Source organism: Cyanobium sp. HWJ4-Hawea, from assembly GCF_024345815.1.
In the GTDB taxonomy this organism is placed as follows: Bacteria; Cyanobacteriota; Cyanobacteriia; order PCC-6307; family Cyanobiaceae; genus Cyanobium_A.
Map to the genome: position 1 here is coordinate 1 of NZ_JAGQBV010000019.1, position 41,142 is coordinate 41,142.

General features: G+C 58.4%; 52 protein-coding genes. 26 read left to right on the forward strand and 26 right to left on the reverse strand.

What is annotated here, in order from left to right; genetic code table 11:
* A partial coding sequence (locus tag KBY58_RS05925) for a sulfite exporter TauE/SafE family protein (protein WP_255003417.1) occupies nucleotides 1-814 on the forward strand: 814 nt, incomplete at its 5' end.
* Nucleotides 815-865: 51 nt separating this feature from the next.
* Here the strand turns inward: KBY58_RS05925 and KBY58_RS05930 are convergent.
* The 3 genes from KBY58_RS05930 to KBY58_RS05940 are packed head-to-tail and all read right to left on the reverse strand — an operon-like array spanning nucleotide 866 to nucleotide 2,450.
* Nucleotides 866-1,549, reverse strand: a complete 684-nt coding sequence (locus KBY58_RS05930) for an LrgB family protein (protein WP_254933567.1) — start codon at nucleotides 1,547-1,549, stop codon at nucleotides 866-868.
* Nucleotides 1,546-1,899, reverse strand: coding sequence for a CidA/LrgA family protein (locus KBY58_RS05935; protein WP_255003418.1), 354 nt, complete (start codon nucleotides 1,897-1,899; stop codon nucleotides 1,546-1,548). Before KBY58_RS05935 ends, KBY58_RS05930 begins: the two co-directional genes overlap by 4 nt.
* Nucleotides 1,900-1,955: 56 nt before the next feature.
* Complete coding sequence (locus KBY58_RS05940; RefSeq protein WP_254933568.1) at nucleotides 1,956-2,450, reverse strand: 2,4'-dihydroxyacetophenone dioxygenase family protein; 495 nt, start codon at nucleotides 2,448-2,450, stop codon at nucleotides 1,956-1,958.
* Between the two features lie 128 nt (nucleotides 2,451-2,578).
* On the opposite strand from KBY58_RS05940, the gene KBY58_RS05945 reads away from it, so the two are divergent.
* From KBY58_RS05945 to KBY58_RS05985, 9 genes are all read left to right on the forward strand, one after another.
* Nucleotides 2,579-3,655, forward strand: coding sequence for an ecdysteroid 22-kinase family protein (locus tag KBY58_RS05945; protein ID WP_254933569.1), 1,077 nt, complete (start codon nucleotides 2,579-2,581; stop codon nucleotides 3,653-3,655).
* 142 nt (nucleotides 3,656-3,797) lie between these two features.
* On the forward strand, nucleotides 3,798-4,913 hold the full coding sequence (gene serC / locus KBY58_RS05950) for a 3-phosphoserine/phosphohydroxythreonine transaminase (RefSeq protein ID WP_255003419.1): 1,116 nt from the start codon (nucleotides 3,798-3,800) through the stop codon (nucleotides 4,911-4,913).
* On the forward strand, nucleotides 4,907-6,241 hold the full coding sequence (locus tag KBY58_RS05955; RefSeq protein WP_255003420.1) for a cytochrome P450: 1,335 nt from the start codon (nucleotides 4,907-4,909) through the stop codon (nucleotides 6,239-6,241). The genes serC and KBY58_RS05955 overlap by 7 nt, the downstream gene beginning before the upstream one ends.
* Nucleotides 6,231-6,773: a hypothetical protein gene (locus tag KBY58_RS05960; protein ID WP_255003421.1), complete on the forward strand. Its 543-nt coding sequence runs from the start codon at nucleotides 6,231-6,233 to the stop codon at nucleotides 6,771-6,773. Before KBY58_RS05955 ends, KBY58_RS05960 begins: the two co-directional genes overlap by 11 nt.
* 20 nt (nucleotides 6,774-6,793) lie before the next feature.
* Nucleotides 6,794-8,275 carry an MFS transporter gene (locus tag KBY58_RS05965; RefSeq protein ID WP_255003422.1) on the forward strand — a complete coding sequence of 494 codons (1,482 nt, stop codon included), beginning with the start codon at nucleotides 6,794-6,796 and terminating at the stop codon, nucleotides 8,273-8,275.
* A gap of 55 nt (nucleotides 8,276-8,330) precedes the next feature.
* On the forward strand, nucleotides 8,331-9,221 hold the full coding sequence (locus tag KBY58_RS05970; RefSeq protein ID WP_255003423.1) for a sulfotransferase: 891 nt from the start codon (nucleotides 8,331-8,333) through the stop codon (nucleotides 9,219-9,221).
* Nucleotides 9,221-10,312: an SDR family oxidoreductase gene (locus KBY58_RS05975; RefSeq protein WP_255003424.1), complete on the forward strand. Its 1,092-nt coding sequence runs from the start codon at nucleotides 9,221-9,223 to the stop codon at nucleotides 10,310-10,312. Before KBY58_RS05970 ends, KBY58_RS05975 begins: the two co-directional genes overlap by 1 nt.
* A gap of 28 nt (nucleotides 10,313-10,340) precedes the next feature.
* Nucleotides 10,341-11,675 carry a cytochrome P450 gene (locus KBY58_RS05980; protein ID WP_255003425.1) on the forward strand — a complete coding sequence of 445 codons (1,335 nt, stop codon included), beginning with the start codon at nucleotides 10,341-10,343 and terminating at the stop codon, nucleotides 11,673-11,675.
* Nucleotides 11,676-11,972: 297 nt separating this feature from the next.
* The gene (locus KBY58_RS05985; RefSeq protein WP_255003426.1) at nucleotides 11,973-12,182 is read left to right on the forward strand and encodes a hypothetical protein; all 210 of its coding nucleotides are present in this window, start codon (nucleotides 11,973-11,975) and stop codon (nucleotides 12,180-12,182) included.
* 2 nt (nucleotides 12,183-12,184) lie between these two features.
* Here the strand turns inward: KBY58_RS05985 and KBY58_RS05990 are convergent, their stop codons facing one another.
* Together KBY58_RS05990 and KBY58_RS05995 are read right to left on the reverse strand one after the other, a co-directional pair.
* Nucleotides 12,185-13,147, reverse strand: coding sequence for a Gfo/Idh/MocA family protein (locus tag KBY58_RS05990; RefSeq protein ID WP_254933571.1), 963 nt, complete (start codon nucleotides 13,145-13,147; stop codon nucleotides 12,185-12,187).
* A 30-nt stretch (nucleotides 13,148-13,177) separates the two neighbouring features.
* Nucleotides 13,178-13,537, reverse strand: a complete 360-nt coding sequence (locus KBY58_RS05995; protein WP_254933572.1) for a hypothetical protein — start codon at nucleotides 13,535-13,537, stop codon at nucleotides 13,178-13,180.
* A 29-nt stretch (nucleotides 13,538-13,566) separates the two neighbouring features.
* On the opposite strand from KBY58_RS05995, the gene KBY58_RS06000 reads away from it, so the two are divergent.
* Both KBY58_RS06000 and KBY58_RS06005 read left to right on the forward strand, forming a co-directional pair.
* On the forward strand, nucleotides 13,567-14,763 hold the full coding sequence (locus tag KBY58_RS06000; RefSeq protein WP_254934030.1) for a type III polyketide synthase: 1,197 nt from the start codon (nucleotides 13,567-13,569) through the stop codon (nucleotides 14,761-14,763).
* Nucleotides 14,764-14,781: 18 nt separating this feature from the next.
* Entirely contained in the window at nucleotides 14,782-15,210 is a 429-nt protein-coding gene (locus tag KBY58_RS06005; RefSeq protein WP_254933573.1) for a cupin domain-containing protein, read from the forward strand.
* Between the two features lie 143 nt (nucleotides 15,211-15,353).
* Here the strand turns inward: KBY58_RS06005 and KBY58_RS06010 are convergent, their stop codons facing one another.
* On the reverse strand, nucleotides 15,354-16,022 hold the full coding sequence (locus tag KBY58_RS06010; RefSeq protein WP_255003427.1) for an outer membrane beta-barrel protein: 669 nt from the start codon (nucleotides 16,020-16,022) through the stop codon (nucleotides 15,354-15,356).
* A 327-nt stretch (nucleotides 16,023-16,349) separates the two neighbouring features.
* Here KBY58_RS06010 and KBY58_RS06015 point away from each other — a divergent pair, with 327 nt between their 5' ends.
* Together KBY58_RS06015 and KBY58_RS06020 are read left to right on the forward strand one after the other, a co-directional pair.
* Nucleotides 16,350-16,862 (forward strand): NADPH-dependent FMN reductase, encoded by a 513-nt coding sequence (locus KBY58_RS06015; RefSeq protein WP_254933575.1) that lies wholly within the window; start codon nucleotides 16,350-16,352, stop codon nucleotides 16,860-16,862.
* A 38-nt stretch (nucleotides 16,863-16,900) separates the two neighbouring features.
* A complete protein-coding gene (locus KBY58_RS06020) occupies nucleotides 16,901-17,332 on the forward strand; it encodes a DUF1499 domain-containing protein (RefSeq protein WP_255003428.1) in 432 nt (143 codons plus the stop codon).
* Here the strand turns inward: KBY58_RS06020 and KBY58_RS06025 are convergent.
* The 4 genes from KBY58_RS06025 to KBY58_RS06040 are packed head-to-tail and all read right to left on the reverse strand — an operon-like array spanning nucleotide 17,325 to nucleotide 19,638.
* On the reverse strand, nucleotides 17,325-17,540 hold the full coding sequence (locus tag KBY58_RS06025; RefSeq protein WP_255003429.1) for a chlorophyll a/b-binding protein: 216 nt from the start codon (nucleotides 17,538-17,540) through the stop codon (nucleotides 17,325-17,327). The genes KBY58_RS06020 and KBY58_RS06025 overlap by 8 nt on opposite strands.
* Before the next feature lie 9 nt (nucleotides 17,541-17,549).
* Nucleotides 17,550-17,879: a hypothetical protein gene (locus tag KBY58_RS06030; protein ID WP_255003430.1), complete on the reverse strand. Its 330-nt coding sequence runs from the start codon at nucleotides 17,877-17,879 to the stop codon at nucleotides 17,550-17,552.
* 38 nt (nucleotides 17,880-17,917) lie between these two features.
* Nucleotides 17,918-18,688, reverse strand: coding sequence for a fatty acid desaturase (locus tag KBY58_RS06035; RefSeq protein WP_255003431.1), 771 nt, complete (start codon nucleotides 18,686-18,688; stop codon nucleotides 17,918-17,920).
* Nucleotides 18,685-19,638, reverse strand: coding sequence for an orange carotenoid-binding protein (locus tag KBY58_RS06040; RefSeq protein WP_255003432.1), 954 nt, complete (start codon nucleotides 19,636-19,638; stop codon nucleotides 18,685-18,687). The genes KBY58_RS06035 and KBY58_RS06040 overlap by 4 nt, the downstream gene beginning before the upstream one ends.
* A gap of 229 nt (nucleotides 19,639-19,867) precedes the next feature.
* Between KBY58_RS06040 and KBY58_RS06045 the strand changes: the two genes are divergently transcribed.
* The 3 genes from KBY58_RS06045 (at nucleotide 19,868) to KBY58_RS06055 (ending at nucleotide 20,700) form a co-directional block, all read left to right on the forward strand.
* The gene (locus tag KBY58_RS06045) at nucleotides 19,868-20,233 is read left to right on the forward strand and encodes an AbrB family transcriptional regulator (RefSeq protein WP_255003433.1); all 366 of its coding nucleotides are present in this window, start codon (nucleotides 19,868-19,870) and stop codon (nucleotides 20,231-20,233) included.
* A 76-nt stretch (nucleotides 20,234-20,309) separates the two neighbouring features.
* The gene (locus tag KBY58_RS06050) at nucleotides 20,310-20,453 is read left to right on the forward strand and encodes a chlorophyll a/b-binding protein (protein WP_254933582.1); all 144 of its coding nucleotides are present in this window, start codon (nucleotides 20,310-20,312) and stop codon (nucleotides 20,451-20,453) included.
* Nucleotides 20,454-20,574: 121 nt separating this feature from the next.
* Complete coding sequence (locus KBY58_RS06055) at nucleotides 20,575-20,700, forward strand: hypothetical protein (RefSeq protein WP_254933583.1); 126 nt, start codon at nucleotides 20,575-20,577, stop codon at nucleotides 20,698-20,700.
* Nucleotides 20,701-20,727: 27 nt separating this feature from the next.
* Here the strand turns inward: KBY58_RS06055 and KBY58_RS06060 are convergent, their stop codons facing one another.
* The 4 genes from KBY58_RS06060 to arsS form a co-directional block, all read right to left on the reverse strand.
* Complete coding sequence (locus KBY58_RS06060; protein WP_315858037.1) at nucleotides 20,728-21,180, reverse strand: translesion error-prone DNA polymerase V autoproteolytic subunit; 453 nt, start codon at nucleotides 21,178-21,180, stop codon at nucleotides 20,728-20,730.
* Nucleotides 21,181-21,221: 41 nt separating this feature from the next.
* Nucleotides 21,222-21,797 (reverse strand): hypothetical protein, encoded by a 576-nt coding sequence (locus KBY58_RS06065; protein ID WP_255003435.1) that lies wholly within the window; start codon nucleotides 21,795-21,797, stop codon nucleotides 21,222-21,224.
* Entirely contained in the window at nucleotides 21,788-22,840 is a 1,053-nt protein-coding gene (locus KBY58_RS06070) for a methyltransferase domain-containing protein (protein WP_255003436.1), read from the reverse strand. The genes KBY58_RS06065 and KBY58_RS06070 overlap by 10 nt, the downstream gene beginning before the upstream one ends.
* Nucleotides 22,841-22,902: 62 nt before the next feature.
* The gene (gene arsS, locus KBY58_RS06075; protein WP_409995721.1) at nucleotides 22,903-23,838 is read right to left on the reverse strand and encodes an arsenosugar biosynthesis radical SAM (seleno)protein ArsS; all 936 of its coding nucleotides are present in this window, start codon (nucleotides 23,836-23,838) and stop codon (nucleotides 22,903-22,905) included.
* 53 nt (nucleotides 23,839-23,891) lie between these two features.
* Between arsS and KBY58_RS06080 the strand changes: the two genes are divergently transcribed.
* The 3 genes from KBY58_RS06080 (at nucleotide 23,892) to KBY58_RS06090 (ending at nucleotide 25,101) form a co-directional block, all read left to right on the forward strand.
* The gene (locus KBY58_RS06080; RefSeq protein WP_255003438.1) at nucleotides 23,892-24,284 is read left to right on the forward strand and encodes a Hepatitis C virus core protein; all 393 of its coding nucleotides are present in this window, start codon (nucleotides 23,892-23,894) and stop codon (nucleotides 24,282-24,284) included.
* An 86-nt stretch (nucleotides 24,285-24,370) separates the two neighbouring features.
* Entirely contained in the window at nucleotides 24,371-24,631 is a 261-nt protein-coding gene (locus tag KBY58_RS06085) for a hypothetical protein (protein ID WP_255003439.1), read from the forward strand.
* Nucleotides 24,517-25,101 carry an SgcJ/EcaC family oxidoreductase gene (locus tag KBY58_RS06090; protein ID WP_255003441.1) on the forward strand — a complete coding sequence of 195 codons (585 nt, stop codon included), beginning with the start codon at nucleotides 24,517-24,519 and terminating at the stop codon, nucleotides 25,099-25,101. The genes KBY58_RS06085 and KBY58_RS06090 overlap by 115 nt, the downstream gene beginning before the upstream one ends.
* Before the next feature lie 12 nt (nucleotides 25,102-25,113).
* Here KBY58_RS06090 and KBY58_RS06095 read toward each other — a convergent pair whose 3' ends face one another.
* The 4 genes from KBY58_RS06095 to KBY58_RS06110 form a co-directional block, all read right to left on the reverse strand.
* On the reverse strand, nucleotides 25,114-25,392 hold the full coding sequence (locus KBY58_RS06095; RefSeq protein ID WP_254933590.1) for a DUF427 domain-containing protein: 279 nt from the start codon (nucleotides 25,390-25,392) through the stop codon (nucleotides 25,114-25,116).
* A 33-nt stretch (nucleotides 25,393-25,425) separates the two neighbouring features.
* The gene (locus tag KBY58_RS06100; RefSeq protein ID WP_255003442.1) at nucleotides 25,426-26,058 is read right to left on the reverse strand and encodes a M23 family metallopeptidase; all 633 of its coding nucleotides are present in this window, start codon (nucleotides 26,056-26,058) and stop codon (nucleotides 25,426-25,428) included.
* A 62-nt stretch (nucleotides 26,059-26,120) separates the two neighbouring features.
* A complete protein-coding gene (locus KBY58_RS06105; RefSeq protein ID WP_255003443.1) occupies nucleotides 26,121-26,711 on the reverse strand; it encodes a DUF2808 domain-containing protein in 591 nt (196 codons plus the stop codon).
* Nucleotides 26,712-26,753: 42 nt separating this feature from the next.
* On the reverse strand, nucleotides 26,754-28,064 hold the full coding sequence (locus KBY58_RS06110) for a glutathione S-transferase family protein (protein WP_255003444.1): 1,311 nt from the start codon (nucleotides 28,062-28,064) through the stop codon (nucleotides 26,754-26,756).
* 132 nt (nucleotides 28,065-28,196) lie between these two features.
* Here KBY58_RS06110 and KBY58_RS06115 point away from each other — a divergent pair, with 132 nt between their 5' ends.
* The 3 genes from KBY58_RS06115 to gorA all read left to right on the forward strand — a co-directional run bounded on the left by KBY58_RS06115 (nucleotide 28,197) and on the right by gorA (nucleotide 31,419).
* The gene (locus KBY58_RS06115) at nucleotides 28,197-29,648 is read left to right on the forward strand and encodes an ammonium transporter (protein ID WP_255003446.1); all 1,452 of its coding nucleotides are present in this window, start codon (nucleotides 28,197-28,199) and stop codon (nucleotides 29,646-29,648) included.
* A 6-nt stretch (nucleotides 29,649-29,654) separates the two neighbouring features.
* Complete coding sequence (locus KBY58_RS06120) at nucleotides 29,655-29,993, forward strand: P-II family nitrogen regulator (protein WP_254933595.1); 339 nt, start codon at nucleotides 29,655-29,657, stop codon at nucleotides 29,991-29,993.
* Nucleotides 29,994-30,057: 64 nt separating this feature from the next.
* The gene (gene gorA / locus KBY58_RS06125) at nucleotides 30,058-31,419 is read left to right on the forward strand and encodes a glutathione-disulfide reductase (RefSeq protein WP_255003447.1); all 1,362 of its coding nucleotides are present in this window, start codon (nucleotides 30,058-30,060) and stop codon (nucleotides 31,417-31,419) included.
* Nucleotides 31,420-31,436: 17 nt separating this feature from the next.
* On the opposite strand, the gene KBY58_RS06130 is transcribed toward gorA, so the two are convergent.
* From KBY58_RS06130 to KBY58_RS06155, 6 genes are all read right to left on the reverse strand, one after another.
* Entirely contained in the window at nucleotides 31,437-31,886 is a 450-nt protein-coding gene (locus KBY58_RS06130) for a CAAD domain-containing protein (RefSeq protein WP_255003448.1), read from the reverse strand.
* A gap of 44 nt (nucleotides 31,887-31,930) precedes the next feature.
* Entirely contained in the window at nucleotides 31,931-32,911 is a 981-nt protein-coding gene (gene cysK, locus KBY58_RS06135; RefSeq protein WP_255003449.1) for a cysteine synthase A, read from the reverse strand.
* On the reverse strand, nucleotides 32,908-33,630 hold the full coding sequence (locus KBY58_RS06140; RefSeq protein WP_255003450.1) for a Coq4 family protein: 723 nt from the start codon (nucleotides 33,628-33,630) through the stop codon (nucleotides 32,908-32,910). The genes cysK and KBY58_RS06140 overlap by 4 nt, the downstream gene beginning before the upstream one ends.
* Nucleotides 33,631-33,653: 23 nt before the next feature.
* A complete protein-coding gene (locus KBY58_RS06145; RefSeq protein ID WP_255003451.1) occupies nucleotides 33,654-34,781 on the reverse strand; it encodes a sensor histidine kinase in 1,128 nt (375 codons plus the stop codon).
* Nucleotides 34,774-35,466 (reverse strand): response regulator transcription factor, encoded by a 693-nt coding sequence (locus tag KBY58_RS06150; protein ID WP_255003452.1) that lies wholly within the window; start codon nucleotides 35,464-35,466, stop codon nucleotides 34,774-34,776. The genes KBY58_RS06145 and KBY58_RS06150 overlap by 8 nt, the downstream gene beginning before the upstream one ends.
* Before the next feature lie 75 nt (nucleotides 35,467-35,541).
* Nucleotides 35,542-36,183: a Crp/Fnr family transcriptional regulator gene (locus tag KBY58_RS06155; protein ID WP_254933602.1), complete on the reverse strand. Its 642-nt coding sequence runs from the start codon at nucleotides 36,181-36,183 to the stop codon at nucleotides 35,542-35,544.
* A gap of 160 nt (nucleotides 36,184-36,343) precedes the next feature.
* Between KBY58_RS06155 and KBY58_RS06160 the strand changes: the two genes are divergently transcribed.
* Nucleotides 36,344-37,279, forward strand: coding sequence for a cation diffusion facilitator family transporter (locus tag KBY58_RS06160; protein ID WP_255003453.1), 936 nt, complete (start codon nucleotides 36,344-36,346; stop codon nucleotides 37,277-37,279).
* Between the two features lie 9 nt (nucleotides 37,280-37,288).
* Here the strand turns inward: KBY58_RS06160 and KBY58_RS06165 are convergent, their stop codons facing one another.
* Nucleotides 37,289-37,612 (reverse strand): ArsR/SmtB family transcription factor, encoded by a 324-nt coding sequence (locus KBY58_RS06165; RefSeq protein ID WP_254933604.1) that lies wholly within the window; start codon nucleotides 37,610-37,612, stop codon nucleotides 37,289-37,291.
* A 147-nt stretch (nucleotides 37,613-37,759) separates the two neighbouring features.
* Here KBY58_RS06165 and KBY58_RS06170 point away from each other — a divergent pair, with 147 nt between their 5' ends.
* Together KBY58_RS06170 and arsJ are read left to right on the forward strand one after the other, a co-directional pair.
* The gene (locus KBY58_RS06170; RefSeq protein WP_255003457.1) at nucleotides 37,760-38,809 is read left to right on the forward strand and encodes an ArsJ-associated glyceraldehyde-3-phosphate dehydrogenase; all 1,050 of its coding nucleotides are present in this window, start codon (nucleotides 37,760-37,762) and stop codon (nucleotides 38,807-38,809) included.
* On the forward strand, nucleotides 38,806-40,071 hold the full coding sequence (gene arsJ / locus KBY58_RS06175; protein WP_254933605.1) for an organoarsenical effux MFS transporter ArsJ: 1,266 nt from the start codon (nucleotides 38,806-38,808) through the stop codon (nucleotides 40,069-40,071). Before KBY58_RS06170 ends, arsJ begins: the two co-directional genes overlap by 4 nt.
* Nucleotides 40,072-40,146: 75 nt before the next feature.
* Here the strand turns inward: arsJ and pstS are convergent, their stop codons facing one another.
* Nucleotides 40,147-41,121 carry a phosphate ABC transporter substrate-binding protein PstS gene (gene pstS, locus KBY58_RS06180; protein WP_255003454.1) on the reverse strand — a complete coding sequence of 325 codons (975 nt, stop codon included), beginning with the start codon at nucleotides 41,119-41,121 and terminating at the stop codon, nucleotides 40,147-40,149.
* Between the last annotated feature and the right edge of the window lie 21 nt (nucleotides 41,122-41,142).

Genomic DNA, 41,142 nt, shown 5'->3' on the forward strand with positions numbered 1-41,142 from the left:
CAAACCTTCTCCTGCCTTGACGAACTGGATCCTGCTGCTGGTTGCCGGTGTGCTGTGCGGCTTCCTCAATGCGGTCGCCTCCAGCGGGGCAGCCATCACCCTGCCATTGCTATTGGCCCTGGGGCTGCCGCCGGCCGTGGCAAATGGCACCAACCGACTGCCGGTGCTCGTGGGCTTTGGAACTGCAATCTGGCGTTTTCACAAAAGCAAGGCGATTCCCTGGCGGCTGTGCATGCGGCTGTTGCCGTGCTTTGCGTTGAGTGCGCTGGTAGGGGCCAGGCTGGCCACGATCCTGCCGATGGGCGAAATCAGGGTGCTGGTGCACGTCGCCATCGCCTTGGCACTGGTGCTATTGCTGCTTAGGCCCCATAGCTGGATGCGGGATGGGGATCCCGGCAACACCAGCCAAAACCCAAGCCCTTGGCTTCTGTTGCTGTCTGCCGGGGTGGGCCTGTGGACCGGCCTGATCGTGCTCGATGCGGCGACCTATCTATTGATGAGCCTTGTGCTGGTGGGAGGCCTGACCCTGAAGCAGGCCAACCCTGTCAAAGCGGTGCTGATCTTTGCCGCCACTGTGGTTTCGTTGGCAGTGTTCATCAGCAGCGGCGCGGTGAACTGGGCGGCAGGGCTGCCACTGATGGTTGGCAGTTCACTGGGAGGGTGGCTTGGCGCCTCCCTGGCCCTGAGCGCCAATGCCCGGGTGTGGATCTACCGGCTATTGCTTGGCACCCTGGTGCTGGAGCTCGTCGCCATGCTGTTGGGATGGCCGCCTGCGGCCATGCGCATGCCGATGCCGATGGCAAGCATCAGTTGACTAGTTCGGCTCCATCTTTGCTGGCAGTTACAGCACCGGGGAGGGGGTAGATCAGGTCGCCAGCCAGGTCGCCAGGGGCATGGCCAGCAGGGCTACCGCCAGGGCGGCCAGGGCCATCGCAACGGTGGCAGTAGCACCCGTAAGGTCGCCTTCTCGGAATGCAGCAGCAACTCCTTGGCCGCTGGAAATTGTGCCCAAGGCCATCCCACGGCCGAGGGGGTTGGTTACGCCTAGGCGTGTCAGTAGGGCGGGGCCAATGATCGTTCCCGTCAGGGCTGAGGCCACCACCATGCCAGCCACTATTGGAGCATCGGCGCCGACCCGACTGGCCAGGGCAATGCCGATCGGGGCAGTGGCAGTTTTTAGAACCAGCGCTCCCTGGAGAGCCATATCCAGGCCCAACAGACGGGAGAGCACCAAGGCCGTGACCATCGCCACTGCAGTACCACCCCCAACTGCGGCCAAAACGCGGGGGCCATGGTCGATCAGCACCTGGCGATGGCAATACAAGGGCACAGCCAAGGAAACAATGGCCGGCCCCAGCCACCAGGTAATGGCATCGCTAGCACCTCGGTAGCCAGCCAGGCCGCCGCCGGTGAGGGTGATCGCCCCCATCACCAGCAGGGTGCTCAACAGCACCGGAACCGTGAAGGGAAATGGAAAGCGACGGTTGATTAGGCGGCTGATGGCATAGGCAGCCACCGTGATTGCCATATCTAAAAGGGTGACTGTCATGGCGCCACCGTCGGTTGGGCCGGCCCACGGGGGCTGGAAGCGATCCAACCAGACGTGGCAATCCCCGCAGCCGTACTCACCAGAATCACTAACAACAGGACAACACCGTGCTGACGGAGAAGGCTGCCGTAGGCCATCAGCCCGACCGCGATAGGTACGAAAAAGAATGCGAGATGGCGCTGTAATAGGCCTGCCGCCCGCGCCAGCCACGACTCCCTAACCAGACCCGTTAGTAGAAATAGGGCCAGCAGCAGCATCCCAACTAAATTGGAAGGAAGGGGCAGGGCCAGATACTGGGTAAGGACAATTGCTATTTGATTGATGGCAACAAGCCCAGCCAGTTGCAGCAAAACCACAAGAACATTCCTGAGCCAACGCGGGATGCTGCCGCGGTCTTTTAAAACGCTCAGAGCACCAGCACCGGCGGCTTTCCTAAACCCTGTTCTTCGCATAGCTTTAAGTAGGTATCGAGGCGAGATTTACCAAAGACGATACTGGCAATAGAGCCCTCAGCATCTACGTTTAGGTTCGCTCCATGAATGTGCCAGCGAACGTGGGTGTTGTCCTCCAGGATGTGGAGGGTATGCACAGAGGAGGCAGGCTCAAAGAGGAATGAACCGGCACGGTTTACGAAATCAGACTCGAGATACTTCCAGGAGCCAGAAAAGGTGTGCCCCCATACGCTGCCGGTGTGCATATGCATCGGGCTTTCAAAGCCTTTCTGAAAAATATTCTCCGTGATCCAAACATTCTCAGAGGGAAATACCTGCAACACCCGCAATAAATTGCCAGCACCGATATCAACAAAAGGAGTTTCATTAGCTCCAACATGCACGGCAGTAGGCGCCTGCTGCATCCATTCCCGATGGATGGGGTGATCACCTTCAGTGCCGGTCAGCATGGTGAAGATCTCAATAGTAATTTCGAAATATCATAGTCAACTAACCTTCTCTCCAGCCAGCCAACATGGCCGCAGGGATACCTAAGAATGGCTGCATTCAAGAGATGGCTGGGTTGAACCTTGAGTCAATGACAAAACCCGCCTGGCTCAGCCAGGTGTTGGGGCAAACGGTGCTTGGGGTGCGATCAGAGCCCCTGGGTGAGGGCCTTGGGCTCGTTTCACGCACCCTACGGCTGGAATTGGACGTCCAGCCGGGCGCCAACCTGCCGGCATCATTGATCCTAAAAACTGAAAGCGACGATCCGGCAATGCGCCAGCTGGCGAAGGATCTGGGCGCCTTTGAAAAGGAAACGAGTTTCTACGGAAATCTGGCCGCCGGGCTGGAGGCCACGGTGCCCCGCCTGCAGGCATCTAGCCACGGGGGCCATGAAGGCATGAGCTGGCTCCTGCTGGAAGACCTCTCCGCCCTGAGGGCTGGCAACCAGGTGCGCGGCATGCGGACCGATGAAACCGCCGCCGCCCTTGCGGCGATGGCCGCCCTGCATGGCCGCTTCTGGCAAAACGACTGCCTGCTGGAAAACACCTGGCTACCGGCCCACCAATTCTGGTACCAGGGATCCACCGGGGAGCTGACGGAATTAGTTGGGCCGTTCCTACACGACTACGAGCTGAGGGTTGAGCCGGAGGCCATCGAGCTGATTCGGGCGGTCGCCGAAAGCAGCGAGGCAATTGATCAAGCCCTGGCTAAACGGCCCTGGACCCTGGTGCACGGCGACCTGCGGGCCGACAACCTGCTATTCGACGACAACCCCCAGGCCAAGCCTGAAACACTTATCGGAACAGGGCCACGGGTAAAAATCGTGGACTGGGGTTCACCCTGTCGCAGCCTGGCGGCAATAGACGTGGCCTGCCTGATCGGCGGCAGCACACCAATGCCCCAACGCAGGGGGCGACTGAAGGAGCTGTTGGCAGGCTGGCACCAAACCCTGTTGGAGCAGGGGGTGGGCGACTACAGCTTCGAGGAGGCCTGGCGGGACCTCCAGCTGGGCTGCCTGCGCTGTCTGAGCGGGGTCCTGCGACTCCACCATTGGCAGCTCGACTCCAGCATCAGCCCGCGCCGCATCCTGCTAAACGACGAAGCAATCGAGCGTTTCTGCGCGCTGGCCCTAGAGGTGCACGCCAGCGAAGCTCTCACCAAGCTGTGAGAACAACCTCCACGGGAGACCATGCATAGAACATAGATTCATGCCAACCGAACTCGCTATCGCCCAAAAACCTGCTTCAGCACAAAGACACATGAACAAGTCCAATCTCACCGTAACCTTGAAAAAGGAGATGACTTAATCAGTGCTAGATCGGAATTCACACAACTTTTCTGCAGGCCCTGGAGCACTACCTGACACGGTACTTGAGCAATTAAGCGCCGAGATGCTGAGTGTACCTGAGCTAGGTGTATCGTTACTCGGCATCAGCCACCGCAGCGAATGGTTTGAGAGCGTAGTACTAGAAGTAGAAGAACGATTGCGAAATCTTCTTTACCTAACGGAAGATTGGAACGTAATTCTAATGCAAGGTGGTAGCAGCCTGCAATTTGGCATGATTCCGATGAATCTCCTGCCAGCAAAAGGCTCTGCAGACTATTTAAGAACGGGATATTGGAGTGGGCGCTCAATTGCTGATCCGCGGCTATTTGGCTCAATAAATTTGGCCTGGGATGGGGAGCCATGGGAATTCAGGCGCCTGCCAAGAACAGAAGAACTGCAGCTTAATGAGCAAGCAGCCTACTTTCACTATGTCTCAAACGAAACTGTGGAGGGGCTGCAGTTTCAGCAAATCCCTGGGATTGATGGTGTAACTCGTATCTGTGACATGAGTTCAGATTTCCTGAGCCGCCCGATTGCCATCAAGAATTACGACCTTATTTACGCCCACGCGCAAAAGAATCTAGGTCCTGCCGGACTGACAATTGTGCTAATTCGGGATAGCCTATTAGAACGACTGCAGCGCCCTGTGCCAACAATGCTGGACTATCGTAATCACCGAGATCACCAATCAATATTCAACACACCACCCACGTTTGCTATCTACGCCACCCTATTGGTACTGCGCTGGCTGGAAAATACGGTGGGAGGCCTAAGGACAATGGAGAAATGCAATAAACGCAAAGCCATGAAAGTCTATGGGATGGTTGATGAAAGCGATGGTTTTTACATGGGCCGTGCGGCCCGAGACGACCGTTCACTTATGAATGTCTGCTTCAACCTTGAAGATAAATTGTTGGAACCAATTTTTCTGCAGGAGGCTACAAAGCAAGGCTTTGAAGGGCTTAAAGGCCATCGCAGTATCGGGGGCATGCGAGCTTCGCTATACAATGCAGTAAGTGAATCTGCCTGCGAGGATCTTTGTGAATTGATGACAAATTTCCGCATAAAACATAGAAAGGGCCGTGTACAGAAATGGTGATAAACGTAGGTGAGTTTGTCGGTGGAAAGGCTAAATCATTTGCCAATTCGCCCCATGGCTTTCCGGCCAGTATTGCTCTATCCCAAGGTGGGTTAGCACGATTTAGGGTCTTCAATCGCCAGGCAGTAGCGATTGCGGATCCCGATCTGGCTCGCCAGGTTCTGATTCAGAAAGTATCAGCATTTCAGAGGGGACGCCCAGCTCGGGTCTTAAAACTAACCATTGGTGAAGGTCTCATCACAACCGATGGTGAACTATGGGAACCAGCTCGCCAATGGATGGAACCAGCCTTTCGTCGCGACAACATAATCTCAGCCCTTCCCGGCATCGCTGCAGTAATCGAGCAGGAACTGAATAACTGGGAGCAAATAAGTGCTGCCAACGGACAACAGATAGAGCTGTTGCCCTTGCTACAGACATTAATCGCTAAACTCTCATCACAGACACTATTCAACCTGAAATGGGACGACGAAACATTAGGCAGCTTTGTTCATAATATTGATTCATCCCTAAACCATATGGCTCGTTTGCTAAGGAGACCATGGATAACGCCGTCATGGGTACCAGGATCCCTAACTTCACAGTTACGCAAAACTGGACAAGAACTTGATGAGATATTAGGGCCATCTCTTGAGGGCCCAGCCACGGGCGTACATGGCGAACACCTTCTGCACCTCCTGGCCTCTGCAGATTCCAGCGAAGGTGGATGTCCGCTCAGCTCACGTCGCCGCCTCAATGAAATAAAGACCCTGGCGGCGGCAGCCTTTGAAACCAGCACCACAACCCTGAGTTGGACCATCGACCTAATTGCCCGGCACCCCGAAATTGGCGAGGCTCTTCGAGATGAAATTGATAAAGTTGTTGGCAAGGCAGCTCCAGATGCAAGGCAGTTAAGTCGACTTAGCCAATGCCAGCAGACCTTAATGGAGAGCATGCGCCTATGGCCCGCCGTATACAACCTTGTTCGGGAGGCCAACCGAAAGGTAGAACTGGGCGAGCACACACTTCCAATGGGCACTATCACAATTGTGTCGATATATGGCCTACATCGCAATCCAGCGCTATGGCAACAACCTGATCAATTCAGACCCGAGCGTTTTGCAGATCATTCCGTTAGCCATCCTGGCTTCATACCCTTCGCCATAGGACCACACACCTGCATTGGTAAGCATTACGCAATTCTCCAAATGCAATGCCTGCTGGCGATGCTGCTTCAACGCTTTGTGCTAAGCCCAGTTGATGGCCATTTGCCGAAGCCAGTAGCCAAAGTCACACTGCGACCGCTCACTAGCCCCCGTCTGTTTCTCCGTCCGCGTCATGGAAATTAAACGGCTTAACCACCTCGATGACTTGGCAGTGCAGCGCTACGAAGAGGCCTTTTACCTTGCCTTTTCCCGTGCCAAATCCAACCGATTGATTCGTCAGCTCTGGAATTGGGACGACGTAGCTGGTCGGATTCGCACCAAGATCCCCTATCAAGACCAGCACATATTCCTGCTGAGAGCGCCCGATGGCAATGTTGACACCGCTACAGCAATAAACTGGCGGATGGAAGATTACCAGGCTGCACAGCTCGGTTTTATCCCACCGGAATCCATTGCTGGCCATGCTGAGATCCTGACCCTATTTTCACGCAAAGACGCGGACCTAGAGGGGCTACGGAGATTCATGAAACTGACAGCTGAGGAATGCCTAGCCCTAGGTCTACGCAGTGCTGATGCCACCTGCACAAATCGACTGCTACCCATTTATCAACACCTAGGGGGCGAAGCGTTGGCCAGCAGACTGATCGACGGGGAACAACGAACCCTATTGCGATTCGAACTGGAACCCCTGGCTACGCTGAAAGAGTTAACCTAACCTAAACAGAATTAGCATTGATGCCCTGGGCTAATCTGGTTGAATTCAGAAACAGATTTCTAAATCACGAAATCCAGGCTGACCGCTACAAGTGGTGGGCGCTAACGATAGTTTTATTCAGCGTACTGCTATTAGGCATTGACTCGACCATAGCCAATTTAGCGCTACCATCAATAACCCGTGATTTAAATATTTCGGTAGAAGCTTCCAAGTGGGTAATTGCCACCTTCTTTGTGGTTGTCGCATTAGCATTACCTGGCGCAGGGCGCCTAAGCGACATTCTAGGCCGCAAAAAAGTTTTTATAATTGGCTTTCTTCTATTCGGTCTCGGCTCCGGCCTATGTGGTCTGGCAGGTAACATCGAGTTCCTAGTGGCAATGCGAGCCATTCAGGCAATTGGGGCTGCGGCACTATTCGCCAACAGCAATGTGATCCTACTAGCGGTATTTCCCCTCCGCCAACATGGACTTGCCCTAGGAATCAATGGTTCCATTTATTCAATTGGCTTTGCCCTTGGCCTGACCTTAGGAGGGATATTAATATCATCATTTGGTTGGCGTTCAATATTTTATCTGAACGTTCCTGTCGCCGTAATCGCACTATTTTTGGGTGGCCTGGTTTTACGTCGAGACCAGCTAAGAACTGGCGATCACGATAGTCTGTGCACTCTGGAAAATTTTGATATCGGTGGCTTTGTACTAGCGGCCATTGCCGTAGGAAGCCTAATGATTGGGGTAGAACGCCTTGCTAGTGAACGCCTGCCCTCATCGGCGTCTGTATCAATAACAATGCTTGGATGCATTGCTATGCTTAGCCTAATAGAACTAGAGAGAAGTAAGAAGCAGCCGTTAATTGACGTTCGACTCCTCCTTGTCGGCGAATTTGCCCGTGGCACATTCACGCGTCTACTCAACAGCATAATCCTTGGAGCATGCCTATTCGCGATCCCATTTTTCACACAAATAGTCTTGAAGTTTAGCGCCCTTCACAGTGGCTTGGTGATGCTTCCATGGAGCCTAGGCCTGGCAACGGCTGGCCCAATATCGGGACATCTAAGCGACCGCTTTGGTGCTCGCAAGCTAACTACCCTTGGCTTCATCGGCAGTGGAGTTGCCCTGCTATGGCTAATCTCATTAGGGCATCAAAACATCAGTGCGAGCAACCAGATACTTGGCATTACGGTGATGATTTCAATGCTATTACTAGGCGCAAGCTCCGGACTATTCATCTTCCCAAACACCAGTGCCTCTCTAGATGCAGTTCCCCAGAACCGCATAGGCACTGCTTCAGGATTAATGTGGGTGATGAGTTTCATGGGAATGGCCCTAGGCACCTCCTATGCAGCTGCGGTGCTGCGTGGAACACTGGAACAAAAAATCAGTTCTTCACCCTTTTTACAGGCCCAAGACAACCTTTTTACTAGCTTAATTATCCTGAGCATACTAGGAGCCCTGCTTTGCTGCACACGCTCGCGAAGCACTAGGATTAAACAAATTCACTAAACCATAACATCCCTCAAAACCAAGTGAAAAAGAGACTATGAATTGTCTATTCCTTATGGGAGCCCATCGCTCTGGAACGACCTGGCTGCATCAACTACTCGGCTCGTCGAGCCAAATGGCATGCATTACCTACTGGGATATCCGGCAACAATTACATCAGGGCGAAACTGTGCTAGAGCGCGAGCAAGTCGAGCGAGAACTTGCCCAAAAGAGTGAGAACAGAGGATTTGATGGGGCCGCCGTCGGCATCGATCTACCTGAAGAATATGGATGGATTCTGGAAGCGAATGCATTCGACATCTACACGCGTCGTCCAGTTTCAAACACACAATTTGATCGTCTGCAAGCATTAATCCAGGACAAGAATAAACAGAAACAACAGGCTGACTGGCTACTGCTGAAAAACCCAGTTGATTTCTACGACGGTTTCCTAAACCTTGACAATAAATTCCCAGGCAGCTGCTTTTTGTTCTTGCATCGCCACCCATTTGCCGTCTTTCGCTCCCAGGTGTCCTCATGGCGAAATCTTTGGGTACAGCCCAACCAATACCTGGCAACACTCGACCGGGTCTACGCAAAATCCCTCACAGATCCAATCAAAAGTCGGGCCATAAAGCGCTCGCTCTACGATCGAAATGTGCTGAAAACGATGCTGCTGACACTGGCAGAAGCATTCGAGTATCACATCGAAAATGAGGATAAGATGCAAGCCAAATCGATCAGATTACGCTATGAAGACCTATGCGCCGACCCGGACAGCAGCCTTAAAAGAATTTCCAACTGGCTGCAGCTGGAAGAGCCGATAAGAGCTCCAGAAAGGCTTGCCACTAAACAAAGAGAACTCAGCGAAGATTCAATGATTGCTGAAGTCTACAGAGCCAATAGCCACCGCTTTAAGGCCTATTGCAACTGGCAGGGCTACTCAATTTATGGGGACTTAGGCTGATGACAACTACCGGCATGCTTATCACCGGTGCAAATGGCTTCTTTGGCTGCCACCTAATCAAGGAGCTTCAAAGCCGCGGAATCGAGAAGCTTACATGCATCGTCAGAGCCGAGGATCGGCACAGGGCTCATCAGCGCCTACAAGCGGCGTCACAAGCCCATCAGCTTGATCTAGCAATAGATACGATCGAAGTCATTGCTGCAGATCTATCCGAGACTGATTTCGGTCTTGGTGAACGGGAGTTCAGGCAATTAATGGCCGGGATTGACAGCGTGGTACACACAGGTGCCTGCGTAAATTTCACCGCGACAGCCGACCAAATGCTGCGCACGAATGTTGAAGCTACAACAACACTGCTAGATCTCGCCAGATCAGCAAATGTGCGGCGTTTTGTCCATATTTCATCGCTTGCGGTTGTCAATGGACTGAGCTGGCCAACAGCTAAACCAGTGCCAGAAGTGCCAATAGAAGATGAACCAAACCAGGCGATAAGCCACTACGGTCGAAGCAAGTTGGGTGCTGAGCGGTGCTGTTTTGAGGCTGCAGCCAAAGGCCTGGATGTGACCGTGCTTCGACTCCCCTATCTACTTGCATCCACCTCGCGACTGGCCATCAACTATCACGGCTACCTTGATGTGGTGCTACGAGCAGTGCTCCACCTGGAAGCTAGCTTCGACGACGAGTTCAGCCTGCACCATCTACCGGTTGATCGCTGTGCCGACTGGGTGGCCACAGTAACCCTGGCGCCTAGTGTGCCACCTGTGATGCATGTTGTTCAACCCTTGTCCTTGCCTTGGCGAGCATGGCTGGATGCGGCAAAGGCCATGGGCCAACCGATGGCACTGGCGCCGATGGAAGACTGGTACAAACGGCTACGCCAAGCTGCCATGGTCAGCCATTCTTCAGGTCTTCTGGAAGCGATCGCATTCCTCAGACTTGAGCCGACGCACAAACGCTGGATGCACATGAATGCCCATGACCTGCAGTTTGAAAATCAGCAGCTATCCACTCTTGTGCCGGAAGCTGAAAACCACCTAACACTGCCTGAAACCTATTTACAGGGAGTCATCCGTCAACTGTGCAAAAACTAACAGCAAACAAAACAGAGGTCAGAAAATTTTGAGCGAAACTTCCTGCCCAAGCGATCGCAGTGCTGTCGAGACCCCAATAGACCGCAGAGCGATTCTCAGTAATCCTGCCATTGGTATCGCACAAATGGCCTACAGGGCCGGCGGGATTGCTGCCAGCAACGTTCTGGGAAACAAAATCCTGCAGATTGCCGATGCGCTTCTGTCAGCATGGATTCAATACGATCGTGACGATTTTTTTTGCCGTTCCCGTCAACAAAAACAGCTGAATAGCATGTTTGGCACTGGCCTGCTGACCGAAGAAGGTCGCGACTGGGCGCAAATTCACGATTCAGTTAACAACTCATTTACCCGAAAAAATATCAACAAGTATCACGAGCAAATCCTCGATTCAATCGATGCGAATATTGGCCACGACCTACCAAGCAATCAAACACTGCAAGTCCAACTTGGGGAGGATACGGTAGGTTGGTCAGTAGCCACAATCTCGACGGTCCTATTTGGCAAACGTTTGAATAGTGAAACCATCAGCCAATTTCTAGATGCTTTCCTCGAACAGAACAAGCCAGCCCATCAACCTGGATCAGAAGCAAAAATCCGTTCTCCCTTTGCCCGCCTGCTGAAAAGCTTGCTACATGTCACAACAGAGATTGAGAAGCTGCTCGAAGCTCCGGTTCAAGCAGCATTAAAACAGGATCCCCAGCAGGATCAGAGCCTTTTACTTGACATCAATGATGAGTTGAAGAGGGAATCACGCTGTCCCTTCAGCCAGGGACAAAATAGAAATCTCGTCAAGACACTTTTTATGGCAGGAATTCAGACCAGCTCTTACACCCTTGACTGGACTCTGCTTCTGCTAGCAAAGCACCCTCAACACTGGCAAAGACTTGCCGAAGCCATCCGGCCGCAACTTGGAAACCACCGGCCCTCAATCCATGACTTTGAACACCTTAAAGCAGTACACAATGTAATCGGTGAGGTATTACGGATGCGCCCAGTGATTCCCACAATTCAAAAAGGAGTCACAAAACCCTTGGAAATGGCTGGCATAAATCTGAAACCTGGTGACACCCTAAACCTTTCAATTTACGGAATTCACAACAGCAGCGAGTACTGGCAGAGTCCAGAATCCTTCAGACCAGAACGGTTCGAATCAGAACTGCGAGCACAGACATTCACACCCTTTGGGCTGGGTCAGCACACCTGTATTGGCCAGCATCTTGCCATGCACATTCTGACAACAACCCTGATCAGGCTGGTTCAGCAATTTGATATTGTGGCAGATGACTCCCTGAGTCTAGAAACTGAATCAACATTTCTATTAAAACCTTTGAAAAAACAGAACATCACCCTGGTAGCGATCTAAAGAATCATTGGGAAAATTGACCCAGCTCCTCGGTAGGCTGGGTGTAAACCACACGGGTGTGAAAGCCATCGGGGGCCATGATGGGTGAACTAGTTGATTCCCAAGTTGCGCCGTCGGCCTATGTCGTTAGTAGCCATAAATAGGGATGGGAACCAATCACGCCAACCAACCTCCGATCCCAGCACCGAACCTCCCATGGAGCGCAAGGGATTTGGGGGAGGAAGCTCCGGCAGCGGTACCAGGCGAAAAGGGGGGAAGAAGCGCTCTCCAACCCTGAGCAAGGCCGACTGGGGTCCGATGGGAAAGCATCCTGACCTCGACGGGATCATGGCAAGGAAGCGCTTGCATTTGCCCCTTTCTGGACGGATCAGCGAATCCGATGTCAGCCGTGCCTGGAAGCTAGCGGCGGCAGTGCATCACCCTGATCGGGGCGGTGAGCACAACACCATGCAGCTTGTAAATGGAGCACGCGATCTTCTAATGGGCCGGGGTGAAAAGGGTGCATAGGCTCAGCCTCCCTGCGGGCCAAGAACCACCACGCCGCCGCTGCGGCCAGCCTCGATAACAGCCTCGGCGATGCGCAGAGCCTCCACCGCCGTGTCCAGGTCGGCAACGGGGGAAGGTCGACCATTGCGCACGCAGGCACAAAAATCGGCCAATTGGTCGCGCAGAGCCCCCCCAACCCGGCCCCCAATGACGGGCCAAAGGGCCAGCTCGGCATCGATACCACCATGGGAAGTGTTGCCATGGGGTGTGTTGCGATGAGAGGTGGTGCCATCAACCGGGTCCGGTAGATACCAGCTGCTCTCCAACTGGGCCACGCTGCCATCGGCAAGTCGCAGCAGCACAAAACAACCCTGGGGCGCCAGATGATTCCCATCTCGGTAGTCGAGGGCCATAACCGAAGTGATCCGGCTCTGGCTCAACCAGAGCACCAAATCGATGTCGTGGATCAGGGTGCGGTGCGCCGTGTGAATGCGATCGGCAATGGCTGCAAAGGAGCTGCGGCTGCAATTGCGTTTGGCACGGATCGACACCAAATCGCCAAACTCACCGGCGCTCACCCGCCGCTGCAGCAGCCGATGGGAGGGCTCATAACGCAGCAAAAGCCCGGTCTGCAGAACAAGGCCCGATCGAACCGCCAACTCCTGTAATTCCTTTGCCTCCAGCCAGCTGGGTGCAAGCGGTTTTTCGACAAATAGATGGCGACGCCGAACCAATGCGAATCGGGCCTGTTCACCGTGCTGTCCATCCGGCGTTGCCAAGATCACGGCATCCAGAGTGTCGTCTTCGATCAACGCCATGGCATCGGTATGGCAAGCCGGCACCTGGTAACGATCCGCCACCAAAGCCAGGCAGACAGGATCTGGGTCCGCCACAGCCGCTAACTGCACATCAGCCAAGGAGGCAAGAACATTGGCGTGCAGCTGGCCGAAACGACCCAAACCAGCAAGGCCTACGCGAAGGGGCATCTGTGTCTCAGAAATGAGGCCCTTCCCAGGTTATTCAGGGCACGCCAGCTGGGCCTGACCTTCGGCGTTGAGTCGCTCAATCGCAGTGGAGATGGCAGTCTCGAGCATCTGCCCCCGCAACATCGCAACCGCAAGAGATGTGGCTATCTGGCCAGCCATTCCCCTTACCGCAGCCATGTCGAAGTCGGCGTTAGCACCATGGACCTGCAAAAGGGCGCGCGCTGTTAATTCACCAATGTCGTCGAGGAAATCTTGATGGGCCAACAGAGAATCAGCGACCACATTATCAATTTCAATGTGATCCTTAAGGCTTTCTGGCAAAACAGGTAGCTTGTGAACCACTCGATAGGGTCCAGGGCAGTCATCAGGCCTGTGATACAGCAGTTCCATGCTGGCTTCGTGAAGACCCATTGAAAATCATGGTGACTGGTGCCACTCTAAAGCAGCTAGAAGTTGAATGCATCTTGTCTGCACCACAGGTCTACATACAGGGGATTGCCAGTGGGGCCCCTGCAGCGCGCCTTAGCCAAAAAGATGCGGCTGCCTTCATGGGCCATCTCGACGGAATGGAGGCCACCCACAACCGGATCGAAACCATATTTGAACATACCCGCATCAACGAACGGCATTTGGCCTACTCCCTACTCGAACCGGGGGCAGCAAGTTTCCTCAGGGAACATGGAACGCTGGAAACACGGATGGCAATGTATGAAAGCCATGCCCTGCCCCTAGCCGAACGGGTCGCAAGGGCGGCGCTTGAAGATGCGACCTGCTCAGCCAGTGACATTCAGCTGGTCGTGTTTGTATCGAGTACAGGCTTTGTGGCGCCCGGGGTAGATGCCTTCCTAATTAGGAAACTAGGACTAAATCTAGACACGGCTCGCCACCCAGTGCTGTTCATGGGGTGTGCCGCCGCCCTGGTGGGACTGCGCATTGCCAGTGATCACGTGAGAGCCCATCCAGGCAATGGGGCTCTAGTGGTATGCCTAGAACTGAGCTCACTGAATGCCTCCCTGGAGGATGATCTAAATGATGTGATTATCCACAGCATCTTTGGAGATGGCTGTGCAGCAGTAGTACTACGTTCAACAAAGGATCAGGAAAACATTCCCAAGGGACGGGCGATTCTGCATCAGCAGCGAAGCGTGCTAGCTCCTGATACGGAAGAAGGGATAGTGCTCGGGATACGCGATAACGGGATTACTTGTACACTCTCACGCCATCTGCCGGAGATGATCGGCAATTCACTTCCAAGCGTCACGGATGGGCACCTAGCAGCAGCAGGTCTAACAAGGGAAGACATTGACATCTGGGCAGTGCATCCAGGCGGCACAAAAATCCTAGAGGCAGTTCAAAACAGCCTATCCCTAAAAGACAATCAATTGAGCCACTCCTGGGACGTGCTAAAAGAGTACGGCAACATGCTGAGCTGCGCAGTCCTGTTTGTACTTGAGCGCCATATCTACGCCTGTCGGCACGGAGGCAATCCAAAGGAAGCAGTGGAGATGACGGAGCACACTGCTAAAATACAAAATAGCAATGGCAAGCAAGGATTGGCATTTTCATTTTCACCGGGAATTGGCACGGAAATGCTTCATTTTGAAATAGGCGCCTAACCCTACAAAAAAGAAACCATGACACGCATAATCAAACTTTTTAATCAAGTCCAGGGCTGCCAGGACTGGGAACCAGATCCAAGCCAATCATTCCCAATGGAAATAGTAGCCTTCCTAAACAAAAACACAGAAAACCAATGCACCATGGCCAGGCTGAATCCAGGGAAGGCATTGCCTCTTCACTATCACAGGCAAGGTGGGGATATCTTTCTTGTCCTGCAGGGTCAAGGTAGGCTAACGACAGGGCGCATAGGCAATGAATCAGAAGGGGAGCAGGACAAAGCAGAAAGCCTGGAAGAGCAGGATCTCGAAACCGGAGATCTTTATTCGATCGAACCATATGAAATCCATGGCATTGAAAACACTGGCCCAACAGATCTGGTATGGCTAAATATTGCACCAGCAAGCCATGGAGGGGATGATTGCATTGAACTAGGCTCAAACTAGTACGACTAAGACCAACTGGAGGCGAGGGGAATGCGATTGCCAATTATCTATCTAGAAGCCGCTCACCTCAGCATCCAGCTATATGACAAGGGTAAACTAATTAGCGATTAGGCCTGTCACATGTATGAATCAAAGAAGTAGCCCTAAAGACGAAAACGGAAACCAGCGTCAAGCCCTTGTTGAATTCGTGATTTGGTAGTGGGGCTATCATCATAAAAACTAAGATCCGTACCCCCACCAATTCCTATTATGCGATAGCCTAGGTAAATACTGGTATTTTTTGACAAGACATAGGAAACACCAACCTTCCCTTGACCAGCAAAAGTAGTGCCAGTTGTGGAACCATCAGCCACACCATAATGGGTGGAGGCAAAGCCAATGCCGCCACCGATGCAGGGAACAAATTTAGAGCCGGTGGGAATATCCTTGATTACATTAAACTGCACAGCATTGGTTGATATTCGATTTCCACTTATGCTCCCCGGCTGTCCGTTATACGTAAATGAATCTGTGGCACTTGCAAATAGACCTAAATATTCAGCCTCAACTCGCCAAGCGCCGGGGAATACGTAGCCAATGGCCACGTTTGGGCCAACGGTCGTGCTGGTTTTAAACGACTCGTTGGAAAATGCAGATGTGGAAGGGTCATTGATACCGATCGAACTGCCAAAGCCAACACCAATTCCCAAGGATCCATAAACACCTGGCTTTAATGCGGGATCAACTGCCTCCGCATGGACCGGGCCCAACAGGAAGGGGGCAGCTAGAACACTAGCTGCAAGCAAAAAGAATAGTTGCGAATCATGAGACACTAAATTTTGACAGTTATCAGCACTTAATCCTATGACGGGAACCTACTGGCGTGCAGCCGGTGCCTATATGGCAGGGGTGGCGCCAGTTCACCAGTGGATACGGCCGTATTTCTGCACCTTGCCCAGCTCCAAAGCTGGCAGCTATTTGCCCTCGGAGCAGGCAGCAAAATCCTTGCCGGCGCCCTAATCAGCATTGCCTTAAGGGCAAAAGCCCAAAATGGGAGTGGGGCAACTGACGGAAACACCTAAAAGATTTCCAGGTTCAATTTAACCCTGGCAATACCTGCTAACCTATTAGGGGCCTGATCAACATCAAAAATCATAGTAATGGAAGATCCTTTTGATCTACTTGTATTAGCAGCAAGCTGCGGAGAAAATTTAAAATTAGCCAATCGCTTCTCCGAGGCTGCTGCCGCCTTGGGAAAGCGCACAATGGTGATCGATTTAACACTCAGTTCGCTCCCCCTATTCACGCCCCGCAACCAGCAACAGTTGGTACTGCCTGATGTGATCGAATTGCAGCGACAACTGGAATCAGCATCCCACTGGATAATTTGTGCTCCGGAATACAACGGCTCCATACCACCTTCCTTAACCAGTGCCATCGCCTGGCTATCTACCCAGGGCAACGATTTCCGGGCCCTTTTCAATAGACATCCAGTGGCTATCGCCAGCCATTCTGGCGGTGGCGGCTATGAATGCCTCTCGGCACTGCGCATTCAATTAGCCCATCTAGGTGCCAATGTGTTGGGCAGGCAACTGGTCTGCACCAACGACAGACCAGCCAAACAACAAAGCATCGATGACGTAATAGGTGCCCTATTTCAACTAAGGGCCTAGGCACCCGTAAAAATGGGTAGGCGCACCGATCCCGATAGATGGCTTCCTTCCTGCAGCAAGGTTTTTTGCTAATCACCCTGGCCCTGTTCAATTTGGTGGGGCCAGTGCCCCCTGAATTAGGGCTTCACAACGGCTCCCTTTCGCCTTGCCCAACCCCAGCCCACTGCGCCCAGGCCAGCTGGGCAGTGGCAGATCCAGGCGCAGCGCTCTCTAGCCTTGTGCCCACAATCGAGGCCATGCCGCGCAGCTTGGTGGTCAACCAGGGAGATGGCTACCTCCATGCCACGGCCACCAGTGCCTTGTTTGGTTTCGTCGATGACCTCGAACTCTTTGCCGACACATACAACGGCCAGTTGCAGGCCCGCTCCGTATCAAGGCTTGGCGATTCAGATCTCGGCGTCAACAGCAAGCGCTTGGAAAAACTTGGATCAGCGCTAAAGGATTGGCAAGCAAGCCAAAGCCCTAGCTGAGATACCAGCGCAGCAGGCCCATTACTTGGCCAACGGGCCCCTCACCGGTAATTAATTCACCAATAAGGGCAGCCGCAAAGCCCAACATCGCCACCCGGCCGTTGAGTAGCTCCACATCAGCCAGGGCTGATTTGTTCCAGGGCCTGGGGGTGGTGAGACCTTCGCCGAATCTCTCAACTGGCTCGTACTGAAACTGCTGGTCCGCCATGGTTACTAACTAAAACTTGGACATGGCCACAATCTTGGCCAGTTTCTCGTCGTCTAGCCCCGTCAATTCATCGGTCTGCAGCAGGCTGTCCTTCACCAAGCTGGCAAAGACAAACAGGATCCCATCAAGACGAAAATCGAAACGCCCTTCAATCGTGTGCCTTTCGATGCTCAGAAAGTCGTGGAGCTGCCATACGGCCTCAGCTGAATCGAGGTTGCCTGCCTTATCTCGCACCGTGGCCACCAACTTTTCAACGGCGCGGGAATAGGCAAGATCAAATGCCTTGCGGGCGACCGTTTGTTCGACCTCATTCCAACCCTGCAGCATGGTTTCAATCATCCTTAAAAATCTCCTTGCGAGTGAGGCTAGTTGGGGTATTAGGCCGTTGCGAGTTCACGGAGAACACCCTGCTGGCGCAGGAGCCCCTCCTGGCGGCAACGGGCACGGTGGGCGGGCAACTCAAACCAGGCCAGGCCTGGGAAGTCGTGATGCTCGCGGTGGTAACCGAAATGAAAGCAAGCTATTAGCGAAAGCCAAGCGGGTAGGTCAAGGCTGTCTGCTGTCGCACGGTTCAAAGGTGCCCGCTGGCCCCGGTGGGGCAGGTAGGTACCGATTACAAACAACTGAACAGAGCTCAGCAATAAAGGCAGGGTGCAGAAGAGGAGCACATTGATCCAGCCCATTGGGCTGAAGCAGGAGGCATAGAGGGCGAGCAATCCCCAGCCCGTGAGCAACCTGGCCATCTGGGCGATGTTCAGGTAGCGGGCCATGAATGCCAAGTACCAGGCAAAGACGCCATCCTTGACATCGCCATGGAAATCAGGATCCCCCTCGGTGGCCTGAAAATCGTGGTGATGGCGGTGGTTGAGGAGGCAATCAGCAAAGGGCAGGGCCGCATAGAGCCCCAGGGCAAGGGCCCCAAGCCGGTCGTTTAAGCCGACCTGCTCTGCCACAAGCACCCTGTGCATGGCGTCGTGTCCGACGATGAAAAGGCCTGTTTGGAGCAGGGTGCGCCCCAATAGCGCCACCAGGATTAGCTGCCATGGCAACGATCCCAAAGGCAGGCTGAGCAGGCCAAACAGCGAACCCAGCCATAACAACAGGATCGTCGCGCTGAGCAAAAGCCCCGTGCGGGATGGGGCGCTCAACGGGCGAACTTGAGTAGCTCGGCTGGGGAAGCCAGTAGGTCGATAGCAACGAAGTAAATCTTGCCCTCGGGGTTCAGCAGAAAACGCCAGGCCACATTCATGCCGATGCCGGCTCCAAACCAGGGGGTTTGCACCTTGCCGGTCACCTTGATCTGGGTGAAATCACCCTCGGTCGGCTCGGAATAGCCCCGCTCGGGCAACAGGCTCAGGTTCTGGCAATCCTCACGGAAGAAGCGCAAAACAGCATCCTTACCAACAATCGGCTTTTGGAAGGGGGCTTGGAGGGCTCCGTCGGGCAGGAAGAGCTCGATCAGATTCTCGAAGTCGTTGGCGTTCAACAGATCCATGTAGCTGTTCACCGTGGGGTTGATAACGCCTTCGATGAACACCTTCTTGCGCAGTTCCTCAGGGGTGGGGGCAGCAATGGGCTCGGCCACCCGTTGCCCCTCGCCCTTGGCGGGGTCGTAACCCATGTCCACAACAAAATTGCGCAGCAGGGTGATCTGTTGGCCCTGCTCCACGGCCTTGACAGAATTGAGCACTGCGGACGCGTTTGCTGAGAGGTTGTAACCCTCGGGAATCGGAGCCACCAGGCCAGCGGCCATCCATTCACCCAGCTGATACCAGAAGCCCAGCTTGATATTTACTGACCAGCAGGAGTATGTGCGGCAAATTTCGCTGTCGCTGCGGTTGGCCAGGTCACACATCACCTGGCTCTGTTCGGCAAACGACATTGCCTTCAACTGGTTGAGCACGGGCTCCGCAAACTGCATGCGGGCAGCGCCTGGGGCGGCCACGGTGATGGTGGTTCCCATCTCTAGGTAGGCATACCAGATCAGGGCGAGCTGGTCCTCTGCATTTAGCAGCAGAAAGCGAGCTGTAATCGCCGGAACCACGTCGGCGGAAAGGGTCTCGGGGAAAATCTTGGAAGCCCTGTCAAGCGTAAACATGCGTCTTTTCCCGAATTGTTAAAAAACCTTTCGAATTTTAGCATGACGCATCCTCGTCTGTTAGTCGGGCGCGAGGAGCCCGTCGGGCCGGCCTTGGCGGCCTTCTTGGTATGACCTATTGAATAGCTATTGGTAGTTTATAAACCCGGCATTCACTGTCCAATTCATACTCAAGGGCTTGCCAGTGGTTCACCCAGCCCCTATCTTTTAATCAGTCAACAAACACCAAATGGCTCTCACTGGTTCCGATCTCCTCAGCAAGGTAAAAGAACTGGGCGACATCTCAAAGTCGGACCTAGTTCGCAGCTGTGGCTACGTAAGCTCCAAAAAAGATGGCAGCGAACGACTCAACTTCACCTCCTTCTATGAAGCCCTCCTGGAGGCCAAAGGGGTAAGCCTGGGTGATGGCGGTGGCAAAGGCAAAGGCAAGGGTGGCCGAAGCCTTAGCTACGTGGCGACCGTCCAGGGCAACGGCAACCTGCTGGTCGGCAAGGCCTACACCGCCATGCTGGATCTCAAGCCCGGCGACGAGTTTGAAATCAAGCTCGGACGCAAGCAGATCAAACTGATCCCCTCCGGCAGCGAAGAGGAGTGAGTCCTGGGTCGCGCAGGCATTGGCAACATTCCTTCACGACCTGTTACACTTCACTCAACGTTTCGTCACACCTCCCATGGCTGACAACACTTCCCGCTTTGGCTTCGTCGGTTTCGCTGAGACCTGGAATGGCCGCCTGGCCATGATGGGTTTCGTGATTGGCCTCGCCACCGAACTGCTCACCGGCCAAGGCATCCTGGGCCAAATCGGCCTCGGCTGATTTCCTGCCAAGGTTTGGCTTTGGCCAATCCACTAAGCAGCTCGCAAGCCCTTTGGCCATCGCCAAGGGGCTTTCTTGTGCCCTTTAAATCTCCCAGCGTTAACCGCCAAGAGCCCCTGCCATGCCCCTCAAGAAGCCCGCCGCCGCCATGCCATCACCCCTAGTGATGAAATTGCAAATTGCCGGTGTCGTGTTTGTGCCGATGCTGCTGCTTGGGCTTTGGCTCAACAGCAAGGGTTTTTGGTAAAAAAATTTTCCTAGCGGTGGGGAAGCCCTAGCGGCGGGGCAGCAGGTGATGCACCGCGTGGATCACCACGCCCCAGATCAGGAGGTCGGGGTCTTCTCCCTGCAGGGCAATCGGCGCGGTGTGGCCATCGGCGGCCTCCAGCCGCCAGCGGGAGGTGCCACCCTCCAGCCGACGCAACAAGAATTCCCCCTGGTGCACCGCCACCACGGTGGATCCAGCCACGGGCACCACGCTGCGGTCAATCACCAGCAGGTCGCCATGGTGAATCCCCTCCGCCCGCATCGCCTCCCCCTCTACCCGCATGAAAAAGGTGGAGCTGGGGTGCGGCATCAGCGCCACATTCAGATCGATCGAGCCGTCCACATAGTCGGCCGCCGGGCTGGGAAATCCCGCCGACACCGTCTCCGTGGCCAGGGGCAAGAGCAGCTCCTCCAGCTCCTCCAGCGGCGGCCCCAGGAGCACCAGGTCAGCAGAAATCACGCCATGCACACCCACACATCGGCCAGCATAGTTCGGGCGTACTAGTCGCCGCAGCCCTGCCGAAGCACCTGGTCGCGCAGGTCCTGCAGGCCCGGGGATTGGGGCGCTGCCGGGGCGAAGAGCAGGGTCCAGGCCAGGGGCACATCGCCGCGGTCGAGGGCCGTATCCACCGCCTTCAGCCACGCTGCAGGCCGCTGGGCCAGGGAGCGCATCAAGGCATGGGTGCTGGCCATCCGCTGGGCCGAAGCGCCAATTAATTGCACATGGGCGAAGCTGCCTGCCGCCGCCTGCAGGGGGCGCAGCCGCACCAACACCACCTCCCCGGGGGCAAGGGGGGCGATCGGCCAGGCAATCGGCCCGGTGAGCGGCTGGCTCAGGGTGCCAAATTTCTGCCAGGCCAGCCGGCCATTGCGCTCCAGCCGCAACTCCAGCAATGGTTCGGTCACCAGCAGCTGGGGCCGGGGCGTGGGCACAACGCCAAGGGCGTCCCCCTGCTGCACCGGCTCGACCCGCGGCGCCACCACACATACGGCCACCGGCTCAGCTTCGCGACCGGTGGCTTGCCAGGGCTGGGGATAGGGCGACAGTGCCGCCAGCCATAGGGCAATTAGCAACATGCGCCGGCGTCAGCAGCAGCCCCAGCCCCAGCAGCTGTCGAATCAAAGGGCATGCTGCCGCCGCAACCGGGAAACAGGCCGAAATGGCGCGAGGCATCGCCAATGAAACTGAAGTGGGGTGCCAAACGGCTCTCCTGGAGCATGCGGAAGGTGTTGCCGCAGACCGGGAACACCCGGTCTGCATCGATCAGATGGTGCTTGTCGAAGGCCAGCTGGTGGGGCTGGTCGGGCAGGCTGCCCCGGTAGATCACCGCCTGGCCGTGGTCTTCACAGGCATCCTCCAGCCCTTCAATTCGAAACAGCCTGTAGGTGGCTGAAAAAAAGTTCAACAGGGCGGTCTTGGCCTGCAGCTCGGGATCGTTGATCGCCAGGGGACGGTCGGCCACTAGCCGGGGATCAGGGAAGCCGGCCTGGCGGGCCAAGCGCAGGAAATCGTTCCAGTAGAGGGCGCCACTGAGGCACTCGCCGTAGAGCACAGGATCCTGCTGAAGGGGCCCAGGTACGCGGCGGTCGGCATAGACGTCGGAGAAATAAAACTCCCCGCCGGGCTTGAGCAGCCGGCGCACCCCGGCCAACACCGCCAATTTGTCGGTGGAGAGATTCACCACGCAGTTGGAGATCACCACATCGAAGCTTTCGGGCTCCAGATCCAGCTGCTCAAGCTGCTCAATCCGACCTTCCAGAAAGCGCACGTTGGCGAAGCCAAACTGGCCGGCGTGGAAATCCAGGTGGGTCCGGGCGATCGCCAACTGCTCCGGGGTCATGTCGACCCCCACCACCTCGCCGCGGGGGCCCACCAACTGGGCCAGCAGGTAGACATCACGGCCACTGCCGCAGCCCAGATCCAGCACCCGACAGCCCTCCAACAGGGGCGGTGCCACCAGGCCGCAGCCGTAGTAGCGGGAGAGCACCTCCGGATGGATCTGGGCCAGCAGGGGCTTGAGGGCAGCGGGCACGCTGGTGGCATCGCAGCAGGCGCTGGTGCGCAAGTCAGCGGTGCCCTTCAAGGTGGAGCCGTAGTACTCCTGAACAGCGCTCTGCATCCGCGACGGCAACGAGAAAGACCCAACCCAGTCTGAAGCTTCTAGGCGCCAATACAACGCGGCTAAACCGTGAGTGCTCCACCACAACTGGAACCACTGCCGGCGGTGCAGCCAAAGCAATGGTCAGCCACCGCAATCGCATCCCCGCTGGGGTCCCAAGCCAGGAGGTCGCCCAGATGTTGCACCTGGCCGAGCATGCCAAGGGCCAGCTGCTGGTTGAAATCACAGTCAAAAAGCCGGCCCTGCCAATCGACGCTGATCAGCTGACGACACATCACGGAGCCAAGGTTTTCAGGCCGATGGCTCCGGTGCAGCAATTGGCGGTAGGCCTCCAGCTGGCCGGCCTGATCTAGAACCGCAGCAAAGCGCTGGATTGGCATGTTTGCCAGGGCGAAGAGCTGGTTGAAGACCAGGCCGTAGCGCTCGGCCAGCACCCGCCGGTAGTCGGCCTCCAGGGTCGCCTGGTCCGGGGGAAGGGTTGGCCCCTGGGGATTGAAGACCAGGTGGAGCTCCAGCCCCGAGCCATCGCGGCCAAAGCCGAGGGCATTGAGCTCCTGCAAGCCGGTAATGCTGCGCCCAAACACGCCCTGGCCCCGTTGGCGATCGACGTTGTCCTCCAGGTAGCAGGGAAGGGAGGCCACCACGGTGACGCCCTGCTCAGCCAGAAATACCGCCAAATCCTCCTGGCCTGGCTCGCTGAGGATCGTCAGGTTGCAGCGATCGATCACGGCCACCCCCATCGAACGCACCCCGGCCACCAACTCCCGGAACTGGGGATGGAGCTCCGGGGCCCCACCGGTGAGATCAAGGCTGGTGATGCCTCGCGCCGCCAGCACCTGGGGGATCAGGGCCAGGGTGGCCGGATCCATCATTTCGGTGCGGGTGGGGCCCGCATTCACATGGCAGTGGCTGCAGGCCTGGTTGCAGCGATAGCCCAGGTTCACCTGCAGGGTGGTTAGGGAATCACGGCCCAGGGCCGGGAAGGGGGCAGTCAAGATTTCGGGAGAGGGGGCGGTGGGGGAAAATGGGTGACGTACTGCAGCGGCCCGCGATGCCCCCGCATCCCCGCGGTTATCTAACCCTGGCCTGGCTTGGCCTGATCGGCAACGGTCTGACCATTCCCCTGGCGGTTGCCTTGATTCTGCTTGATCCCACCTGGCGGACCGCCAATATTGCCGTGGGAGCAGGGGCCGTGCTGCCGACCGCCGCCCTAGGCCTGGTGGCCAGCATTGCCCTTTTGAAGTGGCGCCCCTGGGGCCAAATCCTGGCAATTGTGGCCCTATCCCTCGATTTAGCTGTGGGCGTGCCCTACGGAATTGTGCGCATGGTCCTGGTGCATCAAGACCGGGGCCCTACGGCCGCGCTCTCGGCCCTGCTCTGGGGCGCCAGCGCCGCGGCCCTGATCTATTGGTGCCGGCCCAGCATCAGGCGCTACCTCAGCTGAGTCCCACCTTGAAAGTTGTCGTGGAGAGCACAGCCAAGCCGATTAGGCCACGGCCATCATTGGGTTTCGGTGTAGCCATATGAGCCATGCCCCAAGCCGCGAATATCCCCGGCCTAAGTCGCCAAACGGCCACCAGGTATTACCGCCTGGTCGACGCCAGTGGCTCCCCCCATCCGGTGCTCGACGACCTCTACGAATCCCTGGACGCGGCCTGGGCAGAGGCCCTGCTCTGGTGGCAACAGGAATTTGGCCTGCAGAAAGGCTGCATCGATATTGGGGTGGAAGTGAGCACGGCCAGCGGCAGCTGGCGCACCCTGCGCCACCCCGGCGGCTCGCCAGCTGGGTAGTCGCCCTGCTTCTTACCGGCTTCATCGGCTGCCTGTTCAGCCCCCCTGCCCTAGCCCTTGAGATCCAGGACCTGCCCCAGGCAGCCGTCAGTTGCGCCCCAATCTCATCCGGCCAGCTCGATGCCTGGTTTGAGAATTGGAACCAGGCCCTGCAAAGCGGCGATGGGGCGGCCGTGGCCCAGCTCTACGGCCAAGATGCCCTACTGCTGCCGACCCTATCGGCCCAAAACCGGGCCAATCCGGAGGGAATCGGCGCCTATTTCGACCAGTTCCTCAAACGCCATCCGGATGCCACGGTTACCAGCCACAGCGTTTTGCTCGGCTGCAACCAGGCCGTGGATGCGGGCAGCTATCGCTTCGAGCTGCACAACCCCGAGGAAACGGTGGAGGCCCGCTTCACCTTTGTCTACGGATTTGATGGGGAGAATTGGCGCATAGAGCACCACCACTCCTCATTACTGCCGAGCTGACTAATTACCCAGCTAGCTGACCTTGACGCCCTTCCAGAAGGCCACTCGGCCCTTGATCTCCTTTGCCGCCTCCTTGGGATCGGCGTAGTACCAGGCCGCATTGGCATTCACCTCGCCACCTGCCACCACGTCGTAGTAGTTGGCAGTGCCCTTCCAGCCACAGACCGAGGTGTGATCCGAGGGGCGCAGGCAGGCAGGTTCAATTGAATCCAAGGGGAAATAGGCGTTGCCGTCGACGCTGACGATGTCGTCGCTGGTGGCAATCACCTGGCCATTCCACTGGGCTTGCATGCTGGGAAAAGGTTCTAAGGCTCTTAAACCAGGCTATCGAGCCGCCAACACCGGTGGGGCCATCAGGGGCGGCAGATGGGGGGTGGGATCTAGGGCCCTCAGCACCGGGCCCCGATGACGCAATTCAAAGTGCAAATGGGGCCCACTGGCGGAGCCAGTCATGCCGACGGCACCCAACCCTTCGCCCTGCTCCAGCCAATCGCCGGGCCGCACCGATGCCTGCTGGAGGTGGGCATAGAGGGTTTGCACCCCCTGGCCATGGTCGAGCAGCACGGTGTTGCCGTAACCCGAAACCACATCCACCGCCAGCACCCGTCCAGCCAGGGCCGCCAAGACCGGGGTGCCTGATGGGGCTGCTAGATCAACGCCGGTGTGCATCCGCCAGGCAGCCCTTGCGGTGGAATAGCGCCAACCCCAGGGGTCCATCGATTCGGCCATTTGGCCGAGGGGATAGGCAAGGTTCAGGTTTGGCTCCACGGCGCTGCCCAGGGATGGCTCCGGCAGGGATCCCAGGGCAATCACATCAGCTACGGAAACACTGCTGGGCACCAGTGCTGGACCAATGGCGGCCTGGCTGGGGGCGGTTTGTGTGGGGGCGGTTTCGGCCTGCACCTGGGCGGGCAGCAGCGCCCCTATCGCCACAAGCGGCATTGCCAGAAGCGGCATCGCCAGAAGTGGCATGCCCAGATGTTTGATTGGGCGAGTGGGCATGCCGGCAGCAAGGCGATTCAGTTGAAGTCGCCGAAGTTGTATATCCGCAAGGTGCCATATCCAAGCGAGGCTGGCGAGGGGTTCGGACCGGCCGGCAAGGCCATCACCTCAAACATGTAGGTGTCGGAAGCCGAGGGGTTGGTCCAGGGCCGCAACACCACCGTGACCGTGTTGCCAGGTTGAACCGGTTCGGGGAATGTGATCGTGAACAGCCTGGCTGCCTCCTCGAAGCTGGCCCCCACGGGGATCTTCTCGCCCCCCCGGCGGGGCGTGCCGCCAAGGAAGGCAGTGGTGCGATCTACGGAGAAGGGAAACTGCCGATCAACACCCCTGGTTTGGCGAATCGTCAGCCCCCCCAGGGGCGCCCCTGCCGCCTCATCCAAACTGACCCGGAAGTAATACTCAGGCCGGGTTTCATAGGTGTAGGTCTGGTAGCTGATCAAATCCACCGACCAGGGCGGCTTGGTGAAGTAGGTGGCACCCCTTAGCTCAAGGGCCAAGCCGGGCAAAACCGCCAAGGCCGCCCCTAGGGCACCCGAGATCAAGCCGCCGGCCAACCGACCCGACAGACGCCTCACCTCTATTCGCTTCACCTCTATTCGCTTCACGGACTTCCGCTGCAAAGTGATCAAACCCTAGGGATGGTGGGCTTACTTGGCCGCCAGGAAGGGCAGGGGGTTTTGGTCGCGGCGATGCTGGAACGGGATCGGCGGCCCCTCCAGGGCGGGGTCGGCAGATCCCTGACAAGCCCCATCCAGATCGGCGCTGGCCCCCAGCACCTGGCGCAGCCGCCGGGCCGCATGCAGGGGCATGTCGCGGGGCACGTTGATGCGATTGCGCAGGTAACGCAGGCCTGGCGCCGTACCTGGCGGCGGGGCCAGGGGTTCGCAGCCGGGCAGCAAACCGCTAAGGGCAGCACGCAGGGCCGGATCAAACAGCTCCGCACCCAAGGGATTGCGCTCCAAAATTGGGCCTCGATGGGCCAGCACCCGGGCTAGAGCCAGCAGGGCCGAATTGGCTGGCGGTGCCTGGGAGGTTTCCAGATCGGGCGCGCCCGGATCACTGCCAATGGACCCGGTGCCACTGCCGATGGGCCAGGGGCCACTGCCAATGGGCCAGGGGCCCCTATCAATGCGGCTGGCCAAGGCCAGCTGGGCCCGACTGCCATTGGCATGGCAGCCCCCCATCTGGGGCGGCAAATCGTGGGCGTGGGTGTGGAAATCGCTCTGGGTACCCAGGTAGGTGGGGCGCAGCTCTAGTCCCGCAAACCAGCGGTCGATCGCCGGATGCTCCTGGCGCAGCAGGTAGCCCTTGTAGTAGGCCAGGCTCGCCGCCATCCGCTCGAGGTAGGGCACAAAGATCAGGTCGGCCGTTTCCGGCTCTGGCCCCAGCAAAAAGGGTCCGGCCGTTACGGCAAGGGCCTCTTCCATGGCCACGGCGCTGCGCTGGAAGCGCAAACGGCCGCTTTCCTCCTCCTGCGAATTGGGATTGGGCCGGCAAAGCCATTGGCACCAGGCGCGAAAGACTCGCCGCTCCAACATCCGCAGGGGCAACACCTCCGGATCGTTTAGCCCCGCCCCCAGGGGTCCAAAGGCAGCCTCGAGCGACTCCAGGATCACGTCGCTTTCGGTGATCAGGCGGCCATCCAGCTGGAGGGCGGGCAGCATGCCAGAGGGCACCAGCTGCTTAAACCAGCTTTCCTTTTCGCCGTAGCAAAACATCGTCACCTTGCGAATCCGATAGGGGATCCGCTTTTCCTCGAGCCACAGCCAGACCTTCTGGCAATAGGGGCACCAGGCGTGGTGGTCGCGGTAGAGGGTCACCCGCACGGAGGCCTCCGGCAGGCCAAATAAACGCAACTGGGCCTGGGCGTTGGTGGGCCCCTCGATGCGATCCAGGGGCTGGAGGGCCCCTACCGCCTGCTCGAGCTCCTGCCAGCTGGGAGCAGTTGAAGCGGCCATGGGGGAAGAAGAACTGGGTTCCGTTTTAGGCAGCCAAGCACCAATTTGGAGTTTGGTTGCAGTTGCTACACACCCTCCCCCCCGCCGTGGGGGACTGTGCCTAAGCGAACGTTGGCGAGGCATCTCCCCTTCATGACCCATGTCCCCATGGCCGGCGGTGGAAAGACACCACTTGCCACCTTTGATCTTTTTCGTCAGCGAGTTCTAGCTGGCGTTCAACAACCACAGATGCAGCGCTATGCGCTAATTCTGATGGCCGCAGGTGCAGGCCTCCTGCCCCTGATGGCTGGCAAGGCCCAGGCAGCCCTCGCTCCAGGGGTCACCGATGGTGCAGACACCCTGTTGATGCTGATGGGCTCAGCCCTGGTGTTATTGATGACCCCGGGCCTGGCGTTCTTCTACGGCGGCTTTACGCGCGCCAAGAACGTGCTCAACACCATGATGATGAGCTTCTTCCTGATGGGTCTCATCGGGGTGGTCTGGGTAGTAATTGGCTACAGCCTTTCCTTCGACCTTGGTTTCAACAGCCCCTTCATTGGTGGCCTGGGGGCAATGTTCCTCAATGGCGTCGGTGGTCCGCTGGGGGATGCTCCCCTGGCCGATGGTTTCAACATCAGCGCCACATCATTTGCCCTTTTCCAGGGCATGTTCGCAATCATTACTCCAGCCCTGATCTCAGGCGCGGTGGTTGAGCGGATCAACTTCAAGGCCTGGTTCTGGTTCAGCCTGCTCTGGAGCCTCTTTATCTATTGCCCCCTCTGCCACATGGTTTGGGGTGGTGGTTACATCGGTCCCTTCGGTGCAATCGGCGCCATCGACTTTGCCGGTGGCACCGTGGTGCACATCGCTGCCGGTGTTGCCGCCCTTGTGTCTGCGGCCATCGTGGGCCCCCGCAGCACCTACCCGGAAGGTCAACGCCCTCCCCACAACGTGCCCTACATCCTCCTGGGTGCAGGCCTGCTTTGGTTCGGCTGGTTTGGCTTTAACGGCGCCAGCTATTTCGCAGCCAAGGGGGCCGGCCTTTCCTTCCTAACCACCACCGCAGCAGCCTCGGCTGCCCTGCTCACCTGGTGCATGATCGAGTGGTTCGTGGATGGCAAGCCCACCGCAGTTGGTGGCGCCACCGGTGCCGTGGCAGGGCTTGTGGGCATTACCCCCGCAGCTGGTTTCGTTTACATGGGTCCAGCCCTGGTAATTGGAGCCCTGAGCGCCACCGCCTGCTTGATTGCGGTGCGGGTTAAGGCCTCGATCAAATTCGATGATTCCTTGGATGCCTTCATGGTGCACGGCATCGGCGGCACGGTTGGCGCCTTGCTAACCGGCCTGCTGGCTGCTCCAGCCCTGGTCCCTGCGGACTATTTCCCCAAATCCGCTGAGATCCTGGCCAAGGGCGGCAACCTGGCCATGCTGGGGGCCCAATTCCAGGCAGTGCTGGTCACCTACGGATTCGTAGGTATTGGCACCTTGATCATCCTTTTGATCATCAAGTCCACAATTGGCCTACGGGTTAGCCAATCTGAAGAGGAGCGCGGTCTCGACTTCGTTGCCCATGGTGAAGAGGCCTACGATCCCATGAACGGTTAATCGATCATGAAACAAATCACGGCCATGATTAGGCCATCCAAGGTGGATGCCGTTAAAACAGCCCTTGTCGACATCGAAATTGTCGGCATGACCGTCTCCGAAGCCCGCGGATTCGGTCAACAAAAGGGTCAGGTAGAGCGCTATCGGGGCAATGAATACAAAGTCGACTTCATTGCCAAGGCAAAGGTGATCCTTGTGGTCAAAGACGACAAGGTAACTGCAGCAATCGAGGCCATCTCCAAGGCAGCTCACACCGGTGAAATTGGCGACGGCAAGATCTTTGTAAGCCCCGTGGAGCAGGCAATTCGGATTCGCACCGGCGAATCCGGCGAGATTGCCCTCTAATTACCAAATCCTGCCCCCAGTAACCCTGGGGGCTTTTTAATTGGTCGAAGCGCCCGACCAACCCATGCAAGAGCATTTTGATCTGATCGTGCTTGGTGCCGGCTCCGGCGGCCTGGCAGCGGCCAAGCGGGCCGCCAGCCATGGCGCCAAGGTGGCCATTGTGGAAGGCGATCGGGTGGGCGGCACCTGCGTAATCCGAGGTTGCGTTCCCAAGAAACTGCTGGTCTACGGCTCGGCCTACCGCCACCTGCTGGGCGACGCGGCTAGCTACGGCTGGGAAGTGGAGGCCTACCGAGCCAACCCCAGCACCCTGCTCACCAATGTGCGCGCCGAGGTCGACCGCCTCAACCAACTGCACCTCGGTTTTCTAGAAAAAGCCGGCGTCAGCCTGATGCGCGGCTGGGGATCCTTCGTAGACGGCCATACCGTGGCCGTTAGAGGTGCCAGGGAAAAGTTAACTCACTACGGCGCCGAGCGCATCCTGATCGCCGTGGGCGGTCGCCCCCAACGTCCGGCCATTGCCGGAGCCGAACTGGGCTGGGTGAGCGATGAGATGTTTCTGCTGGAGGCCCTGCCAAAGCAGATGGTGGTGGTGGGAGCTGGTTTCATCGCCTGCGAATTTGCCTGCATCCTCCATGGCCTGGGCGTACAGGTGACCCTGTTAGTGCGGGGCGAGCAAATCCTGCGGGGCTTCGATAGGGAGGCAGCCCTGGCAGTGCAGGAGGCGATGGTCGCAGAGGGCATCGACATCCGCACCGGCACGAGCCCCACCGCCCTGGAGGGCAAGCCCGGCGCCATCACGGTTGTTACCAGCCCCGGGGAAGAATCCCTGGCCTGCGGCGGAGTGCTTTTGGCCACGGGCCGCCGGCCCTTCCTGGCGGGCCTAAATCTGGAAGCGGCCGGCGTCGAAACCGAGGGGTCGCGAATTCCGGTGGATGCCGATCAATCCACAAATGTGCCCCACATCTACGCCGTGGGAGACGTGACCGACCGCATCAACCTCACTCCCGTGGCGATTGATGAGGGGCGGGCCTTCGCCGATACGGTTTACGGCCACAGGCCCAGGCAGGTGAACCACGATCTAGTGGCCATGGCGGTGTTCAGCCAGCCGGAACTGGCCACCGTGGGCCTGAGCGAAGAAGCGGCCATAGAGCGCCATGGCAGCGAAGGCATCAGGGTGCATCGGGCCAAATTCCGGCCCATGGCCCAGGCCCTGCCCAAGCGGGGCCCGGCGGTGTTGTTGAAGCTGGTGGTGGAAGCCAGCAGCGGCAAGGTGCTGGGCTGCCACATGGTGGGTGAACACAGCGCCGAGATCATTCAAATGGCAGCCATTGCCATTGGCATGGGAGCCACCAAGGACGACTTCGATCGCACCATGGCCCTCCACCCCAGCGTCTCCGAAGAATTCGTGACGATGGCTAATTGATCCGGAACCTAAGGGCGTTATCCCAGAAAATCCTTTCTAAGTTTGACAATGCGGCTCAGCAATTCCGCCCGTTTTTGCTGCTTAAGGGCATTGCGGGCTAGAAAATTCAGCAAGCCAACCAAACCCAGCAGTTCCAGCAGCCCACCCACCAAGGGGATTTCATTGATCGCCCCCAGGGTGGAGCCGGTGATTTTCAAAGCGATGCCCGCCACCAGGGCAATGGCCAGTAGCCGCAGGGCTGGCAGAAACTCAGCCAGGCTGTCGAGCCTGGTGGCGCCAAGCTTTTGCAGCAGCAGATTCAGAAACTGCAGGGGCAAGCCCAACAGTTCTTTGGCCTCTGCGCCCGCCCCGTGGGCTTCCACCGGCACGATCGGTGCCGCTTCTGCGACAGGGATCTCCACCGCAATTTCGGGCTCATGGGCCGGCTCTGGAGACTGGTCCTGTTCGTAGGGGTTGGGTTCGTTCACCAGGGCATCACGCGCTGAAGACCGCGGCAGTTATAGGGCAGGCTTTAGGCCAGGGCTAGCCCCCTGTCGTTAAACATGCCTTCAAACAGCACCGAGCTGAGGTAGCGCTCACCGGAATCGGGCAGCACCACCACGATGGTTTGGCCGGCAAAGCGCTCCTGCTGGGCTAGGCGCAGGGCCGCCACGGTGGCTGCCCCGCAGGAGATTCCAGCCAAGATGCCCTCCTCACGCATCAGGCGCCGGGCCATGGCCACGGCCTCCTCATCGCCCACGGTTTCCACCTCATCCACCATGGCCAGATCCAAATTGGCGGGCACGAAACCGGCCCCGATCCCCTGAATCTTGTGACCGCCGGGCCTGATCTCTTCGCCCGCCAGGGTTTGGCTGATTACCGGGCTGCTAATCGGCTCCACCGCCACCGACACCAGCGGCTTACCGAGGGTGGTTTTGATGTAGCGACTGACCCCCGTAATTGTGCCGCCGGTGCCGACCCCAGCCACCAACACATCCACCTGGCCATCGGTGTCATTCCAGATCTCGGGGCCCGTGGTGTCGTGGTGGATCTGGGGATTTGCCGGGTTGGCAAACTGCTGCAGAAGCACATAGCGATCAGGATCGGAGCTGGCCAATTCCTGGGCCGCCTGGATCGCACCCGACATACCGAATTTGCCCTCGGTGAGCACCAGGTGGGCGCCATAGGCGGTGAGCAACTTGCGGCGCTCCAGGCTCATCGTTTCCGGCATGGTGAGCGTGAGCTTGATGCCGCGGGAAGCCGCCACAAAGGCCAATGCAATGCCGGTGTTGCCGCTGGTGGGCTCCACCAATTCCTTACCAGGACCCAGCAGTCCATCTTTTTCCGCCTGCCAAATCATGGCCGAACCAATGCGGCACTTCACCGAAAAGGCAGGATTTCGCCCCTCAATCTTGGCCAGCACCCTGGCCTTACAACCGGCGCTAACCCGGTTCAGCTGCACCAGGGGAGTTTTACCAATGGTGAAGCTGTTATCGGCGTAAATGCTGGTCATCCTTGGGGGAGGGGAGCACTCTGAATTGGATCCAGCCTAGGAATAGACAAGCCATAGGGCTCATCATTGGCGGGCTCGGTGATGCCCAGCTCCCGCCGCCAATCGGCCAGGGGCCGATCCCAGCCCTCCTCCCAGGGCACGGCCGCCAGACAGCTGGCGCTCCGGGCCATGGCCGTGCCATGGGCCTGGGCCGCACTCAGCTGGCTAAAGCGCTCGGTTTGGAAGCGGAAAGTGGCCAGTTGGCCGGCACTGGTCAGCAGCACATAGGCAGGGAAACCGATCTGGGCGGCGGTAATAGACAGCACACCTATTTCGCCCTCCTGGGAGGTGCCAAACCCACTCACCACATGGTGAATGTCGTGGGTGGTGGCCACCCTCTGGGTGAGCCAGCGGCCCTCGGTGTCGACCGGGCGAGGCCGGAAAAATTCTGGGTTGTAATTGAGGCTGCGAATCAGGGCCGCATAGCTATGGCCCAGGCTGCCCTCGGGCAACTGGATCAGGCTTTCAATGTTTGGCTGGAGGGGGGGATAGCGCCCATCCAGGAGCTCCGCGCCACCTGGCACCTGGCGAAAGCGGCGTAGGCAATCGACCATCTGGGGGGTGTCTATCCAATGGTCGACGAGGTCGGCAATGCAGGACAAATCTCCCTGGCTGCGGCCAACGGCGGCCAGCAGCTTGAGGTTGTTGGCTGCCCGCAGCAACTCAGCAAAACGAGCCACGCCTAGCCCTACAAAACGATCGGCTAAGTCTGGCCTAGGGGCAGGGTCAACTCGAGCACCGCTCCACCTTTGGGGTGGTTGAAGGCCTGGATGCGGCCGCCATGGGTGGCGGCAATTTGCTGCACGATCGGCAACCCCAGGCCACTGCCTGTCCGGGGGCTGCGCACCCTGGAGGGATCACCCCGATAAAAGCGCTCAAACATGTGATCGAGATCTTCCTCGCTCAAACCTGGTCCCTGGTCGCTCACCCGCAGCTGGAGCCAGCCACTGCGCTCCTCGATCGCCACAGTGATGGCGCCGCCATCGGGGCTGTAGCGCAGGGCGTTATCAAGCAAATTCAACACCGCCCGGTGCAGCCTGGAGCGATCGGCCTGCAGGGCAAGGGAAGGGGCAGGTTCGAGCTCCAGGGCCACCCCGCGCTGATCGGCCAGGGGCCTTAAGCCCTGCCAGACCTGCTCCACCAGCTCGGGCAAAACCACCTCACCGCTGCGGGCCGTGGCCCCAGGCGTGATGTTCTCCAACCGGGAGAGCTCGAGCAGGTCGCCCACCAATTCCTGCAGCCGCAGCAATTCCCGCTGCAGACGCTCCACCATGCGGGCGTTTTGGCTATTTACCTGGCCCGCCAGGCTGTCGCCCACCAACAGCAAAGCGGTAAGTGGGGTTTTCAGCTCATGGGCCACGTCACTAACCCAGCGCTCCTGCTGCTCAAGCTGGGCCTCGAGGGATCGGCGGGTTTGTAATTGCACCCCCAGCCAGCCCTTGCTGCCAGGCACCACCAACACCTCCACCTCTTCCTCGCCGAGGCGTAAGTCGAGGCGCTGGGTCCGGTCCTGGCGGCTGGCCACCGCAATGGCGCTATTGAGGGCCTGGTCGACGTACACCTCCCGGAAAGAGCGGCCATTTAGGTTGCGGCCCGCATTCACCTGCAGCAGGCGCTCGGCCCTTGGGGAGATGTGGCGAATCAGGCCGCCCCGATCAAGGAGGATCCAGCCGCTAGGCGAGGCATTAATCCACTGGAGTAACTGCCGCACGCTGGGCAATAGACGGCTGGAGCCCTGCGGCCTGGCAAGGCGCCGCTGCCCTAGCCAGGAAATTCCCAGGCCAGTGCAAAGCCCGATCAATAGGCCAAGGGCCAGCCAGGCACTAGCCAAAGCGATAGCCGAATCCGCGAACGGTTATGAGATGGACCGGGCTGGAGGGATTCTCTTCCAACTTTTCACGCATCCAGCGGATATGCACGTCCACCGTTTTGCTGTCGCCGATGTAATCGATGCCCCAGATGTGCTCGAGCAATTTGTCGCGGCTCCAAACCCGGCGTGGGTACTGCATAAACAGCTCCAGCAGGCGGTATTCCTTCGGGGAGAGGTTCACATCCAAGCCATCGCGGGTAACCCGGCACTCCTCTGTGTAGATGCGCAGGTTGGAGTGCTCCAGGACCTTCGCCGGCTCCTGCTGGTTGGTGGAGCGGCGCAACAGGGCCCGGCAGCGGGCCACCAACTCACGCATGCCAAAGGGCTTGACCAGGTAGTCGTCGGCGCCCACCTCCAGACCCAGGACCCGGTCGGTTTCGGTGTCGCGGGCACTAACGACCAGAATTGGGGTGTGGTTGCCCCCTTGGCGCAACTTCCTGCATACCTCCAGACCACCCAGGCCGGGCAGCATTAGGTCGAGAACGACCAGGGCGAATCCGTCTTCTTCTGGCGTGCGCTGCAAAATCTGCAGGGCATCGCGGCCGTTGCCACAGGCCGTCACGGCAAAACCCTCTAGCTCGAGGGCATCGCGCAGGGTTTCCCGGATTGTTTCGTCATCCTCGACGACCAGCAAAGAAGGCTGCATTTCCCCATTCTGGACGGGGGCCTGGAGAATTGCAGCCCAGAACGCTGACTTAACCAACGGACTTAGTCAACGGACTTAACCAGCAGCACGCCGGGGCAGGTGGGCAACCACCAAGCGGCGATCTTCGTCTTGGAGGAGCCAGCCCTCCTGCTTGAGCAGGCCCAAAACCCGGGTCACGGTGACGCGGGTGGTGCTGATCGCGCTGGCCAATTCCTGGTGGGTGAGCTTGATGTTGAGGCGGAGGCCTTGCTTACAGGGCTGGCCGTAATCGTGGGCTAGCAGCTCCAAAAAGCCCCGCAGCCGATCTTCGATCCGGCGCAGGCCCAGCAGGGCCAACATCGCCTCGCTTTGGCGGTAGCGGGCCGCCATGCCCTGCAGCAGGGCCATGGCCAGGTGGGGGGAGCCGGCAATCTCCTCGCAGCTCAGGCAGAGCAGGTCTGTGTCCACCAGGGCGGTGGCGCCGTAGACATCCACGTTGGAGAGGGGATCACCGAAGGGCTCATTGGGCCCGGCAATACCAAGCACCAGCTCATCGCCCTGGATCGAGATGGCACCGAGCTTCACCATGCCCCGCACCACCAGCCAAACACTCTTTTTGAGCATGGGCACGGAGCTGCCGGAGGGCAGGTGGACCAAATTGCGTTTCTCGTAGCTGGTTTCCAGCAGCTCAAGAAAATTCGGATTGGAGCTCGTGTCGCGGGAGGGCGTGAAGACCATCGCGGCGCCAAATCAAGTTACGAGGCAAACCCTATGGAGGCCCATCAGCACCAGGGCAAAGGGCAGGTAGTTAGCCGTTTAAGGGTTGGTTACGGAGCCAAGACCCCGCGGCTCAAAGGCAGGTTTTCCCCTAGAAACAGTGGACCTCCTAAAAGGGTGCATGGGCGACCACCACCAGCACGGCCACCAGCACGGGCAGCCGGTCCATCCGGCCGTAGCTATCCAGCGCCAACCCCATTGGCGCCAGCACGAGCACCGCGCCGGCTCGGCAACGGCCTTTCGCTGGAGCGTGATCCTCAACAGCTTCCTCTCGGCCTTCCAACTTGTTATTGGGCTCGGTTTTGGCTCCCTGGCCCTGGTGGGTGATGCGATCCACAACCTGGGCGATGTGGCTGGGCTGCTGTTTGGTTGGGGTGCCGAGAAATTGAGCACCAGGCCAGCCCAGGGGCGCTTCACCTACGGCTTTGGCCGCAGCACCCAGCTGGCCTCCCTGATCAATGCAATTTTGATCCTGATCGCCGCCCTGGTGGTGGTGGTGGAGGGCATCCAGCGCCTCTGGCAGCCGGTGCCGATCAGCGGAGGACCGGTGGCGATAGCTGCTGCCGCTGGCATCGTGGTCAACCTGTTTTCAGCCCGGCTATTTGGCCGCGACCACAGCCACGACCTCAACCGCCGGGCCGCCGTGGTGCACCTTCTAACTGATGCGGCCGTGTCGGCAGCCGTGCTGTTGAGCGCCCTGGTGGTGCAGTTCACCCAATGGCATCGGGTGGATGCCTTCACCGCGATCGGCGTGGGCCTGGCCGTGGGCTACAGCGGCTGGGAGCTACTTCAAGAAGCGCTGATGATTGCCCTCGATGCGGTGCCCCGCAGCATTGATCTGGCGGAAGTAGAGGCAACCCTGCGGGCCATTCCCGGGGTAGATGACGTGCACCACCTGCATGTCTGGGGAATCAGCACCTCCCAAAACGCCCTCACCACCCACATCAGCCGGCCCCTCGGCGCCGTCGACGACATGGCCCTGCTGCATCAGGCCAAACAAAAGCTCGCCGAATTGGGAATCGCCCACAGCACCATCCAGTTGGAGCCCAGCAAGTAGGGGAAGGCCTCAGCAGCAGCTGGAGCTGGGGCGCTCCTTTGCCTGGGCCAGTTGGTCCAGCCAGCCCTGGAGGGCCCCAATTGCCTGGGGCTGGAGCTGATAGAAGACCCAGCGGCCCTCCTGGCGATCGAGCAACAGGCCGGCGTCCTTGAGCACCTTGAGGTGGAAGGAGAGCTTTGACTGGGCAAGGCCCAGATCGGCAGTGAGATCACAGACGCAGCGCTCACCAGGGCCCAAGGCATCAAGGATTTGCAGGCGCAGGGGATCGGCCAGGGCCTTGAGCAGCGCTCGGGCCTGTTCAGCCGAAAGGGGGGCAATAGCGATCAAGGCCATAGCCAATTAAGCCACTCCAAGCCAAACACAGCCCAACCCTGGCAGCCACAGCAGCCCTGAGCAGCCACAGACGCGCCAAACCCAACAAAAAAGATTGATACATCAAGTAAGATTGATGAGTAATTGTCTTCTGCTGCGGAGCTGGCCATGCGCATCGGCATCAACGGTTTTGGCCGCATCGGGCGGCTGGTGTTTCGGGCCCTCTGGGGCCGTCCCGGCATTGAGCTGGTCCATGTCAACGATCCAGGCGGTGATGCCAGGGCAGCTGCCCACCTGCTCGAGTTCGACTCCGTCCACGGCCGCTGGAACCAGCCAATCAGCTGCAGCAGCAACAACAGCGGGGGCAGCCAGAGCTTCCGGGTGGCTGCCCAGGAGATCGGCTATTCCCAACAGCTGCAACCGGCCGCCGTGGCCTGGCAAGCCGCCGGAGTGGAAATGGTGCTCGAGTGCAGCGGCAAGTTCAAAACACCGGAAACCCTGGCCCCCTACTTCGAGCAGCTGGGGATCAAGCGGGTGATCGTGGCCTGCCCGGTGAAGGGAGAAATCGCCGGGGCAGAGGCCCTGAACATCGTTTACGGAATCAACCACCAGCTCTACGAACCAGGCCAACACCGGCTGCTCACCGCCGCCTCCTGCACCACCAACTGCCTGGCCCCGGTGGTGAAGGTGCTGCAGGAGGGCTTTGGCATCCGCCACGGCTCGATCACCACCCTGCACAACATCACCAACACCCAGGTGGTGGTTGATGGCTTCAAGAGCGACCTGCGGCGGGCCCGTTCATCTAGCCAGAGCCTGATTCCCACCACCACTGGCTCAGCCCGGGCCATCGGCATGATTTTTCCCGAGCTGCAGGGCAAGCTCAACGGCCACGCCGTGCGGGTGCCCCTGCTCAATGGCTCCCTCACCGATGCGGTGTTTGAGCTGGAGCGGGCCACCGATGCGGAGGAGGTGAACCGGGCCTTTGAGGCGGCCGCCAAGGCAGAGCTGCAGGGGATTTTGGGCTTTGAGAGCCGGCCGCTGGTATCGATCGACTACGTCAACGATTGCCGCAGCGCCATCGTCGATGGGCCCTCAACCATGGTGGTTAATGGCACCCAGCTGAAGGTCTACGCCTGGTACGACAACGAATGGGGTTATAGCTGCCGGATGGCCGATCTGGCCTGCCATGTGGCGGCTCTTGAAGGTGTCGGCGCATGAAACACCTCACGGGCCTGCAGCAGTACGCCATCGTCACGGCCAACTACTGGGCCTTCACCCTCACGGATGGCGCCCTGCGCATGCTGGTGGTGTTCCACTTCCACCAGCTCGGCTACTCCACCCTGGAGATCGCCTTTCTGTTTCTCTTCTATGAGTTTTTTGGCATTCTCACCAACCTCTACGGCGGCTGGCTGGGGGCCCGCTTTGGGCTGCGGCTCACACTCTGGGCCGGAACACTGATGCAGGTGGCTGCCCTGCTGATGCTGATCCCAGTGGCAGATACCTGGCCCAAGTGGTGGAGCGTGGCCTACGTGATGGTGGCCCAGGCGATCAGTGGCATCGCCAAGGACCTCAACAAGATGAGCGCCAAGAGCGCCATCAAGACGGTGGTGCCAGAAACCCCGGAGGATCACAGCAGGGGCGAGAACCAGCTGTTCCAATGGGTGGCGATCCTCACCGGCTCCAAGAACGCCCTCAAGGGGGTGGGCTTTTTTCTTGGTGGCCTGCTGCTCACCACGGTCGGCTTCAATGCCGCCGTGGGCGCCATGGCGGCCGGACTATTTCTCTCGTTCCTGATGACCCTGGTGCTGCCCGGTGAGATCGGGCGCATGAAGGAGAAGCCCGCCATTACGGCCCTGTTCTCGAAATCGAAGGGCATCAATGTGCTCTCTACGGCTCGCTTCTTCCTGTTCGGCGCCCGTGATGTCTGGTTCGTGGTGGCGCTGCCGGTGTTTCTGCAGGCGGCCCTGGGCTGGAAGTACTGGGAGGTGGGAGGCTTCATGGGCCTGTGGGTGATCGGCTACGGGATCATTCAGGCTTCGGCCCCTGCCCTGCGGCGCAGCTGGGGGAAAAGTGCGCCTCCGGGGGTGTCGGCGGTGCAGTTCTGGAGCGCCGTACTGACGGCCATCCCCGCCCTGATCGCCATCAGCCTGTGGCGCGACGTGGGCAATCCCGGCATCGCCGTGGTGGTGGGGCTGGCGGCCTTCGGGGCCGTGTTTGCGATGAATTCCTCGATCCACAGCTACATGGTGCTGGCCTACACCGATGCCGAATCGGTGAGCCTCAACGTGGGCTTCTATTACATGGCCAATGCCGCTGGCCGGCTAGTGGGCACGTTGCTTTCCGGTGCCCTATTCCTGGTGGGCGGCATGCAGGCCTGCCTTTGGTGCTCGTGCCTGCTGGTGGCTCTGGCCTATGGGGTGAGCACCAAGCTGCCCACGCCACCCCGCCAGCTAAATGGAAAAGGAGCTATCAGCGCATAAAAAAAGGGGCCCCGCTTGGAGCCCCCCTGGGAAATCAACAGAAGCCAGTTGCGGCTAGCAACTGACAAACAACTATTACTGGCTGATCTTGTTTACAGCGGCCTTGGCTTGGGCTTGGATGCCCTCGCTAAGGGGCACAAAGCCGAGGTCGTCGGCCTGGGCCTGGGCCTTATCGCTCAACATGTAGTTGACCATCTGCTTGAGGGCATCGGTCTTGGCACCGTTTCCTGTCTTGTAAAGGAGGAGATAGGTGAGGGTGGTAATCGGATAGGCGCCGCTGGCGGAGGGGTTGGGGTTGCCGCCGGCTAGATCACGGTCAAGGGTGATGCCGCTAAGGGCAGCCTTACCGCTCTTGAAGCCAGGCAACACAAACTGACCTGCCTTGTTTTGAACGGCAGCCGCCTTGATTGCGCCCTTCACAAAAGACTGGCTCATGTAGCCGATCGTGCCGGGGGTGGTGGAAACTACGCCAGAAACACCCTCATTGCCCTTACCGCCCACACCCACCTTCCAATTCACGGACTTGGCACTGCCCAGGGTCCATTCCTTGGAGAAGGTAGAAAGTGAATCGGTGAAGGCCGCGGTGGTGCCTGAACCATCGGAGCGGTGCACCACGGTGATCTTGCCGGGCTTGCAACCAAGCTCCTTCCAGTCGTCAATAGAGCCCATGAACACCGACACCACCTGCTTTTGGGTGATCTTCAGGTTGCAGCCGGGGTAGTTGTAACCCAGGGCGATCGTGCCACCCACGGTGGGGATCTGCACCACACCACGGGAAACCTTGGCCTTGTCCTTTGCTGAGATCGGGTCGTCGGAAGCGGCGAAGCTCACGGTCTCATCGATGAACGCCTTGCGTCCGGCACCGGAGCCCACGCTCTGGTAGTTCACCTTGGGGCCACCGCTCTTAGCGAGGCCTGCAAACCATTTGGTGTAGATATCAGCGGGGAAGGTAGCGCCAGAACCGTTGAGACGATCGGCGGCAAAAGCTGCACTGTTTGCACCCAGTAGGGCCAGTGAGCCAAAAATCAGGGCCTTCTTTGCGAAGGTCATGGGTCAGACGTTTGGGGTCGA

Bases quoted from the DNA above. Each gene is read 5' to 3' on its own strand.
- KBY58_RS05970 (WP_255003423.1), top strand. From the start codon at position 8,331: ATGGGAGCCCATCGCTCTGGAACGACCTGGCTGCATCAACTACTCGGC.
- KBY58_RS06025 (WP_255003429.1), bottom strand. From the start codon at position 17,540: ATGGCGGACCAGCAGTTTCAGTACGAGCCAGTTGAGAGATTCGGCGAA.
- KBY58_RS05985 (WP_255003426.1), top strand. From the start codon at position 11,973: ATGGGAAAGCATCCTGACCTCGACGGGATCATGGCAAGGAAGCGCTTG.
- KBY58_RS06055 (WP_254933583.1), top strand. From the start codon at position 20,575: ATGCCCCTCAAGAAGCCCGCCGCCGCCATGCCATCACCCCTAGTGATG.
- KBY58_RS06005 (WP_254933573.1), top strand. From the start codon at position 14,782: ATGACACGCATAATCAAACTTTTTAATCAAGTCCAGGGCTGCCAGGAC.
- KBY58_RS06020 (WP_255003428.1), top strand. From the start codon at position 16,901: ATGGCTTCCTTCCTGCAGCAAGGTTTTTTGCTAATCACCCTGGCCCTG.
- KBY58_RS05955 (WP_255003420.1), top strand. From the start codon at position 4,907: ATGGTGATAAACGTAGGTGAGTTTGTCGGTGGAAAGGCTAAATCATTT.
- KBY58_RS06160 (WP_255003453.1), top strand. From the start codon at position 36,344: ATGGGCGACCACCACCAGCACGGCCACCAGCACGGGCAGCCGGTCCAT.
- KBY58_RS05940 (WP_254933568.1), bottom strand. From the start codon at position 2,450: ATGCTGACCGGCACTGAAGGTGATCACCCCATCCATCGGGAATGGATG.
- KBY58_RS05960 (WP_255003421.1), top strand. From the start codon at position 6,231: ATGGAAATTAAACGGCTTAACCACCTCGATGACTTGGCAGTGCAGCGC.
- KBY58_RS05975 (WP_255003424.1), top strand. From the start codon at position 9,221: ATGACAACTACCGGCATGCTTATCACCGGTGCAAATGGCTTCTTTGGC.
- KBY58_RS06080 (WP_255003438.1), top strand. From the start codon at position 23,892: ATGCCCCCGCATCCCCGCGGTTATCTAACCCTGGCCTGGCTTGGCCTG.
- KBY58_RS06070 (WP_255003436.1), bottom strand. From the start codon at position 22,840: ATGCAGAGCGCTGTTCAGGAGTACTACGGCTCCACCTTGAAGGGCACC.
- KBY58_RS06165 (WP_254933604.1), bottom strand. From the start codon at position 37,612: ATGGCCTTGATCGCTATTGCCCCCCTTTCGGCTGAACAGGCCCGAGCG.
- KBY58_RS06015 (WP_254933575.1), top strand. From the start codon at position 16,350: ATGGAAGATCCTTTTGATCTACTTGTATTAGCAGCAAGCTGCGGAGAA.
- KBY58_RS06170 (WP_255003457.1), top strand. From the start codon at position 37,760: ATGCGCATCGGCATCAACGGTTTTGGCCGCATCGGGCGGCTGGTGTTT.
- KBY58_RS06100 (WP_255003442.1), bottom strand. From the start codon at position 26,058: ATGCCGCTTCTGGCAATGCCGCTTGTGGCGATAGGGGCGCTGCTGCCC.
- KBY58_RS05990 (WP_254933571.1), bottom strand. From the start codon at position 13,147: ATGCCCCTTCGCGTAGGCCTTGCTGGTTTGGGTCGTTTCGGCCAGCTG.
- gorA (WP_255003447.1), top strand. From the start codon at position 30,058: ATGCAAGAGCATTTTGATCTGATCGTGCTTGGTGCCGGCTCCGGCGGC.
- arsJ (WP_254933605.1), top strand. From the start codon at position 38,806: ATGAAACACCTCACGGGCCTGCAGCAGTACGCCATCGTCACGGCCAAC.
- KBY58_RS06155 (WP_254933602.1), bottom strand. From the start codon at position 36,183: ATGGTCTTCACGCCCTCCCGCGACACGAGCTCCAATCCGAATTTTCTT.
- pstS (WP_255003454.1), bottom strand. From the start codon at position 41,121: ATGACCTTCGCAAAGAAGGCCCTGATTTTTGGCTCACTGGCCCTACTG.
- KBY58_RS06085 (WP_255003439.1), top strand. From the start codon at position 24,371: ATGCCCCAAGCCGCGAATATCCCCGGCCTAAGTCGCCAAACGGCCACC.
- KBY58_RS06040 (WP_255003432.1), bottom strand. From the start codon at position 19,638: ATGTTTACGCTTGACAGGGCTTCCAAGATTTTCCCCGAGACCCTTTCC.
- KBY58_RS06030 (WP_255003430.1), bottom strand. From the start codon at position 17,879: ATGATTGAAACCATGCTGCAGGGTTGGAATGAGGTCGAACAAACGGTC.
- KBY58_RS06115 (WP_255003446.1), top strand. From the start codon at position 28,197: ATGACCCATGTCCCCATGGCCGGCGGTGGAAAGACACCACTTGCCACC.
- KBY58_RS06050 (WP_254933582.1), top strand. From the start codon at position 20,310: ATGGCTGACAACACTTCCCGCTTTGGCTTCGTCGGTTTCGCTGAGACC.
- KBY58_RS06110 (WP_255003444.1), bottom strand. From the start codon at position 28,064: ATGGCCGCTTCAACTGCTCCCAGCTGGCAGGAGCTCGAGCAGGCGGTA.
- cysK (WP_255003449.1), bottom strand. From the start codon at position 32,911: ATGACCAGCATTTACGCCGATAACAGCTTCACCATTGGTAAAACTCCC.
- KBY58_RS06095 (WP_254933590.1), bottom strand. From the start codon at position 25,392: ATGCAAGCCCAGTGGAATGGCCAGGTGATTGCCACCAGCGACGACATC.
- KBY58_RS05945 (WP_254933569.1), top strand. From the start codon at position 2,579: ATGACAAAACCCGCCTGGCTCAGCCAGGTGTTGGGGCAAACGGTGCTT.
- KBY58_RS06045 (WP_255003433.1), top strand. From the start codon at position 19,868: ATGGCTCTCACTGGTTCCGATCTCCTCAGCAAGGTAAAAGAACTGGGC.
- KBY58_RS06150 (WP_255003452.1), bottom strand. From the start codon at position 35,466: ATGCAGCCTTCTTTGCTGGTCGTCGAGGATGACGAAACAATCCGGGAA.
- KBY58_RS06000 (WP_254934030.1), top strand. From the start codon at position 13,567: ATGGTGACTGGTGCCACTCTAAAGCAGCTAGAAGTTGAATGCATCTTG.
- KBY58_RS05995 (WP_254933572.1), bottom strand. From the start codon at position 13,537: ATGGAACTGCTGTATCACAGGCCTGATGACTGCCCTGGACCCTATCGA.
- KBY58_RS05930 (WP_254933567.1), bottom strand. From the start codon at position 1,549: ATGACAGTCACCCTTTTAGATATGGCAATCACGGTGGCTGCCTATGCC.
- KBY58_RS05965 (WP_255003422.1), top strand. From the start codon at position 6,794: ATGCCCTGGGCTAATCTGGTTGAATTCAGAAACAGATTTCTAAATCAC.
- KBY58_RS06120 (WP_254933595.1), top strand. From the start codon at position 29,655: ATGAAACAAATCACGGCCATGATTAGGCCATCCAAGGTGGATGCCGTT.
- KBY58_RS06065 (WP_255003435.1), bottom strand. From the start codon at position 21,797: ATGTTGCTAATTGCCCTATGGCTGGCGGCACTGTCGCCCTATCCCCAG.